Raw genomic sequence first — 57,671 nt, forward strand, 5'->3', positions numbered from 1 at the left:
CAGTGACCGCCACCCGCACCAGGAAGGACCAGGCATGAGTTCCATCACCCCGCACGACTACATCTCGGTGCACGGCCCGCGGGCCGGCGACCGGGTCCGGCTCGGCGACTCGGGGCTGATCGTCCGGGTCGAGTCGGACTCGCAGGCCCCGGGCGACGAGTTCCTCGCCGGGTTCGGCAAGACCGCCCGGGACGGGCTGCACCTGAAGCCGGCCGCGGTCCGCGACACCTGCGACGTGGTGATCTCCAACGTGCTGGTGATCGACGCGGTGCAGGGCATCCGGAAGACCTCGATCGGCATCCGGGCGGGCCGGATCACCGCGATCGGCCGGGCGGGCAACCCGGACACCCTGGACGGCGTCGAGGTGGTGGTCGGCACCGGCACCACGATCGTCTCCGGCGAGGGCCTGATCGCCACGGCCGGCGCCATCGACACCCACGTCCACCTGCTGTCGCCGCGCATCATGGAGGCCTCGCTGGCGTCCGGTGTGACGACGATCATCGGGCAGGAGTTCGGCCCGGTCTGGGGCGTCGGCGTCAACTCGCCGTGGGCGCTGCGGCACGCGTTCAACTCCTTCGACGCCTGGCCGGTCAACATCGGCTTCCTGGGCCGCGGTTCGTCCTCCGACCCGGCGCCGCTGATCGAGGCGCTGGCCGAGGGCGGCGCGTCCGGCTTCAAGGTGCACGAGGACATGGGCGCGCACACCCGGGCGCTGGACACCGCGCTGCGGGTCGCCGAGGAGTACGACGTCCAAGTGGCCCTGCACACCGACGGGTTGAACGAGTGCCTGTCGGTGGAGGACACCCTCGCGGTGCTGGAGGGCCGCACCATCCACGCCTTCCACATCGAGGGGTGCGGCGGCGGCCACGTGCCGAACGTGCTGAAGATGGCCGGCGTGCCGAACGTGATCGGCTCCTCCACCAACCCGACCCTGCCGTTCGGCCGGGACGCGCTGGGCGAGCACTACGACATGATCGTCTCCGCGCACGACCTCAAGCCGGACCTGCCGGGCGACGCGGCGATGGCCCGCGACCGGATCCGGGCCGGCACGATGGGCGCCGAGGACGTGCTGCACGACCTCGGGGTCATCGGCATCACCTCCTCCGACGCCCAGGGCATGGGCCGGGCCGGCGAGACCGTGCGCCGCACCTTCGCGATGGCCGGCAAGATGAAGGCCGAACTCGGCCCGCTGGACGGCACCGGCTCGTACGGCACCGCCGAGGGCGGCGACGACAACGAGCGGGTGCTCCGCTACATCGCCAAGCTGACCGTCAACCCGGCCATCGCGCACGGGCTTTCGCACGAGGTCGGCTCGATCGAGGTCGACAAGCTGGCCGACATCGTGCTCTGGCGGCCCGACCACTTCGGCGCCAAGCCGCAGCTGGTGCTGAAGGCCGGCTTCCCCGCGTACGGCGTGGTCGGCGACCCGAACGCCTCCACCGACCGGTGCGAACCCCTGGTGCTGGGGCCGCAGTTCGGCGCGCACGGTGCGACCGCCGCGGACATCTCGGTGGCGTTCGTCGCCCAAGCAGCCGCCGACGGCTCCTACTTGGACGTCGCGGGTGACCAACTGCCCACCCGCAGGCGGCGTGTGGGCGTGCGCGGAACCCGCGGCATCGGCCCGCGCTCGATGCTGCGCAACGGCCGGATCGGCCAGGTCGACGTCTCGGCGACCGGCCTGGTCTCGCTGGACGGCGAGCCGCTGCGCTCCGCGCCCGCCGACTCGGTCTCCCTCAGCCGCCTGTACTTCCTGTGAACTCCCCTCACTCGTTTAGGACTTGCACCCCATGACCTCCCCGACTCCCGCCTCGCTCGGCTTCCGGATGCCCGCCGAATGGCACCCGCACGAGCGCACCTGGATGGCGTTCCCGACCGCCAACCCGACCTTCGACGGCGCCGAGCAGCTGGACGCGGCCCGCCGCGCCTGGGCCGAGGTCGCCAACACGATCGTCCGCCACGAGCCGGTCACCCTGGTGGTCAACACCGGCGAGACCGACGCCGCCCGCCCCTACCTCTCCCCCGAGGTGGAGATCGTCGAGCGGCCGCTGGACGACGCCTGGATGCGCGACATCGGCCCGTCCTTCCTGATCGACGACAAGGGCGAACTGGCCGCCGCCGACTGGGTGTTCAACGGTTGGGGCGCCCAGTCCTGGGCCCGCTGGGACAACGACCGGCACATCGCCGAGCACGTCACCGAGCTGGCCGGCGTGCGGCGCTTCGCCTCCCGCCTGATCAACGAGGGCGGCGGCATCCACGTCGACGGCGAGGGCACCGTCCTGGTCACCGACACCGTGCAGCTCGGCGAGGGCCGCAACGCCGACTGGACCCGCGAGCAGGTCGAGGCCGAGCTGCACGCGCACCTCGGCACCACCAAGGCGATCTGGCTGCCGCGCGGACTGACCCGCGACTACGACGAGTTCGGCACCCGCGGGCACATCGACATCGTCGCCGCCTTCGTCCGCCCCGGCACCGTCGTCATCCACTCCCAGCCCGACCCGGCGCACCCCGACCACGCGGTCTGCCAGGAGCTCGCCGACATCCTCCGCGCCGCCACCGACGCCCGCGGCCGCACCCTGGAGGTCATCGAACTCCCGGCCCCCACCGTCCTGTTCGACGAAGACGGCGAGCCCGTCGACTACTCCTACATCAACCACTACGTCGCCAACGGCGCCGTCGTCCTGTGCGCCTTCGACGACCCGCGCGACCAGCAGGCCAAGGCCATCCTGGAGAAGGCCTACCCGGGCCGCACCGTCGAACTGGTCGACGCCCGCGAAATCTTCGCCAACGGCGGCGGCATCCACTGCATCACCCAGCAGCAGCCGAAGGCCTGACGTTCCACCAGGCTGTCTGCACTGACCTGCATGAATGACATTTCGGACATGACAGTTCCTGGCAGTTGCCGGCGGATCCCGGCGGCAACTCTCCGAGATCACCTCCCGGGCTCTCCCGCTTGATCAAGGAACTGTGTCAAGGCTGGGCCGTGGTGCAATTGGGCGCACCCGTTGCGGCCCGGCCTCGACAACCCAGGGCGGAGGGTCCTGCCTCCTCCCCCCTCTCCACCATGTCCCACACGTGCAGTCGGCGGCACCCTGGGCGGTGTCGCGGCCGGTGCCGCGGACGCAGCGGTGGTCCACGGCTGTCCTCTCTGGCGGAGGTGGGCGACGGCTATGGATCCAGCATCGTCAGAACCAGCCGTGATCAAAACGCATCGACTACCTGTGCCGGGTATACGGCACCAGACCCGACCGCCTTGGCTACGGCCACGACCACAGCGGAGTCTCCATGTCCCACCTCGAACAGGCCGGGCTGAGCGACATCTACCCGCGCACCGACGACGATTCGAAGGCTGATCTGATCGGCCGGATAAGGTCGGCCCGGGAGCGGATCGACATGTTCGGCCTCACCCGGAACTTCTACGGCAGCGACGAGATGCTGCCGCTGTTCGTCTCCGCAAGCCAGCGGGCGCCGGTGCGGATCTACATCATGGATCCGTACTGCGACAGCCGCCGCGACCGATACCGGCTGGAGCCTGCCGAGGCGGCGATGGAGGACCCGGGCCGGTACGAGCGCGAGGTGTTGCGGCCCCTGGCCGACGCCGTTGCCTCTGCTGGTACCGACCTGCGGATTTATCTGTACGACTTTCCGTGCAGCTTCGCGATGGAGCGGATCGACGACTCGGTTCGAGTGATGCTCTACGGTCACGGCAGGCGCGGCACGGACGGGCCCATCCTGACGTTCGATCGCGGCGCTGAAGGGCAGACCACTCCGTACTGGGACTACTTCGTTGGCCAGTTGGACTGGGTTCAGCGACTGGGCGATGCCGAGGCGACTCCGGAGCCGTGGCGGTCGAAGGGCGTCTCGGTCCGTCGTTACGGCTGACTCGGGCACGACGAACCGCCCCGCCCGACCTCCGGAGAGGTGAACGGGGCAGTGGTCAGTGCTGAGCGGCGTGGTCGGGTCTCTGCGGAGGGTCCGCCCCACGGTTGTCTGCGGCGGTCGGTCAGTGGCGGCGCCGGGTGACGACCTGGACGCCGCTGCCCGGGGACCAGCCGGTGGGCAGCGGGCCGTTCCAGGTCAGCCGCACCCCGTCCGGCCAGCGCCCGGTGGGCAGGCCGAGCACGTCGTTGGCCGGGTCTCCGGCGCCCTCCTCGAAGGCGATGCGGCGGTTGCCGGAGCCGTCGAACGGGGTGCCGGGGGTGAAGGTCAGCCAGGTCGGGTCGCCGTTCAGCCGGTACTGGAAGGTGAGTTGGATGCCGGGCGGGTTCCATGCGTCGAGCTGGACGGTCTGCGGGGTCTCCCCGTCGACCGTCAGCTGCGCCGTGTTGGACGCCGAAGTGCCGTCCGCCGTCGTCCAGTTGGGGAAGCGCCTGACGACGGTGACGGCGGCCGTGGTGCCCGGGCCGAGGTCGGGCAGCGTCGAGTTGGCCACGTCCACCGTGGTGGGGTCGGGCGACCAGCCGACGAACTCCAGCGACGGGGGCAGTAGGTCGGTGATCCTGCCGTTGACGCACTCCTGGACCGAGCAGGTGAACTGCAGGGTGAAGGTGACGTTCTCCCCCGGCGCCGCGGTGGGCTTGTCGACGGTCCTGGTGAACGAGATCGCGGCGTGCGCCGGTGGGGCGAGAGCGCCGCTGCCGAGCAACGAGCCGGCCAGCAGTGCCAAGTGCGAATCGAAATGACACTATTTCACCCGAACGGCGCAGCGAATCCGCCCGCTCGGCCGACACTCCGTCACCGACCGTTCGTCCGGTCGCCGGTGCACCCTCACGGACGATCTCCGATATTCGGCCTTCGGACGCCCGTCGGCGGTTAGCATGCCCGTGCGGCGTCAGGGGGACGCCCGCCCAGCATTGGGGGAACCACGCATGCGCATCCGCGCGAACGGACTCACCGCCCTGCTCCTCGGCTCGCTGCTCGCCGTCGGCGCCACCGCCGCACCGCAGGCCGTCGCCACCACCACGCCGACCACCGCCGAGAGCCGCGGCCTGGAGATCGGCATCCCGGCGTACGTCGCCCCGGACAACCAGATGATGCTCGACGTCCAGGCCGCGCAGCCCGCGGCGTCGATCGTCATCCTCAACCCGAACAGCGGCCTCGACCCGTTCGGCCCCGCCTGGCAGGCCCGCGCCGACGCGCTGCGCGCCCGCACCACCGCCACCGGCGAGCACACCAAGGTGATCGGCTACGTGCACACCGCGTGGGCCACCCGCGACAAGGCCGAGATCCTCAAGGACGTCCGCAACTACCTGGTCACCCCGGACGGCAAGCTGCACGTCGACGGCATCTTCTTCGACACCAGCAGCCGCAACTGCGGGGCCAACAACGTCGAGCGCGACTTCTACCTCGACCTGCGCCAGCAGGTCCAGGCGATCGTCCACTCCATCGACCCGGCCGCGCAGGAACTCGTGGTGAACAACCCCGGCACCGCCGTCCAGGACTGCTTCCTGGAGCCCGGCAAGCGCACCGCCGACACCTTCGTCACCTTCGAAGGCACCTACGACAACTACATCAACCACTATCTCGGCGGGAACGTCTTCAACCTGACCGTCGGCTACTACCCCGGCGCGGGCTTCGACCCCGACGGCACCTCCTACTGGCACCTGATCCACGCCACCCCCGACGCGGCCGCCATGAAGACCGCCCTCGGCAGCGCGTTCACCCGCGGCGCCGGCTACGCGTACGCCACCAACGACGTCGAGGACAACCCCTGGGACACCACTCCCGCCTGGGGCTTCAGCGCGCAGACCTCCTACGCCGCCACCCTCGGCTGACACCGGCCCTCCTGCGGGCCCGCCCCTGCGAAGGGGCGGGCCCCGCCGCGACGCGATGTCATGGAGCCATGACACCTCCGCCGGACCCGCCGAATCCGCCGTCCCCGCCGCCGCTCACGCTCGACCGGCTCACCGACGAACTGCTGCGCCTCGCCCCCGGCCTCGACCGCGAACAGGCCGCCGCCGTCCTCCGCAAGGCCTACCGGGCCGGCCTCGCCCACGGCCGCCGGGAACACGCCGAAGGACTCGAACACGGCGGCTGGTGACCCCGCCCGCACCCCCGCCCCGCCCCGTACGGGAAACTGGATGCCGGACAGCCAGCAACGAGGAGAGCGGATGGCCCCGCCACGCACCCGCCGCCCGGCCCGCCCGCGGGAGGAGGTGTACGCGGCCGCCCGCGCCGCCATCGCCGAACACGGCCTCGCCCGCCTCACCATGGCCGGCCTCGGCCAGCAGCTCGGAATGAGCGCCGGCCACCTGCTCTACTACTTCGGCAGCAAGGACCAGCTCCTGCTGGAGACCCTCCGCTGGAGCGAGGCCCAGCTCGGCGAGCGCCGCACCCGCGAACTCGCCCGCCACGACCTGCCGGTCCTCGAACGGCTCGCCCGCTACATCGACCTCTACCTCCCCGAGGGCCCCGGCGACCCCCGGTGGATCCTGTGGATCGAGGTCTGGAGCCGCTCCCCCGGCACCGCGGACCTCCGGCAGGGCCAGCTCGACATCGAGACCCCCTGGCAGAACGACCTCACCGCCCTCATCACCGAGGGCGTCACCACCGGCGTGCTCACCCCCACCGCGCCCGCCGCCACCCGCGCCGCCCAACTGCGCGCGCTCCTCGACGGCCTGGCGATCCCGCTCGCCATCGGACTCCCGGCCGCCACCCGGCCGGCCGCCACCGCCCAGGCCGCCTCCGCCGCCCACGCCCTGTTCGGCGTCCCGCCGGCGCCGTAGCCGCGGGCCGGCCGGCTACTCCGTCCAGACGGCCGCCGCGGTGCGGTCGTCGGCGTAGCCCTTGGCGCGGACCTGGATCTGGCGGAGGAAGTCGACGGTGCCCGGCGGGTGCGGGTGGGCCCAGTGGCTGGACAGGAAGTGCGCGACGGCCGGCTCCTCCGCGATCGGGGCGGCCAGGCCCGGGGTGCAGAGCAGCAGGATGTCGCCGGAGGTGGCCGGCACCAGGCGGAACCGGAACGGGCGCGGCGCCGGGAGGGCCGCCGGGGGCAACGGGGGCTGGCCGTCCGGATGGTGGAGCAGCCGGGCCGCGTACGCGTCGATCCAGTGGCCCGAGCGCAGCAGGTACAGGCCGCCCGGGCCGGTGCCGAACGCCGCCCGGTGGGTGGCCGCCGGGTCCGTGGACATCAGCAGGCAGTGCAGCGACCCGGCGTCCTCCGACGGCGGCGGCAGCTCCTCGTCCGCGCCCGCGGTCTCGCCGCGCAGCCGGGCCGCCGCCTGGACGGCGATCCGCTGCAGGCCGTACCGCAGCCGGTCGCGGGCCCCCGCCCGCAGGTCGGCGGCGAGTTCGGCGCGGCTGCGCCCGATCGCGGCGGCCAGCTGCCGGGCCGCGTCCGTCGCCGCCGCGGAACCCCACACGGCGTCGGCCTGGCGTGCCGGGCCCGCGAGCACCGTCAGCACCAGCCCGTCCTCGGCGTCCCCGAAGCGGACGGTGAGCAGCGCGTCGCGGCGCGGCTCGCCCCGGTAGCGGGCGGAGTCCCCGCGGATCGACACGGCCCGCAGCGTCGTCCCCGCGAACTGGGTGCCGTCGATCGCCGTGTCCGGCACCACGGCGGCCAGCCCGGCCGGGTCCGTGACCGGCAGCGCGGTCGGCTCGGCGGCGTACGTCGGCGGCCGCTCCCCGACATGCGGCACCGCCGGCACCTCGGGCTCCCGCCACGGCGCACCGCGCTGCGAGGGCGGCGCGGCCGCGACCCGGGGCTCGGCGACGGTGGCGGGCTCGGGCGCGACGGGCTCCGGCTCCCACGTCTCTGCCGCCGCCTCCGCGGCGGGCGCGGGAGCGGCGTCGGGCTGCTGTTCGGGCTCCTGCGCGGACTCGGGCCCGGGTTCGTACTCGGGCTCCGCCACCGGCGCTTCGGGCTTCTGCCACGAGACGCCCGGCTCTGCCTCAACTCGCGTCACCGCACCGCCCGTTGGCGCAGGGGAGGCCGTCGGCTGCGCGTCCTCCGCAGGCTGGAGCTTCGGCCACGCAGCCTCGGCCCAGCTGCGCTGTGGCGGCACGAACGCGGCCGTCCCGCTCTCGGTCGCCCCGCTCTCAGGCGAGTCGCTCTCCGCCGAGCGGCTCTCGGCCGGCGGCGGTGTGACCTCGGTCGCCCCGCTCTCGGACGGCGGCGGTGCGCTCTCGCCGAAGAGGCCGGCGGCGGCGGTGAACCAGTCGTCCACGGAGGTGGTGTCGGGGACGGCGTCGGGAGTGTCGGGGAGGGTTCCGGCGGGGCCCGCGTAGACGGTGTGCCACCAGGCGTCGTCGGGTCGGGTCTGCCTGGGTGCGCCCTGCTCGTTCAACTGACGGCTCCTGATTGCTCCGTGGAAATGCCGGTTGTCACGTCATTCTTCCGAAGGTCGACGACGCTGTCCGGGAATCGGAACATCGCACCGACGCCGGGGGGAGGTTCCGGCCACTGCCGGTCCGAATGAGCTGCGTCGGGCGCTCCGCGACGGAAATTCACAGTCCAAGGGGGGCATCGCTTCACCCGATCGGCTGATTAATATGTGCGCATGACCGCGCCAGGGCTTCGCACTCGACCCCGGGAAGGAACCGCCTACGCGGCGCTCCGCCCGGCGGCGGTGCTGTGGTCCGTGCTGCTGGCCGCTCTACTGGCGCTTCTGCCGTGCGCGGCGAACGCCCGCACCGCAGGCTCCGCGCCCGCCGGGGCCGCCACGTCCGCCGGGGCCGTCACGTCCGTGCAGGCGGTGTCGACCGTCGTTCCGGCGGCGGCCGCCGTCCTCGCGGACCGGGCCACGGCAGCAGCCGGTCATCAGCACTCCCTCGCGCCGGACGACTCCGGCGTGCGCATCCTGTGCACTGCGGACGGCCCGAACCGGGTTCCCGGCCACGGCTGTTCCAGTCACTCCTTCTGCGGCCCGGAGTCGCAGCTCCCGAACGCGCCCCCGCAGCCCGGCGCGGTCGTCCTGCCGCAGTTGGTGGCTCCTCCCGCATCGCCCGCCGCCCCGGCGGTCGATGTCCGACCGGCGCCGCACCACGCGCCCGACCTGCACGCACTCCAGGTTCACCGGTCCTGAGCGGAACCCACCGCCGACCCGTTCCCCGTTCCCGGGGCGGTCGGCGGCTCCGCCGCCCCCACCCCACCGCAGACCGCCGTGCGCCGCACGGCGGGGACAAGGACAACATCCATGGGTTCCGCCTCCAAGCAGTCCTCCCAGCCCACCGGCAAGCAGCCCAAGGCGGGCAGCAAGGCCGCCCAGCAGGCCGACCGCCGGGCCCGGATCGCCGAGCTGCGCGCCGTCGAGCAGCGCCGCGAGCGCCGCAACAAGATCCTCACCATCAGCGTCTCGGCCGTCCTGGTGCTCGCCATGGCCGGCGGCGGCACCTGGCTGGCGCTGGACGCCAAGCACAAGAAGGACGCCAAGGCCGCCGCGGACGCCGCGCCGATCGAGGGCGTCAAGACCTGGGACAAGCTGGGCCGCACCCACGTCCAGACCGAGGTCAAGTACGACCAGACCCCGCCGGTCGGCGGCGACCACAACCCGGTCTGGGCGACCTGCATGGGCAACGTCTACGACCAGCCGGTGAAGAACGAGAACGCGGTGCACTCGCTGGAGCACGGCGCGGTCTGGGTCACCTACAACGGCAAGGCCACCCCGGACGACATCAAGGCGCTGGGCGAGAAGGTCAAGACCACCCCGTACAGCCTGATGAGCCCGTACCCGGACGAGCAGGGCACGATCACGCTGACCGCCTGGGGCACCCAGCTGACCGTGGACAACGCGCAGGACCCGCGGATCGAGAAGTTCTTCACCAAGTACGTGCAGGGTCCGCAGACCCAGGAGCCGGGCGCGTCCTGCAGCTCGGGCACGATGTGACCGGCGGCCAGGAGCAGGCGGCCGAGCAGCCCGAGGGCCGGCGCCGCCGGGCACTGTGGTGGCCTGCCGCGCTGGCGGCGGTGGTCGCGCTCGGCCTCGGGGTGCCCGCGCTGGTCTCCAGCGGCACTCCGGCGGCCGGCAGTTCGTCGTCCGCGCCGAGCACGGACTCGGCCGAGGCCGGGTTCGCCCGCGACATGGCCGCCCACCACCAGCAGGCGATCGACATGTCGTTCATCGTCCGCGACCGCACCCAGGACCAGGCCGTCCGCACGCTGGCGTTCGACATCATCAACACGCAGGCGAACCAGCGCGGCATGCTGATGGGCTTCCTCGACCAGTGGGGCCTGACCCAGGCCAGCGCGGCCAAGCCGATGGCGTGGATGGGCCACACGTACGAGGCGCACGACGGTTCGCTGATGCCCGGCATGGCGACCAACACGGACCTGGAAAGGCTCCGCACGCTCAGCGGCCGGGACGCCGAGGTGTTCTACCTGCAGCTGATGCTCGCCCACCACAAGGGCGGCGTGGAGATGGCCCAGGCGTACGTCGACGCGGCGAAGAACGACATCGAGAAGCGACTCGCGCAGACCATGGTCAACGGGCAGAAGGCGGAGATCGACCTGATCACCGGCATGCTCACGGAGCGCGGCGCGCAGCCGACGTCCTGACCCTTCGTACCCGAGGAGCGCCGTCCGGAGACTCCGGGCGGCGCTCCCGTCGTACCGCAGCACCTGCCGGGCCGGGTGGCAGGATTTCGACGCAATCAGTCGTTCCTGTCTGCTTCGCCGGCCGGTCTCCCCGAGCAGGATGGAGGAAAGAGCCGGCCCTGCGGCCCCTGCGGCCCCTGCACGGAAAGATCCACCGGTGCGCTTCCTCGACCCCGCCTCCTTCACCGCCGAACGCCCGTGGGGCGCTCTCGACCTCGTCGCACTGGACAACGCGACCGTCCGACTGCACTGGACGGACCAGCCGTACCGGTGGCACGTCAACGACGGCCCGGAGGTGTTCGTCGTCCTCGACGGCGCCGTCGACATGCACTACCGCATCGACGGCGCAGAACGGGTCGAACACCTCACCCCGGGCCGCGTGTGCTGCGTCGAACCCGGAGACGAACACGTGGCCCACCCCGCCCCCGAGGCCCGCATCCTGGTCATCGAGAGGCGCGACAGCGAGTGACGACGCACACCCCCACAGCCGACCGACCACACCGGGGCCGGTACGGAGGGGAAGCGGTCGGCCGACAGACACCGGGGCACCACCGCACGCACTGAGGCAACACCAAGGGCGGGGTGGACTACGAGCACCGCCGCAGCCGATCGACCGCACGCACTGCGGCACCGCCGGGGCAGGTACGGCAGAGGACGCGGTCAGCCGGCAGACAGCCGGGCCGCCGGCAGGGCGACTGCGGCGAGCAGCAGCAGGACCACCCGGCCGCCGACCGCCGGGCCGGCGAGGTGGACTGCGAGCACCGGCAGGGCGGTGCCGAGCGCGGTGCCGAGGCTGCGCACCATGTTGACCAGGCCCCCGCCGACGGCCGAGCTCTGTGCCGGTATCGCCCGCATCACCAGCGCATTGTTGGCGGGCAGCAGCAGACCGAGGCCGTAGCCGGCCACCAGCAGGGGCACCACCGCGCCGGGGCCGGACCCGGGCAGCAGCGCGAGCGCCAGCAGCCCGGCGGCGGCCAGCAGCGCGCCGGCGCGGCAGCGGACCGCGTCGCCCCAGCCGCGCGGCAGCAGCGCGCCGCCGACGGTGGCGGCCAGCGCGAACGCTGCGGGCAGCGCGGTGATCACCAGTCCGGCGGTGGCGGCGGGCACGCCGCGTCCGGCCAGCATCACGGGTTCCAGCACCAGCGGACAGAACAGCAGCAGGTAACCGATCAGCGCCACGACCAGCCCGGCCCGGATGCCGGGGGTGTTCACCAGCCCGGGCGGAACGATCGGCCGGTCCGCACGCCGCTCCTGCCGGACCAGCCCGGCCGCCGCGACGACCGCCAGCAGCGCCAACGCAGCCACCGCCCAGCCGGGCAACGGCAGTCCGGAGGCGGCGGACAGCGCCAGCAGCAACGCGGTGGACGCCGTGCCGAGCAGCAGCAGCCCCGCCACATCGAAGCGCCCACCACCGCTCCGCCTGCCTGCCCGCCCGCTGTCAACCCGCCCGCCATCGACCCGCCCGGCACCGCTCCGCCCGCCGGCCAGGTCGACGCGTCCGCCGTTCCCCTCCGGGCGAGCCTCGCGGCGGCCGGCGGGGAAGGTGCGCGGGAGCAGGAACCAGCCGGCCAGGATGCCGAGCACGCCGATCGGGACGTTGACCCAGAACGCCCAGCGCCAGGAGGCGTGGGTGACCAGCAGGCCGCCGAGGGTCGGGCCGAGCGCGAGGCCGAGGGCCTGGGCGGCGGCCTGGATGCCGAGCGCGGTGCGCATCGCCCGTTCGGGTACGCCGCGGGCGACCAGCGCGACGCTGTTGGCCTGCATCATCGCGCCACCGACGGCCTGTACGGCACGGCAGGCGACCAGGACTGCGAGGCTGTCGGCCAGTCCGGCACCGAGCGAGGCGGCCGCGAACACCGCGAAACCGCCCAGGTACATGGTTTTGCGGCCGACCAGGTCGGACAGCCGCCCGACCGGGGCGAGCAGCGCGACCAGCACCAGCAGGTAGGACAGCGACACCCACTCGACGGCGGCGAAGCCCGCGTCGAACCGGTGTTCCAGCGCGGGGAAGACCAGCGAGGTGACGCTCGCGGTCAGCTGGCCGAGGAACGCGCCGACGCAGACCGTGCCGACGGCCAGCCAGTGCGCGTGCGGCCAGCGGGCGACGGCGCGCGGACGCGGGCGTTCGGCGCGCTGCAGGACGTCCTGAAGGGTGCCTGGCAGGGTGTCGAGCAGCCTCGGGGCTACGGCGGGTTCGGCCATGGTTCGAATATATCTGCTACCGACATAATCGCTCAAGGAGTGTTTCCGAACCCGAGGCATCCGGTTGCGCCCGGCAACGGTTTTCGCTGGTCAACGGACACACACCGGACAGCGCCGACGGCACCTGGCGCTACGCTGTCCGCCATGTCTTCGCAGCCCCAACCCGCGCCCGGCCCCCTAGCGCCGGACACCGACGCACTCGCCGGGGCCCAGCAGCTCACCGACGTGATCACCCGGCTGCGCCGCGCGCTGCGCAGCTCGATCCGGTCCGAGTTCCCGTGGGAGGCGCTGCCGATGGCCCAGGTCGAACTGCTCCAGACCCTCGCCGTCGCCCCCATGCGGGTCGGCGAACTCGCGGCCCGCCAGCGCCTCGCGCCCAACACCGTCAGCGGCCTGATCTCCAAGCTCCTCGACGCCGGACTCGTCGACCGCCAGCCCGACCCGGGCGACCGCCGCACCGCCCGGATCGCCCTCACCGAGGCCGGCCACCAGCAGCTCCGCGACTGGCAGAGCGCCCACGAACGCCGCCTCGCCGCCGCTCTCGCCGCCCTCACCCCCACCGACCGCGCCGCCGTCATGCACGCGCTCCCCGGCCTCGACCGCCTCGCCCACTCCCTCACGGGCACCGACCCGGCCCGCTGAAACCGCAGAAGCCGCTGAAACCGCCGCCACCGCCGAACCACCGGAACCGCACTCGCACGGCACTCCCACGGCACTCGCACGGCGATGTCCGATTCCCGCCAGTCGGGGCCCCGGTGATGGCGCAGACTGGATGGCGTGATCGACGACGAGACCAGATACCGAGCCGTGCACAGCCGGGACGCCCGCTTCGACGGGGTGTTCTTCACGGCCGTCCGCACCACCGGCATCTACTGCCGTCCGAGCTGCCCGGCCACCACCCCGAAGCGCACCAACTGCTCGTTCTACCCGACCGCGGCCGCCGCTCAGGGCGCCGGATACCGGGCCTGCCGACGCTGCCGGCCCGACTCGGTGCCGGGCTCGCCCGAGTGGAACCACCGTGCCGACCTGGTCGGCCGGGCCGTCCGGCTGATCGGGGACGGCGTGGTGGACCGCGAGGGTGTCGCGGGGCTCGCCGACCGGCTGGGCTACAGCGCCCGGCAGCTCCAGCGGCAGCTGACCGCCGAACTCGGCGCAGGCCCGCTCGCACTGGCCCGCGCGCAGCGCGCCCAGACCGCCCGGCTGCTCCTGCAGACCACCGAACTCCCGGTCACCGACGTGGCGTTCGCGGCCGGCTTCGCCTCGGTGCGGCAGTTCAACGACACCATCCGCGAGGTCTACGACCGCACCCCCAGCACGCTGCGCACCGAGCACGGCGGCCACCGCCGCCAGCCCGTCGCGGCCGGCCCGCTCGCGCTGCGGCTCGCCTACCGGGGTGCCCTCGACACCGAGCACCTGCTGGACTTCCTCGCACTGCGGGCCGTTCCGGGCGTCGAGGAGGTCGTCCCCGGGCCGCGCCCCGGCAGCCGCACCTACCGGCGCACCCTGGCCCTGCCGTACGGGCACGGCATCGCCGAGGTCGACGGCCTCGCGCCCGGCGACCCGTCGACCCGCGGCTGGCTGGACTGCCGGCTGACGCTGAGCGACCTGCGCGACCTCACCACGGCCGTGCACCGGCTGCGCGCCCTGTTCGACCTGGACGCCGACCCGGACGCGGTCGACGCCCGGCTCGCCACCGACCCGCTGCTCGCCCCGCTGGCCGCCGCCCGGCCCGGACTGCGCTCCCCCGGCCACGTCGACCCGCACGAACTCGCCGTCCGCGCCGTCCTCGGCCAGCAGATCAGCGTCGCCGCCGCCCGCACCCTGGCCGGCCGGCTCGCCGAGACGTACGGCGCCCCGCTGCCCGCCGCGGACGGCGGCCTGCGCCTGCTGTTCCCGACCGCCGCGGCCCTCGCGGCCGCCGACCCCGAGCACCTGGCGATGCCGCAGGCCCGCCGCCGCGCGCTGCTCGGCCTGTGCGCCGCACTCGCCGACGGCACCGTCCGGCTGGACCCGGGCGTGGACCGCGAACAGGCCGCCGCCGACCTGCTCGCCCTCCCCGGCATCGGCCCGTGGACGGTCGGCTACCTCCGGATGCGTGCCCTCGCCGACCCGGACGTCTTCCTCCCCACCGACATCGGCGTGCGCGACGGCCTGCGCGCCCTCGGCGAGAGCGGCGAGGCGCGCACCGCCGCCGAGCGCTCCGCCGCCTGGGCGCCCTGGCGCTCCTACGCCCTGCACCACCTGTGGTCGGCGGCCTCCGCCCACCACACCGCCCACCGCACCACCCATCACACCGCCCTCCGCACCCGCAAGGAACCGGCATGACCACCGTCTTCACCACCATGGACAGCCCGCTCGGCACCCTGCTGCTCAGCGGGACCCTCGACGAGGAGCGCGGCTTCGCCCTGACCGCCGTCACCGCCCCGGGCCAGAAGGGCGCGCTCGCCGAACCCGCCGCCGACTGGCAGCCCGACCCGGAGGCGCTCGCCCCCGCCGTCGAGCAGCTCACCGCGTACTTCGCCGGCGAACGCACCACCTTCGACCTGCCGCTCGCGCCCGTCGGCACCGAGTTCCGCCGCCGCATCTGGGACACCCTCGACGACATCCCCTACGGCACCACCGTCACCTACGGCCAACTCGCCGACGCCGCAGGCCAGTCCCCCCGCGCCGTCCGCGCCGTCGGCGGCGCCGTCGGAGCCAACCCCCTCCTGGTCGTCCGCCCCTGCCACCGCGTCATGGGCGCCAACGGCAGCCTCACCGGCTTCGCCGCCGGCATCGACGCCAAGCGCTGGCTCCTCGCCCACGAGAACGGCGAGGACGCGGGGCAGCTGTTCTGACGTCGAGTCAGTCGCGCCCGTCGAGATCGGCCATCCGGCGGGCCAGCCGGGCGGTGTCCGGTGCGGCGACGCTCAGATACAGCTCGTGCGCGACCGTGAACCGCTCCCGGGCGAGGTCCGACTCGCCCTGCGCCAGGGCGAGTTCGCCGAGCCACTCGGTGCTGCGGGCCCGCCAGTGCGTCGAGCCCGCCGTGTCGAACCCGGCCCGGGCGGTCTCCAATTCGGCCCCCGCCTGCTCGTACCGCCCGGCCAGGGTATGCGCCCGACCCCGGATCGCGCGCGCCCGGCACACCTCGTACGGATCATCGACCGACGTCAAGTCCGCTATGGCCGCGGATAGTTGGCGCACCGCCTCGGCCTCGTCGCCAACGTCCACCGCGACCTCGCCGAGCGCGATCCGAATCAGGCCGACACCCCGCCGGTAGCCGAGCGCCTCGCGCAGGACCAAGGCCTGCGCGAACCGGGCCCGCGCGGAGTCGAACTCGCCGAGAATGCGGTGCGCGTGGCCGAGCCCGGTCAGGGCCTGCGCCTCGGCCCGCCGGTCGCCGTTCCCCCGGGCCACCACGAGGGCCTGCGCGTACCACTGCGCGGACTCGCCGATCCGGCCGGCACTGCGCAGCCCCTGCCCGCCGGAGGTCAGGAGCCGCTGCTCGGCGATCCGGTCCCCGGCCTTCCGGGCCGCGTCCAACCCCAGGGCGTGGGACTCCACCTGCATCGCGTGCGGCTTGAGGCGGATGAACATCGGCTGCATCGCGTCGGCCAACTGCCACACCAGCGTGTACCGGCGGCTGCGGGCCGCGTCCCGAAGCACGGCGGAGAGCTGGTCGCGCTCCCGGTCGAACCAGCCGAGTGCCTCCCCCTCTTCTTCGAACTCGGCTGCGTGCAGCGGAGGTTGGTGGTAGTCCCGGGCGAGGCTGCGGTGGCTGGGCATGATCAGCGCCTCGGCGGCGGTCGCCGCCGCCAGGTAGTGCTCGCCGACCCGCCGCACTGCGGCCTCGCACTGCTCGGGGGTGTCCTCGGCTCGGCCGCGCTCGCCGGCATGGAGCCGGACCAGGTCGTGGAACCGGTAGCGGCCACCGGCGCGCTCCTCCAACAGGTGCGCCCCGGCGAGCGCGTCGAGCCCGCCGTCGGCCTCGTCCAGCGAGACTTCGACGGCAGCACCGGCCGTCTCCGGCGTGAAGTCCAGCACCGGAAGCTGTCCGAGCATGCGGTACAGCCTGGCCGTCGCCCGGTCCAGCAGCCCGTACGAGGCGTCCAGTGCGCCGCGCACCGCCATCTCGCCGTCCATCCGCAGGGCCGCCAGCCGATCGGCCTCACGGCGCAGCGCCTCGGCGGTCGCCGCGAGCGGCTGCCGGGGCCTGGACGCCATCCGCGCACCGGCCACGCATATGGCCAACGGCAGGCCCGCACAGCGGCTCACCACCTGCTCGGCGGCGATCGGCTCGGCGGCGATCCGATCCGCGCCGACCCGCTGGGCCAGCAGTTCGGTGGCCGCGACCGGGTCGATCAGGCCGACCGGGAAGAACCCCGCGCCGTCCATGAACAGCCCGCCCAGCCGGGTACGGCTGGTCACCACCGTGACGGAACGCTCGGCGCCGGGCAGCAGCGCGCGAACCTGAGCGGCGGTGGCGGCGCTGTCCAGCAGGACGCCGATCCGGCGGCTCGCCGTCGCGGACCGCCAGAGCGCGGCCGCCTCGTGCAGTTCACCGGGTACCCGGGCGAGGCCCAGCGCCCGCAGGAACGCGCCCAGCACCTCGACCGGATCGGTCGGACCACCGGGTGCATGACTGCGCAGGTCGGCATAGAACAGCCCGTCCGGGAACTCCTCCGCCCGACTGCGCAGCCAACTCCCCGCAAGCGCGCTCTTGCCCACGCCGGCCGGTCCGATCAGCACCAGGCAACGTCCGCCCTGCGGCAATGCGGACTCCAACTCCCGGTCGAGCATGGCCAGTTCTCTCTCGCGCCCGAGGAGGCGCGCAGGGGCGGGCGGAAGCTGTTGAGGTACTGGAAGCAGCGCCGGAGCGTGTGAATGGATGTGCACGCCCCCCCTGATGTCTCCCGCCTGGAGGGCCACGCCCTCGATCTTGGCCTGGCCCGTGACGGAATTGCGGTGGCCTTCCACGTGCTCATTCCTCCACTGGATCGATCGGTACGACCGGGTCGGACTGGTACGACAGCCCCCGGCATCCCCCACCGGGAGGTGGGACGATCTTCTGCCCGCCGAGGCGCGCCGACGCCGGGTACTGCTTCTCACGAACTGGCGAACTCCCTTGTGTCCCAGGCAGTTTCGGCCCAGGTGGCGGCTGCTGGGGCAGCCCGAACCGGTGGTCCGGCACCCGCTCCTCGGGCGGGCGGCGGCTTTTACCAGAAGAGTGCGACAACGGACGAAGCAATGCGAGAAAACTGGCGATGGGAAACTCCGAGGTGCTATAGCAGCATGCCCCCACCCGTGCCATGCTCACCTCCTGCGCGTCCGAAGAACCGGCGACAGGAGGCATCCGGGTGTATTTGCACTTGTTGGGAGCGGTGGAACTCTCGTCCTGCGGAAGGCCGTTGCCGATCGGTTCGCGGAAGGTCCGAATCCTGCTGGCCGCCCTGGCCGTCGACCTCGAACGGCCGGTGTCGCCCACCCTGCTCGCCGAACGCCTCTGGGACGGCGAACCCCCGCGCACTGCCGCCGGCACCTTGCAGTCCTACGTCTCCCGGCTGCGGGCGACTCTGCGCGACGCCGCCGAACTCGACACCGAACTCGGCGAGCCCCCTGTCGAGATCGTCTCCCGCCCCGGCACCTACGCCCTTCATGCCGAACCCGAGCAGATCGACTGGCACGCCTATCACCGACGGACCCGGCAGGCCCGCACCCTGGTCGAAGCGGGCGAGGACCGGCAGGCTCTCGATGTCCTCGACGACGCCGACGACATCTGGCAGGGCGAGCCACTGGCCGGGCTGCCGGGCGAGTGGGCCGAACAGACCCGCACGTTCATGGAGGGCCGCTGGCTCGCCACCCAACTGACACGCTCCGAAATAGAGTTACGTCTCGGCCGGTACGCCGACCCCGTCCCCACCCTGGCCGAACTCGCCGACAAGAACCCGTGGAACGAACGCGTCGCCGCCCACCTGATGACCGCCCTCTACGGCAGCGGTCGGATCGCCGAGGCCCTCGCCGTCTACCGCCACATCCGCCGCCGGCTCGACCACGACCTCGGCACCAGACCCGGCGAACGCCTCAACACCCTCAACCACCACATCATCAACGGCGTCGACGTCACCTCCCTCATTCCTCACCCGGCCGCCCCACCGACCGCTTCTGCCCGGACCTCGGCCCCGCACCCCGCCCGCCGCCCGGGCCCCACGAAGCGGCCTGCAGGCCTGCTGGACGTTCCCGAACTGGTCGGCAGGGAGGACGAACTGGCACTCCTCACCGCCGCCGCCAAGGGCGAGTGGCCCGGACGCGGGGGCAGGCGGAGCACCGGACCCGGTAGACCGGTGGTCGCCATCAGCGGACTGCCCGGCAGCGGAAAGACCGCCCTCGCCGCCGTCGCCGCCGATCGACTGCACGGCCACTTCCCGGACGGCGTCCACCTCCTGCGGCTCGGCACCTATTCGGGCGCGCAGCACGACCCGAGTCCCGAGGCGGCGGCCACCGCGCTGCTGCGGCAGTTCGGCGTTCCGGCCGATCGGATCCCCGTCGAGCGTGACGAACTCATCCGCCTGTGCCACGAGTTGCTCACCGATCGGCAGGCCATGGTGGTCCTCGACGATGCTGCGGGCCCCGACCAGATCGGGCCACTGCTGCCGTCCAGACCCGCCTCGTTCGTCCTGGTGACCAGCCGCCACCGAATGGCCTCCCTCCCCGCCGTCGCCAATGTCCCGCTCGACGCCCTCGCTCCGGCCGCGTCCGCCGAGATGTTCGTCCGCCTGGCCGGCCCCGATCGGACCGCGGACGTCGACCGGCTCGCCGAGATCACCCGCCTGTGCGCCCACCACCCACTGGCTCTCCGTCTCGCCGCCGGACGCTTCCGCTTCCGCTCCTCCTGGACTCTTGCCCATCTCGCGGACCGACTCGCCCGGAACGGACTGCTGGACGAACTCGGAGACGGCCCCGACAGCCTCTACGGCGCTCTCGCCATGTCGTATCACGACCTCTCGGCCGCGCATCAGATGGCTTTCCGTCGGCTGAGCCTGCACCCCGGCCCGGACTTCGGCCTGCGCACCGCCGCGGCCCTGATCGGCTGCCCGGCCGACCGCGCGGAGCGGCTGATCGAGGACCTGCTGTCCGCCAACCTGCTGTCCGAACACTCGGCCGAGCGATTCAGCTACCACTCGTTGGTACGCCAGTACGCGGCAGACCGGGTGCGGCAGGAGGAGTCCCCGCAGGACCGGCGCGCCTGTTTACGACGAACCGTCACTTACTTCTGCCGCACTGCTGATTGGGCCGACCGGGAGCTGAATCCCCGCCGCCATCGAATCGAACTGGCGACGTTCAGTGGTGAGTTCACCATGGGCGACCGGATTTTCGACGCCGATCCGGCGGGCGGGGTGGGGGCGGAGCACTGGGTGGCCACCGAACTCGCATCCTTGATCGACCTTCAAAAACACTTGCGCACGACGGGAGATCACGATTCGGCGGCCGTCCTCGCGCACACCCTCAAGGAGCATGTAGAGACCCGCCAGCTGTGGCGCGAGGCGATCGAAATTCACCGGTCAGCCGCCGAGCACTGGCGGGAAAGGGGTGCCGAAGCCCCCGAGCTGCATGCACAACTCGCGCTGGCCACAGCCGAGTTGCGGGTCGCCCGCTACACCTCGGCGGAGCGCGCCGGGGAGCGCGCCCTGACTCTCGCCCGAGCCTCCGGCGACCGCCGGGGCATCGCCGCCGCCCTGGGACGCTTGGGCGAGCTGCACTGGCACCAGGACGACCTGCACAGAGCCCAGCGACTGCTGAGCGAGGAGCTCGACATCCTGCGCGCGCTCGGCGACGCCGCGGCGGTGGCCCGCGCCGTCGGCAACCTCGGCATGGTGCAGAGCGAGCTGGGTGACACCCGGGGCGCGATCGACAGCCTCCACGAGGCGCTGTCCTTCTTCCGCAGCATCGACGAGCGGTCGACAGCCCTGAAGATCACCAACAATATCGGTGGACTCTATCTGGAGCTCGGCGACAAATCCGCCGCCCGGAAGGCCTTCGAGGAGGTTTTGAGCGAGGGAGACGGGCTGATCGGAGCCATGGATCTGGCGATGTCCCAATCGAATCTCGCCTGCCTCATGGAACTCCCCGAAGAATTCGACCGAGCAGTATCGCTGGCCGCTTCGGCAATCGAGATATTCCGCCGATCCGGAGCCCTTCGCCATCAGGCCGGAGCAATGAATACCATGGGGGAAATCCTGCTCGGTTCGGGAAGTCCGGAATCAGCCTTCGCCGCGTACTCGGAGGCCCACGAGATAGCCCGCTCCATCGGGGCCCCGCGCGAGACGGTGGACGCCCTCAATGGTCTAGACCAAGCCGAACCGCTGCTGCCGAGCCACCTCCGGCGGACCGGCACGGCCGGACACAGCCGCCCCGCCCCGACCGAAAGCGGCGAGCGGACGGGCACCGGAACAACCACCGAAGAGACGCTGGACCGTTATCGGGAACTACTCCGGACCGAAGCCCACGCGAAGCCCGGCGGATCGCAGTAATTCACGTTCGAATATCGTTCGAACATCGCCGATGCGGCCATGCCAAATTACTCGGCAGTCACATGCTGTCGACCCAACCTCCCGGACTTGATGGAGCCGGTTCGCGACATTGGCACCGCATTGGGTAGGGTCGGCCACCAAGGCTTTGACCGCCACCGAGAAAGAGCAGAACGTACGTGCAAAGAGCTTCCCTGCGTCACGGCTTCGGCGAGCACCATGCCACGCCTGCCTCGTTCGTGAACCACCGCACCGCCTCGGAGCCTCTGGACCTGATACCCGGGGCACCCGGCAACAGCGAGCCGGGCACCTGCTCCTGGCTCGGGATATGGCTCCTGTGCCCCATGCTGTAGCCGAGGCTCAGCCACGAGCCGTTGGTACCACTGCCCCGCACTCCGGGTTCGTCCGGGGCGCGGGGCAGTGGGCGGTCAGGGCCGGAAGGTGCTGCGGGTCGCCTTGGTGCGGGACTTGTGGTGGCGGGCGCGTTCGGCGCGGAGGCGGGCGTCGGTGCGGGAGGCGATCCAGGCGTTCTCGCGCTGGAGCTTGAGGTAGGACTCCCAGCGGCGCTCGGGGAGGGTGCCGTCGGCGAGGGCGGCGCGGACCGCGCAGGCGGGTTCGGTGCGGTGGGAGCAGTCGTCGTAGCGACACCCGGCGGAGATCTCGTCGATGTCGGCGAACGCGAGGTCGATGCCCTCGCCGCCGAACAGGCCGACGCCGCGCAGACCGGGGGTGTCGATGACGGCGCCGCCGCCGGGGAGCGGGACGAGTTCGCGGGTGGTGGTGGTGTGGCGGCCCTTCTCGTCCACGGTGCGGACCTGCTGGACCGTCATGGTGTCGGCGCCGGCCAGGGCGTTGGTGAGCGTGGACTTGCCCGCGCCGGACTGGCCGATCAGGGCGCAGGAGCCGGTGGCGAGGGCGCGCAGGGCGTCCATGCCGTCGCCGGTCTCGGCGCTGACCGTCAGCACGGTGACCCCGGGTGCGACCGCCTCCACGTCCGCCCGGACGAATTCGCCGTCGTGCACCAGGTCGGACTTGGTGAGGACGATCAGCGGTTCGGCCCCGGACTCCCAGGCCAGGGCGAGCAGGCGCTCGATCCGGCCCAGGTCGGGTTCCGCGGCGAGTGAGACGGCGATCAGGACGGTGTCGATGTTGGCGGCCAGCACCTGACCTTCGGAGCGCTTGTGGGCGCCCTTGCGGATGATCGCGGTGGTGCGGGACAGCACGGAGGTGAGGGCGGGCAGGGGTCGGGCGGCCGGGTCGACGGCCACCCAGTCGCCCGTGCACGGGTTGTGGACGGTGTCGGCGCCGGTGACCGGCCTGGTGTCGGCGCGCAGCGTGCTCGGCTCGCCGGTCTCGGGATCGACGAACAGCACATCGCAGCGGCCCCGGTCGATGCGGGTGATCCGCCCGGGGAGCAGGCCCGCCTCGGCGAGCGGATGGAAGGCGGCGGCCCGGTCCTCGTCCCAGCCGAGGCCGGAGAGCGGGTGGGCAGCAGTGGTCGCGGAAAGCACGGGGTGAACCCTTCGGGGAACGGGTGGCCCCCGGCCGACCTCGTGTCAGCGCATGGGCGACACCGGATCGAGGTCGGCCGCGGACCTGGAGGAAGTACAGGACTCGGTGGACTTCTGAACGCGGGAAACGACACCTGCAAGGACAGGCCTCACGGTCCTCACCTCCTCTTCTGCGACGCGCCTCGCGCACCCCGCACGGGGCGCCCTCGATCGGCACGGGCCACGCTAGTCCCCACCTGCCCCGGCCGCCACCGAATTTCCGCCACCTCTCCGCCACCTCTCCGCCGACCCGACGCCGACCCGACGCCGACCCGATGCCGACCCGCCGCCGATCGCCAACTCCGGCTTCCGGCAAGGAAGTTGATGCAAGGGTTCCGCAAGGACCCGCAAGGGTTCTCCAGCCACCCCGCCACCGCGCGCGGACATCTCTTCCTTGCGGCGGTGCACGGGGCACTGCCGTCCGGCGGAAGGCCGGGAGAACAAAGGGGGGATGCCTCGTGTCCTGGGCGACTCTGCCCGACCGCAAGCGGGTGCTTGCGGTGGTTCACACCGAGGTGTACGGCCAGCGGCTGCGCGAGCTCTGCGAGCTGCTGGGTTCGGACATGCGGGTGCAGGTGGTCTTCACCGTCGCGCCGCACGCGTTCAACGACGGGGTGGCTGCGTTCCTGATGCGGCTCGGTGGCACGGTGGTGCCGTGGCAGCAGGCCGTGCAGACCGAGTTCGACCTGATCCTGGCGGCCGGTTCGCGCGGGATCGAGCAGTTGCACGGCCCGCTGGTGCGGCTGCCGCACGGAACGGGCCACCTGAAGCTGGCCCGCCCGCAGCCGCCGGTCGGTTCGGTCACCGGCGTCCGCGAGCAGGCCGACGGCACCGGCACGCCGATGCGGCAGCACGAGCGGCAGGTGTCCGGCCTGGGCCGTGACTACCTGCTGTGGGAGGGCCGGCCGAACGCGGCGGCGTACGCGCTGGCGCACCGGGACGACCTGATCGAGTTGGAGCGGAACTGCCCGGAGGTGCTGCCGGTGGCGGAGGTGGTCGGCGACGGCGACCACGACCGGATCACGGCGGCGCTGCCCCGGCGGGCGGAGTACCGGGCGGCGCTCGGGCTGGCGGAGGGGGAACAGCTGGTGCTGCTCTGCTCGACCTGGGGTCCGAGCTCGGTGTTCGGCCGGCTGGACGCGCTACTGCCGCGGCTGGTGCGCGAGTTGCCCGCCGGGCGGTTCCGCACCGCACTGGTGGTGCACCCCAATGTGGCGGCCGGGCACGGCCGTTGGCAGGTGCGCCGGTGGGTCGACGGGATGTCCGGCGGATCGGTGGCGTTGGTGACGCAGGAAGTGGATTGGCGTCCGATGCTGGTGGCGGCGGACTACGTGATCGGCGACCACGGCTCGGTGACGTTGTACGCGACGCTCACCCGGGCCCGAATCCTGATCGCCCGGTTCCCGCACCGGGACGTCAATCCGCGCTCACCGGGTCTGCAGCTGGCGCTGACCGCCCCGGCGTTGGATCCGGCGCGTCCGCTGGCCGGCCAGCTCGCCTACGCGGACCGGATGTACCGGCCGGAGGCGTACGCGGAGATCGGCGCCCGGATCTCCTCGGAGCCGGGCGAGTTCCTGCCGAGGATCCGCCGTCTGCTCTACCGGGTGCTGAACCTGGGCGAGCCGGCCTGTCCGGCCACCGAGCCGCCGCTGCCGCTGCCCGCCCCGTTGACGGGGGGCACCCGGTGGCAGTGATGGTGACGGTCCGCTTCCCGGCCGCCGCGGGCTCTCCGCCCCGCTCCGACCGCCATCTGACGGCCCGCGTCGACGAACCGCCCCGGGTGCGGCACTTGGCGGACGTGCTGCACGGCACCGGCCCGGAACCGGCGGACGATCTGTGGCGGCGTCACCCGGGCTGCGCGGTGCTCGCGGTGCCCGGCCCGGACGGCACGGTGGTGGTCCGGGTCCGCGGCCGGGACGCCCCGCTGCTGTTCCGGGTGTCCGGTGGGCGGACGGACGCGGCGGCCCTGGTCGGTTCGCTGGTGCACGCCCTGCTCTCGCTCGGCCCGGCGATCCGTCGGTAGACACGAAAGCGGCCCCCGCCCTCGGCAGCAGTGCCGTCGGCGGGGGCCGTTGTCCGGGCTCAGTTCGGTGGTTTGCGGCGGGTGCCGCCGAGGCGGTGGCGGACGTCGTCGTGGGGGAGGAAGCCGGCCCAGCGTTCGGGGTATTCGCTGGGGGCGTCCAGGTCGTCGTCCTCGTCGAAGAGGTCTTCGTCGTGGCCTTCGGCGAGGCCGAACTGGCGCGTCCGATCTGCTCGTTCGGCGGCGCGGCGGGCGGCGGCCTCGCGGCCGCGCTGGACGGCGGCGTCCTCGGTGAGGCGTTCGACCTCGGCGCGGGCGTCGGCGGTCTCGACGGCGGGCCAGCGGCGGTCGATCGCGGCGTTCATGGCGGCGCCGATCAGTACGGCGAGCGCCACCACGAAGATCCACAGCAGCACGGCGACGGGCGCGGCGAGCGAGCCGTAGACGGAGGGGCCCTCGACGGAGCTGACCAGGTAGAGACGGAGGGCGACGCTGCACACCACCAGCACCAGCAGGGCGACCAGCGCGCCGGGGATGTCCTCGCGCCAGGGCGTGCTGACCGGAACGGCCACGTGGTAGAGGGTGGTGAGGAAGACGATCAGCAGCAGGATCGCGGCGGGCCAGTAGAGCGAGTTGATCACTCCGGCCCAGCTCTGGAAGGTGTTGATCAGCAGCCCGGGCCCGACCACCAGCAGCGGCAGCACCAGCGAGCCGATCACCAGCGCGCCGAGGTAGAGGCCGAGCGACATCAGCCGGGTCTTGACCAGTCCGCGTTTGCCGTCGAGGCCGTACATCACGGTGATGGTGTCGATGAAGATGTACAGCGCCCGGGAGCCGGACCAGAGCGAGAGCAGGAAGCCGATCGAGATCAGGTCGGGGCGGGCGTTGTCGAAGACGCCGTCGAGCAGCGGTTTGACGATCTGGTCGACGGAGCTCGGTGAGAGCACCGTCCCAGCTGCTGAGACGATGTCCGCCTTCAGTCTGACGATGGTTCCGGCGCCGATGATGTCGTCGAGGTAGCCGAGGGTGCCGGCCAGGCAGAGCAGCAGCGGCGGGATGGAGAGGAGGGTGAAGAACGCCGCCTCCGCCGCGAGTCCGGTGACCCGGTACTCGACGCAGGTGTTGGTGGTGTCCTTCACCAGCGCCCACAGGGTGCGGTACCAGGTGGTTCGCTTGACGGCGCGGCGTCGTCCGCCACGGCGGCGGGGGGGCCGGTCGCCGGTCGCTCCGGGCGCTCCGGGGGAATGCGGAGTACTGCCTGCTGCTTGCACGCCCCTACGGTATCGGCCCGTACTGGCGGACCGACGCGCCGCCGCCGGGAACCGGCGGGAGGCAGGGCGGGGGCGGGACGGGCACGGGCGCGGCAGGACGGCGCGGGGCGGTCGCGGGGCGGTCGCGGGGCGGTCGCGGGGCGGTCGCGGGGCGGTCGCGGGGCGGTCGCGGGGCGGGAGAAGAGGGGAAGGAGGGCCCCGAGCGGCCCGACTCGACCTTCCGTCCCGACATGCGAAACAACGAGGTCCAGGATTCGGACGTTAGTGGACCGCGAGTCGCCCGCCGTGCGAATCTCTTGCCATGTCTAGCGCCGGAACCACCCTAGTTGGCCGACTCCACGTCGACCTCCTTCGCGTGTCCAGCGCCATCTGTCCGGTGACCTGAGCCCCACTCGCACGCCGCCACCGCACCGGCGCCCTGCCCGCCCATCCCCGCCGTCGCGGATGCGCGCTCCACCTCCCCGGCCCAGCGTCACCCCTCCCGCCGCCTGCTGAAGTTCGCAGGTGGGAGCGGTCGCGCCCGGGGATCCGCAGCACCCCCGCACCTGCCAAGCCGCTCAAAGGACTGACATCATGGCCCGCACTCCCGAGCCGGACGAGCCTCAGGCCGGCGCCGCCGTCGCGCCTCGCCCCGCCGTCCGGAAGGCGACCCGCCACCGCGGCGAGGGCCAGTGGGCGATGGGGCACTACACCCCGCTGAACGCCAACGAGCAGTTCAAGAAGGACGACGACGGTCTCAATGTGCGGACACGCATTGAGACGATCTACTCCAAGTCGGGCTTCCACTCGATCGACCCGGCGGACCTGCGCGGCCGGATGCGCTGGTGGGGTCTGTACACCCAGCGCCGCCAGGGCATCGACGGCGGCCGCACCGCGATCCTCGAGCCGCACGAGCTGGAGGACGAGTACTTCATGCTCCGGGTGCGCATCGACGGCGGTCAGCTGACCGTCGCTCAACTGCGCGCCATCGGCGAGGCGTCGGAGCAGTACGCGCGCGGCACCGCCGATGTGACGGACCGTCAGAACGTGCAGTTCCACTGGGTGCGGATCGAGGACGTCCCGGCGATCTGGGAGAAGCTCGAAGCGGTCGGCCTGTCCACCACCGAGGCGTGCGGCGACTGCCCGCGCGTGGTGATCGGCTCGCCGGTGGCGGGCATCGCCGCCGACGAGATCATCGACGGCAGCTGGGCGATCGACGAGATCAACCGCAAGTACATCGGCAACCCCGAGTACTCGAACCTGCCGCGCAAGTTCAAGACCGCGATCTCCGGTTCGCCGCTGCTGGACGTGGTCCACGAGATCAACGACATCGCGTTCGTCGGCGTGGTCCACCCCGAGCACGGCCCGGGCTTCGACCTGTGGGTCGGCGGCGGCCTCTCCACCAACCCGAAGCTGGGCGTCCGCCTGGGCGCCTGGGTGCCGCTGCAGGACGTCCCGGACGTGTGGGCCGGCGTGATCGGCATCTTCCGCGACTACGGCTACCGCCGCCTGCGCAACCGGGCCCGGTTGAAGTTCCTGGTCGCCGACTGGGGTCCGGCCAAGTTCCGGCAGATCCTCCAGGACGAGTACCTGAAGCGGGAGTTGACGGACGGTCCGGGCCCGGACCAGCCGTCCGGCCGCTGGCGCGACCACGTGGGCGTGCACCCGCAGAACGACGGCCGGTTCTACGTCGGCTTCGCGCCGAAGGTCGGCCGGCTGAACGGCAAGCTGATCCAGCAGATCGCCGACCTGGCCGCCGAACACGGCTCGGGCCGGTTGGCCACCACCGTCGAGCAGAAGCTGATCGTGCTGGACGTCGAGCAGGACCGGATCGACTCGCTGGTCGTCGGCCTGGAGGCGCTCGACCTGCGGGTCACCCCGTCCACGTTCCGGCGCGGCACGCTGGCCTGCACCGGCATCGAGTACTGCAAGCTCGCGATCGTCGACACCAAGGACCGCGGCCGCACCCTGATCGAGGAACTGGAGCGCCGCCTGCCGGAGTTCGACGAGCCGCTGAGCATCAACATCAACGGCTGCCCGAACGCCTGCGCGCGCATCCAGACCGCCGACATCGGCCTCAAGGGCCAGCTGGTCACCGACGGGGACGGGCAGCAGGTCGAGGGTTTCCAGGTCCACCTGGGCGGCTCGCTCGGTCTCGAGAACGCCGCGTTCGGCCGCAAGATCCGTGGTCTGAAGGTCACCAGCGCCGAACTCCCCGACTACGTCGAGCGCCTGCTGACCCGCTACCAGGCGGACCGTCAGGACGGCGAGCGCTTCGCGCAGTGGGCGGTGCGGGCGAACGAGGAGCAACTGTCGTGAGCGAGCGTGCGGCGCCGTTCTACTGCCCGTACTGCGGGGACGAGGACCTGCGTCCGTCCGAGAGCGGCCACGGCGCCTGGGAGTGCCGGGCCTGCCGCCGGGGCTTCCAGCTGAAGTTCCTCGGCCTGTTGCCGACGTCCGACGGGGGGACCGGGAATGACGACCGCGACTGACTACGAGGCCGCCGCGCTGAAGGCGGGCCGGGAGCTGGAGGAGGCGTCCGCGCAGGAGATCCTGCGGTGGGCGGCCGACACCTTCGGCAAGCGGTTCTGCGTCACCTCCTCGATGGAGGACGCGGTGGTCGCGCACCTGGCGTCGACCGTGCTGCCGGGCGTGGACGTGGTGTTCCTGGACACCGGCTACCACTTCCCGGAGACCATCGGCACCCGGGACGCGGTCGCCGCGACCATGCCGGTCAACGTGATCACGCTGAAGCCGAAGCTCACCGTGGCCGAGCAGGACGCCGCGTACGGGCCGCAGTTGCACGACCGCGACCCGGACCTGTGCTGCTCGCTGCGCAAGGTCGAGCCGCTGAACCGCGGCCTGGGCGGGTACGACGCCTGGGCGACGGGCCTGCGCCGCGACGAGTCGCCGTCCCGGGCGAACACCCCGGTGGTGGCCTGGGACGCCAAGCGCCGCAAGGTGAAGCTCGCCCCGATCGCCCGCTGGACGCAGGCCGACGTGGACGCGTACGTGCAGGCCAACGGGGTACTGCTGAACCCGTTGCTGTGGGAGGGCTACACCTCGGTCGGCTGCTCGCCGCTGTCCTGCACCGCCAAGCCCGGCGAGGGCGAGGCGGGCCGGGCCGGCCGCTGGGCGGGCTCCGGCAAGACCGAGTGCGGCATCCACCTCTGATCCACCTGTTCCACCGTCACCGACCGTCAGGAGTAACCACCGTGACCACCGCCGACACCCCGGCAGCGGGCCGTGAGCGCGGCGCCACCGTGTGGCTGACCGGCCTGCCCAGCGCCGGCAAGACCACGCTGGCCTTCGCGTTGGCCGAGCGGCTGCGCGCCGAGGGCCACCGGGTCGAGGTGCTGGACGGTGACGAGATCCGCGAGTTCCTCTCCAAGGGCCTCGGGTTCTCCCGCGAGGACCGGCACACCAACGTCACCCGGATCGGCTTCGTCGCCGAGAAGCTCGCCGCCAACGGCGTCAAAGTGCTCGCCCCGGTGATCGCCCCGTTCGCGGACTCCCGCGCCGCGGTGCGCGAGCGGCACGCCGCGAACGGCACCGAGTTCCTGGAGATCCACGTCGCGACCCCGGTCGAGCTCTGCTCGGAGCGGGACGTCAAGGGCCTGTACGCCAAGCAGGCGGCCGGCGAGATCTCCGGCCTCACCGGCGTCGACGACCCGTACGAGGCGCCCGAGAAGCCGGAGCTGCGTCTCCAGACGCAGGGCCGGACGGTGGCCGATTCCGCCGGTGAACTGCACGCCTTCCTGACCGAGAGGGGCTTGGCATGACCGTCATCACCCAGCGCCCGGTCCAGGCCGCGGACAGCCCGTACGCGCTGTCGCACCTGGACGCCCTGGAGGCCGAGTCGGTGCACATCTTCCGCGAGGTCGCGGGCGAATTCGAGCGGCCGGTGATCCTGTTCTCCGGCGGCAAGGACTCGATCGTCATGCTGCACCTGGCGCTGAAGGCGTTCGCGCCCGCGCCGGTGCCGTTCGCGCTGCTGCACGTCGACACCGGGCACAACTTCCCCGAGGTCATCGAGTACCGCGACCGCACGGCGGCGCAGCACAACCTGCGCCTGCACGTCGCCTCCGTCCAGGACTTCATCGACCGCGGCGTGCTGCGCGAGCGCCCCGACGGCACCCGCAACCCGCTGCAGACCGTGCCGCTGCTGGACGCCATCGAGAGCAACAAGTTCGACGCGGTGTTCGGCGGCGGCCGCCGCGACGAGGAGAAGGCCCGCGCCAAGGAGCGGGTGTTCTCGCTGCGCGACGAGTTCGGCGCCTGGGACCCGCGCCGTCAGCGCCCCGAACTGTGGTCGCTGTACAACGGCCGGCACGCGGTCGGCGAGCACGTCCGGGTCTTCCCGCTGTCCAACTGGACCGAGCTGGACGTGTGGCAGTACATCGAGCGGGAGGACATCGCCCTCCCGGAGATCTACTACGCGCACCGCCGCGACGTGTTCAAGCGCGACGGCATGTGGCTGACCGCCGGCGAGTGGGGCGGCCCGAAGGACAGCGAGACGGTCGAGAACCGGCTGGTGCGCTACCGCACCGTCGGCGACATGTCCTGCACCGGCGCGGTCGACTCCGACGCCGACACCATCGAGGCCGTGATCGCCGAGATCGCCGCCAGCCGCCTCACCGAGCGCGGCGCGACGCGGGCGGACGACAAGCTGTCCGAGGCCGCCATGGAAGACCGCAAGCGCGAAGGGTACTTCTAAGCATGACCACAGAAACCGCCACTTCGCTGCTGCGCTTCGCCACCGCCGGCAGTGTCGACGACGGCAAGTCCACCCTGGTGGGCCGGCTGCTGCACGACTCCAAGTCGGTGCTGGCCGACCAGCTGGAGGCCGTCGAGCACGCCTCCCGCCGCCGCGGCCAGGACACGCCCGACCTGGCGCTGCTCACCGACGGCCTGCGCGCCGAACGCGAGCAGGGCATCACGATCGACGTCGCGTACCGCTACTTCGCCACCGCCCGGCGCCGGTTCATCCTCGCCGACACCCCCGGCCACGTGCAGTACACCCGCAACATGGTGACCGGCGCGTCCACCGCCGAGCTCGCCGTGGTGCTGGTCGACGCCCGCAACGGCGTGGTCGAGCAGACCCGCCGGCACGCCGCCGTCGCCGCGCTGCTGCGCGTCCCGCACGTCGTGCTGGCCGTCAACAAGATGGACCTGGTCGACTACGCGGAGCCGGTCTTCGCGGCCATCGCCGAGGAGTTCACCGCGTACGCCGCCTCGCTGGGCGTCAAGGACGTGGTGGCGGTGCCGATCTCGGCGCTGGCCGGCGACAACGTGGTCGAGCCGTCCGGGCACATGGACTGGTACGGCGGCCCGACGCTGCTGGAGCACCTGGAGACCGTCCCGGTCGGCTCCGACCCGAGCGTCGAGCCGGCCCGGTTCCCGGTGCAGTACGTGATCCGGCCGCAGTCCGAGGAGCACCACGACTACCGGGGCTACGCCGGGCAGTTGGCCTCCGGCGTGCTGCGGGTCGGCGACCCGGTGACGGTGCTGCCCTCCGGCCACACCAGCACCGTCGCGGCGATCGACGCGCTCGGCGTCGAGACCGACATCGCCTGGGCGCCGCAGTCGGTGACGGTCCGCCTCGCCGACGACATCGACATCTCCCGCGGCGACCTGATCGCGTCCGGCTCGACCGCCGTGGCCAGCAAGGACATCGAGGCGACGGTCTGCCACCTGAACGAGCGTCCGCTGCACGTCGGCGCGAAGGTGCTGCTCAAGCACACCACCCGCACGGTGCGCGCGCTCGTCAAGGAGATCTCCTACCGGATCGACATCGACACCCTCGAACAACGGCCCGCCCCCGAGGGATTGAACGTCAACGACATCGGTCACCTGGTGCTGCGCACCGCCGAGCCGCTGGCCCTCGACCCGTACCGCGACAACCGCCGCACCGGCTCGTTCATCCTGATCGACCCGGCCGACGGCACCACGCTCACCGCCGGCATGGCGGGCGAAGCGTTCGACACCACCGTCAGCACCATCGACGCTTCCACAGAGGAGGACTGGGTCTGATGCCCAGCGAGGCGTTCTCGGGCATGGACAAGGAAGGCGGCCGCATCGGCAGCGGCGTCCTCGGCAGCGGCCAGGGCGGCCTGACGCGATGTGGGGGCGGACAGGGGCACTGAGCCCCTGTCACCGGGCCCGACCCGCCGAACCTGTCCACAGCAGGCACGGCCGGGCGGCCCGGCCCCGTCAGGCACCGTCACCTTCCTTCTTCCTTCACCACGAACGGGACACCTCGTCATGGCACCCAGCACCCTGCCCACCCATACCCACGCCCGCCCCGCCGCCGGCCGGATCAGACGGACCGCCGTCGCCGCCGTCGCCGTCCTGACCGCGGCCGGCCTGCTCTCCGCCTGCTCGTACGGCTCCAAGAGCGAGGACAAGACCTCCTCGCCCGCCCCCGCCGCGTCCGGCGCGAAGCTCTCCGCCGACACCGTGAAGATCGGCTACTTCGCCAACCTCACCCACGGCACCGCGCTGGTCGGCCTCAAGCAGGGCATCCTCCAGCAGGAGCTCGGCGGCACCAAGATCAAGACCCAGGTCTTCAACGCCGGCCCCGCCGAGATCGAGGCGCTGAACGCCGGCTCCATCGACATCGGCTGGGTCGGCCCCTCCCCCGCGATCAACGGCTACACCCAGTCCGGCGGCAAGTCCCTGAAGATCGTGGGCGGTTCGGCCTCCGGCGGCGTCAAGCTGGTGGTCAACCCCGCGAAGATCAACTCGCTGGACGACCTCAAGGGCAAGCGGCTCGCCACCCCGCAGATCGGCAACACCCAGGACGTCGCGCTGCTCAACTACCTCGCGGAAAAGGGCCTGAAGGTCGACGCGAACAGCGGCGACGGCGACGTCAAGGTGATCCGCAGCGACAACAAGGTCACCCCCGACGCCTACAAGTCCGGCTCCATCGACGGCGCGTGGGTGCCCGAGCCGACCGCCTCCAAGCTGGTCACCCTCGGCGCGAAGGTCCTGCTCAACGAGAAGGATGTCTGGCCGGACAAGAAGTTCGTCATCACCAACATCATCGTGTCGCAGAAGTTCCTCACCGAACACCCCGACGTGGTCGAGGCCGTCCTGCGCGGCTCGGTGAAGACCAACGCCTGGATCAAGGCCAACCCCGACCAGGCCAAGGGCGTCGCCAACGAGCAGATCAAGGCCGACGCCGGCAACGCGCTCGACGCCGCGATCCTCGACCCGGCCTGGCAGGACATCGACTTCATCGACGACCCGCTGGCGAACACCCTGCAGGCCGAGGCCGACCACGCCGTCACCGCCGGGCTGCTCAAGAAGCCCAACCTGGCCGGGATCTACGACCTGACGCTGCTCAACAAGGTGCTCGCCGCAGCCGGAAAGCCCGCCGTCTCCGACGCCGGTCTCGGCACCAAGTAGGCCCTCCCGCAAGCCTTCTGGCTGCCTCCAGGCCCCGGGTTCCGCCCCGCGCCCGCCCATTCGATGCCCACACCGCGGGCGGGCGCGGGGCGGACCCCGGACACTGCGCCCACTCCCTGCCCTGCCCGGACCACACCCGCAGGAGGTGCCCGTGACCACGGCACTGACCACCTCGCCCGACGCCCCCGGCGCGGGCCACCCGGACGGCGACTTCGCCGTCCGGCTCTCGCACGTGCACAAGACCTTCGGCCGTCCCGGAACCGCAGCCCCGGTCCTGGACGACATCAACCTGACCGTCGCCCCCGGCGAGTTCGTCACCCTGCTCGGCGCCTCCGGCTGCGGAAAGTCCACCCTGCTCAACCTGGTCGCCGGCCTCGACCGGCCGACCTCCGGCACCATCGACGTCCCCGGCGGCCGCCCCGCCCTGATGTTCCAGGACCACGCGCTCTTCCCCTGGCTCACCGCCGGCAAGAACATCGAACTCGCCCTGCGCCTCGCGGGCGTGGCGAAGGCCGACCGGCAGACCGAGGCCGAGCGCCTGCTCGACCTGGTCCGCCTCGGCGGCTCCTACAAGAAGCGGGTCCACGAACTCTCCGGCGGCATGCGCCAGCGCGTCGCCCTCGCCCGCTCCCTCGCCCAGGGCTCCCAAGTCCTGCTGATGGACGAGCCGTTCGCCGCCCTCGACGCCATCACCCGGGACGTCCTGCACAACGAGATCACCCGCATCTGGGCCGAGAAGCAGCTCGCCGTCCTGTTCGTCACCCACAACGTCCGGGAAGCCGTCCGCCTCGCCCAGCGCGTCGTCCTGCTCTCCTCCCGCCCCGGCCGGATCGCCCGCGAGTGGCGCATCGACCTGCCGCAGCCGCGCCGCATCGAATCCGCCGGCGTCGCGGATCTGTCCATCGAGATCACCGAAGAACTGCGTGGGGAGATCCGCCGCCATGTCCAGCACTGACACCCTCCCCGCCTCCTCCTCGGACGACTCCGCAGGCCGCTCCACGGACGACTCCGCGGGCGTCGGGGCCGGCCTGGACGCGCTCGAAACCGTCGACGCGCAGCGCCCGCCGCTCACCACCGTCCTGCGCCGCTCGGTCCTCCCGCCGCTCCTCGGCGTCGCCCTGGTCCTGGTCGTCTGGCAGCTCGCCTACACCTTCCGCCTCACCACCCCCGACAAGCTCCCCAGCCCCGCCGACGTCTGGCACTCCCTCACCGAACTCTGGTACGCCGGAACGCTGTTCTCCATCATCTGGACCAGCGTCTGGCGCGGCCTGTCCGGCTTCCTGCTCTCCGTCCTGATCGGCACCCCCATCGGCCTCCTGGTCGCCCAGGTCAAGCCGGTCCGCGCCGCGCTCGGACCCGTCCTCTCCGGCCTCCAGTCGCTGCCCTCGGTCGCCTGGGTCCCCGCCGCCGTCATCTGGCTCGGCATCAACAACTCCGCGATGTACGCCGTCATCCTCCTCGGCGCCGTCCCCTCCATCGCCAACGGCCTCATCTCCGGCGTCGACCAGGTCCCCCCGCTCTTCCTCCGCGCCGGCCAGACCCTCGGCGCCACCGGCCTCCGCGGCGCCCGCCACATCCTGCTCCCCGCCGCACTCCCCGGCTACCTGTCCGGCCTCAAGCAGGGCTGGGCCTTCTCCTGGCGCTCCCTGATGGCCGCCGAACTCATCGCCTCCTCCCCCGACCTGGGCCTCGGCCTCGGCCGCTACCTGGAGAACCAGCGCGAGTTCACCAACATGTCCGGTGTCCTCCTCGGCATCCTCCTCATCCTCACCGTCGGCGTCGCCATCGACCTCCTCTTCTTCTCCCCCCTCGAACGCCGCGTCCTCCGCAGCCGCGGTCTCCTCGTCACCACCCGCTGACACCGATGCCTCCCCGCCCCCCCCCCCCCCAGCCCCCCACCCCGGCGGCTGCGCCCCGCCACGAGCAGAGCGACCGGGAGCAGGGCGGCAGCCTCGCGCCCCGCCAGGAGCGCAGCGACCTGACGCCCCCCAACCCCGCGCCCCGTCAGGGGCGCGGGGAACTGCGCGCGACGGAAGGCAACGAGCCGCAGCCGGACACCGCGCTCACCCTCACCCACCGCCCGCTCCGGGCAGGTGAGCAACCACCGCGCCAATCGACCCACCCCGCCTCGGCCCGCCGGCGAGGCAAGGTCGCACGTACATCGGAAGGCAACGAGCCGCGCCCGGCGCGCACCGAACCCCTGCGCCCCCTCCTCCTCCTGGCCCACGGCTCCCGCGACCCCCGCCACGCCGCCACCGTCGAGGCCCTCGCCGACGCGATCCGCGAGCTCCGCCCCGAACTCCCCGTCACCACCGCGTACCTGGACCACTGCGCCCCCCGCATCGCCCAGGTCGCCCCTCGCCTCACCGACGCAATCGCGGTTCCCCTCCTCCTCAACCGCGCCTTCCACGCCAAGCACGACATCCCGGCCGCCCTCCGCGCCGCCGGCTCCACCATCCCCGTCGCCGACGTCCTGGGCCCGTCCCCTCTCCTCCTCGACGCCCTCGACCGCCGCCTCGCCGAGACCGGACTCGACGTCACCGACCCGGCCGTCCGCGCCCGCACCGGCATCGTCCTGGCCGCCGCCGGCTCCTCCGACCCGGCCGCCAACGCCACCACCCGCGCCATGGCCGCCACTTGGCAACGCACCCGCGGCTGGGCCGCCGTCACCACCGCCTACGCCTCGGCCACCACCCCCACCGTCACGGACGCCCTCACCACCCTCCGCCACGCCCCCACCGTCCACACCACCGCCGTCGCCCCGTACCTCCTCGCCCCGGGCCTCCTCCCGGACCGCATCGCCACCGCCGCAGCCACCGCCGACCATCTCGCCCCCACCCTCGGCGCCGCCCCCGAACTCGCCCGCCTGGTCCTCACCCGCCACACCGAGGCCGCGTCCGCCACCGCCCCGAACGCCCGCACCGCCTGACCACACCATCGCCGCAGTACCCCAAACACTTGGGCCTCCGCCCCTCCCTATTCCGGGGAGCGGCAGAGGCCCAAGTATCGTTCGGCCCGCAGTCTCAGGCGGGCAGGATCGGCAGGTACTCCAGCCCCACGAGGACTGCGACCAAGCCGACCATTGCGAACGCGGCCCGTCCCCCACGGCGCCGGGCCTCGGGGCTCCGGTCGCGCGGCGCAGGCGCCGGGCGACCGGACCGCTCGACCTCCGCGATGTCGTGCCGAAGCATCCAGAACAGCAGCGGGAAGGCCAGCAGACCGTCCGCCGCCAGCAGCAGCGAGGTCGGGATTCCCGTGCTCCGGATGCCACCGAACGGCACGGCCAGCAGCGGCATCACCGCAAGCCCGATCAGCGCCGTTCTCCGGTTCTTCCGCAGCCCGTAGACGTGGAACACAACGGCGACATTCAGCAGGTATCCGACCGCGAGAAGGAACAGCACGAGCGGTATCGGGGGCGAATCAATCAGTGTCATGGTCACCTGAAGATGGAGTACGGGCCCTGGTCTTCCTCCGGGTGGAAGTTCCAGCCAAGGGCGTTGGCGGTAAGCGGTCCCAGGCCCGCCCAAGAGCTCACGACGTTATTGTCCAAACGCGGATTATAGCCGGGCGAGAGTCGCGCGGCCTCGGCCCCGCTTCTGACTATCTCGCCTTCCAGGCCGCGGGCCAGGAAACCGACGCCGAGTTTTGCGGCGCCGCGTTCGGCCCACCCACCGAGACCGCCGCTCAGCACCGACATACCGACCACCGCGCCGTTCACCAAGGCACCCTTCTGATCGCCCCCGATGAGGTCGAGTCCGGCGGCCAAAGCGGCTGTCGCGGTGGAGGCACCGGCAAGGAACGGCGCGGCCACATCCACGACGGGAATGAACGCGACCACCACCGCCGCCATCCCAAGGACGGTACTGATATTGCCGAGGTAGTTGGCGGCAATCCGGGAATGGCACTTCCAGTCACAGTACGGGGTCACCGTCATGTGCCGTTCCGGGTGCAGCCACAGGTCGGAGAAGGCTGCGGTGATCGGGTCGGAGGCCGCAGTCAGGCAGTTCTTGTCACACTTGACCAGGTACTGCTCGCGGTGGGTTCGGCGGAGTTCCTCCTCGTCCCGGCTCGCCTTGACCAGCAGCGCTCCGGCCAGCTCCCGGGTGGCGTGCTTGACTCCTCGCCATTCGGGGCCTGACGTCGCGGCCATCGCCGTCGTGGTGCCGGGGTGGCAGAGCGACCCGCAGCCCATCGACTCCTTCCGGACGCCTCCGCCGGCCTCGGGCCCGTGGGCCTCGGGCGCGGGCGTGCTGTCGTACTCGATCGGGGCCCGGACCATTCCGCTCGGGTCGCTGCGGCCCACCGGGTCGTTATTGCTGTACGCGTACCCGTTCCACTGCTGCGGATCGGTGGTGAGGAGTACCGGGTCGGGGCTGAGGAATCGTCCCTGCACCGGGTCGTACTCGCGGGCGCCGAGGTGAGTCAGGCCGGTGGGGTCGCTGGTGCCGCCGAGGAAGCCGCGGGTGCCGGCCCAGGTGGTGGGGGCGGTGCCGCGGGTGGCCCCGAAGGGGAGGGAGTGGCGTTGGGTCATCGCGCCGCTGGCGGCGTCGATGTTGACTTCGGCGGTGCCGTGGTGGTCGCTGGTCTGGAAGGTGACCTTGTTGTCGTCGGTGCGTATCGCGGTGGCGGAGCCGAGCGGGTAGTAGCGGGTGGCAGCGGCCTTGGCAGCGCCCTTGACCAACTTGAGTTCGGTGTTGCCGAGGTAGAGGGTCCAGCTCTCGGCCGCCGCGTCGGCAGTGTCGAGGGTGTGGCCTATCAGGCGGTTGCCACCTGCGTCGTAGAGGTAGTCGGTGGTCTTGCTGGTGGTCGTGGTGGTGGTGCCGGCCGTGGTCTTCACCGTGTCGACGAGCCGGGAGAGCCTGCTCTCGGTGTCCCAGGTCAGTACTTGGTCGCTGGTCTGGTCCGCGGTCGGCTTGAGGTGCCGTCCGACGGTGTTGCCCACATTGTCGTAGTCGTAGCTCTGCACGACGGGGGTGCCGGCTGCACCGGTGACAGTGCTGGTCGAGGTGAGGCTGTGCGGGCGGGCCGCGGTCGCGGCCGGGTAGGTGTAGGCGGTGGTGGAGTCCTGTCCGGTGTTGCCGCTCGTGTTGTGCCGGGTCTCGGTGGCCCGGGTGCCGTTGGTGTTGTAGGTCCAGCTGGTCCAGTACGGAGCCGGGCCGCCGAGCTTGGTTCCGTCAGGGACAGCGCAGGAGCCGGTGTTGGGGGTGTACCCCTCGGTCAGACGCCGGAGGTAGTCGTACTGGAAGCACTGCCGGTCGGTCCCGTCGCGGGAGGCGTCGGTCACCGAGGTGACGTTGCCGGCCTGGTCGTAGGTGTACGCGGCTGCCCGCGCCGGAGTGCTGATGCCGTACTGGTCGGTGCGGCTGGAGGCCAGGCGCTGGGTTCCCCACTCATAGGAGTTGGTGACCACGATCTCCTTGCCTGCGGTGCCGTTGAGCTTGGCCTGCATCGGCTTGCCGGTGAGGCTGTAGCTCTGGCCGGTCTGGTAGGCGTAACCACCGTCCCTGTCGACCCCGGTGAGCCGGTGCAGAGCGTCGTACGTGAACGACAGCGATTCGCCGGGAAGGTTGCCGGCCGCCGGATAACTGGCGCTCCTGGCCTGGCCGTCGAGGCGGTAGATGGTGCCGCTGATGTAGGTGCCGGCGAGGGCTTCCTGCCCGGGGACGGACGGGATCGTCACTGTCGTACGGGTCGGGCGGGCGAGCGCGTCGAACAGCGAGTAGGCGGTCGTGTATTGGTAGGTGGTTCCGCCGACGGTGCTGTAGCGGGTGCTGGAGGCCAGCAAGCCCTTGTTGTTCACCGGGTCCCAGGCCTGGGAGGTCAGCAGGGGCCCGGTGGCCGATCCACTGCGGGTCTCGGTCAGGCGGCCGAGGTTGTCGCGGACGCTGGCGATGGTGTTCCCGCGTCCGTCGGTAGTGCTGGTGACTTCACCCCGGTCGTTGTAGGTCTTGACGGTCGTTCCGCTGTCGGGGTCGACGGCCTTCGTCTGCTGGCCGAGCTGGTTGTACAGCCAGGTCCACGTGGTTCCGGCCGAGTCGGTCTGCTTGGTGAGGTTGCCGGCCTTGTCGTAGCCGTAGGTGGTGGCGTCGTAGGCGCCGGTCGGTGTCGCGGCCTTGTACTGTCGCAGTTCGGTGGTACGCCCCTCCACGTCGGTGATGGTGGTGGTGGGGGTGCCGCCGGTGGGCGGGGTGACGGTGACGCGGTCGCCGTTGTACTCGGTGAGCGTGGAGTGCAGCGGGGTGCCGACGCCGTTGCCCGCCGAGACCGTGGATTTGACGGTGCGTCCGAGACCGTCGTAGGTGACCGCGGTCTGCGTCTCCAAGCCGTCGATCAGTTTGGGGTTCGTACCGACAGTCTGCAGTTGACTTGAGGGCAAACCCTCAACGTAGTAAGGGGCGTAGGAAAGTGAGGCCAGGCCGCGGTCGTTGTAGAAGGTGTCGCTGAGGATCCGGCCGCCGTTATCTCCGGGCGACTGGATCTGGCGCACGCGGGCGAAGCCGTCGTAGACGGTGTAGGTGGCCTGCTGCGAGCCGTCTTCATTGAGCGTCTTGGTGGCGACGGCAGCGGCCGTGTTCTCGCCGACGGTGTAGACGTACTCCTGGTTCGGGTTGCCCTGGCCGATCCGGTCGTGCAGCCACACCCGGAGCGTGCGGCCGAGCGCGTCGTACTGGATCTCCGTACGACGGTTGTTGGTGTCGATGCTGTCCTTCGCCTGGCCGCGCATCAGCTCGAAGTCGACCGTGGTGATCTGTGCGGTGGCGCTGTTTCCGACCGTGGCCGGTGGAGAAGTCACCACTGTCTTGGTGGGCCGGCCGGTGGCAGGGGTGAAGGCGGTGGTGGTGGTCCGGGCATTCGGCGAGGCGGTGGTGACCGGGCTGGTCGCGCCGGTGGTGTCGTAGACGGTGCTGGATGCCAGCTCGGTGTCGCTCAGGGCCCGGCCGTAACCGTCGTAGGTCGCGGTGTTGTCCAGGTAGGTGGCACTGTTGCCGGTCCGCGTCTTGAGGGTCTCCGTCAGTGTGATGTCGCCCTTGGTCGGGGCAGTGCCGTAGCCCTGGCCGTCGAACCGGTAGCGCACGTCCGACAGCACTGCCGACGTGCCGTCGGCCTTGGTGTCGCGGTCGACGGTCGCCGCACAGGCCGCTGCGACGGTCTCGACCCGGGAGACGGAGCCGAGAATCCACGCCGAGGTGTTGTTCAGGTAAGTGGAGCGGGTGCACTTCTCGTCGCCGGTGACCGAGAGATCGCCGAGGCTCTCCACCGTGGTGGGCCGACCGTAGTCGTCGTAGCTGGTGTTGATACGGGTCTCGCGCCAGTTGCTGCCCGCGCCCTTGTCGAGTGACGTGAAGCTGCGGGTGCTGCCGGTGGCGGTCAGGTTCGCGGTGGTGGTGCCCCAGTCACGGACCCGCTTGGCGGTCTCCTTCTTCCACGGGGTACTGACGGTCTTTCCGAGGATCACGCCGCCGGGCTTGTCGTACTGCTCGGTCCGGTACTCGAAGCCGGCCCACGCGTTGTCGTCGGTGAGGGTGGTGCCCTGACCGTCGTCTATGGTGACGGAGCGCTTGCTGTTCTTGTCGGACGGGTTGTCGCGGTCGCCGTCCATGCCGCGCAGGTACCAGTGGTCGGCCTGGGTGGACATGGCGGCGTTGCCGCCGGTCTCGACGCGGACGTGGGCGTAGCCGCGCCATTGGGACCAGGTTTTGAGCTTCTCCTTGGTCAGGCCGTCCTCGTCGTCGAAGTGCCAGGCGGCGTCGCCGAGGTAGGTGTAGTGGGTGACCATGTCGGGTGCGCCGCCGGTGCGGTCGGTGGCGATGACCGCGTCGACGACGTACTTGTTGAACCACTCCGTGGTGACCGGGCCGTCCGGGGTCTCCCGATACATCTGCGGGAAGCAGCGGGTGGTGTTGGTCTGCGGGGTGGGCAGGTTGGCCCAGGTGCAGGCCTCGCCGGAGTAGTTGACGTCGATCTGGCCGCCGATCTCGTCGGTGATCGTACCCAGGCGCTGCTTGACGAACGGCATCCGGCCGTCACCGGTCTTGTCGAGCCGGTTGACCATCTGCTTGTAGGCGAGGGTGGTCTTCGGCAGCGCGACGGCGGGGGTGGCGGAGTTGCCGGTGTGCTTGATCGTGTCCAGCAGGAGCTGGTAGTCGTAGTCGGCGGTGCCCCACTTGTGCGTCAGGTCCCAGGTGTCGACGGCGGCGTAGCTGCCGTTGGCCTGGAGGGTCTTGGCGACGACCTGGGTCAGGCGGGTGCGGGTGAAGAACGTCGGCGAGTACGTGGTGGTGCAGTCGGTGCCGTCCTTGCAGTTCTGGTCCCACGGGGTGTCGTACCAGTACTGCCGGTTGGCGTCGATCGAACCCGCGTCGCAGCGGCCCGCGGTGGTCTCCAGGCAGCGTTCGGCGGTGCCGAAATCCACCCGCGCCATCGGCTTGACCGTCGCCGAGTAGATGTCGGCCTTCTGCTGGCCGTACTCGATGTGGTCGAGGCGTCCGCCGCGCACGTAGGGGGTGCGGTCGGTGGCCTTGAGGTTGCGGCCGTAGTTGTTGGTCTCCGGCGTGTACCAGTAAGTGATGTCGTTGCCGTGCGCGTCGACCACCAGGTCGAGGTTCCACCGCCAGCCCTGCTGGCACCACGAAGCGGCGAACGTCGAGGCGTTGCACGGCTCGCCGGCGTCGTTGCCGAACACCGGCACCGTGTACACCGACTTCGTCTCCGGCTGGCCGGCCGTCCAGTTCGGAAGCCGGTTGTAGCCGAAGTAGTAGCTGGTGCCGTCGGTCGTGGTGGCGCGGAAGTACTCTCCGTCCTTGGCGCCGTTGCCACGGGCGGTGTCGCGAACCCGGACGATCTTGGTGTTGTCGTCCCCCTTGATCCGCCACTCGTCCGCGGAGACGGGAATCAGCTCGCCGGCGTGGCCCGCGAAGCTGATGGTGGCGTTGTCGGTGCCCCAACACAGGTCGCCCGGGCTGACGGTCCCGGTCTTCGGCGCGCCGTCGTCCGCGCACGGCTTGTAGGAGCGTTCGACGAAGCCCGGGGCCATCTCGAAGCCGTCACCGGCCCACGACGCCTGGTTGTTGCTGTTGGAGGTCCGGCCGTCGATGACACCGGAGTTGTAGGACAGGCCGAGCTTCGGCGTGAGATCGCCGGGCATCGCCGTGAGCGGCATGTCGTACGACCAGTTGAACGATCCGCTGTTCAGCGAGGTCGACCAGGCCGAGGCCGAGGAGAGCGGGGTGGCCTTGTAGTCGCCGCCCGGTCCGGCCGAGCCGACGGTGGCGGCGAGGACGACCGGGCCGCCGAACGCCTGGATGCGGGTCGAGCCGTCCGGGGCTGCGGTCAGTGCGTTCGCCTTGACCGTCTGCGCTTCGAGGTCGTTCCCACCCGGAAGCGGGCTCTGCACGCGGCATTCGGCCAGCTGAGGAGTGGTCAACGCACAGTCGGGCAGGCGCACCAGCTTCAGCCGGGAGCCGTACCCGGAGCCTGCGGCCAGAGCGAAGGACGAGTAGTCCACGGCCACGCCCGCGCGCTCGTCCGCGCCGACGACGGTGAACAGCAGGCCGGTGATCCCGGCCTTGGCGGCGGCGTCCTGGCCGAGCACCTCGACCTGGGCCTTCGCGGCGGTGCCCGACGAGGTGATCGAGACCGGCAGCTTGCCGGCCTTGGCCGCCTTCCCCTTCTCACCCGGGACGTCGGCGGTGGCCTTGCCCTTGCCGGGCAGGGCGCCACGTTTGCCGTCGGGCTTGCTGACGGTGGTGTCGGCCTTGCGGTCCTTGGTCTTGGCGTTGGACGTCTTGACCGGCTTCTCGGGCGAGACCGCCGACGGTGGCGTGTAGGGCTCGGCGGCCGCCGCGGCGGCCAGTGACAACGTCGGCAGCAGTGACCCGACCAGGGTGGCCGCGACGGTCGCGGCCACCCTGGTCCGAGTCCGCCGCACGACGGACCGTTCCGTTCTCATTCGGTGCAACTTTCTTCAGGGATGGGCCCGTTCGGGCCGTGATGGGAAAGCGGGCCGGGCAGCTGGGTGCTGCCCGGCCCGCTCGAAAGAGATGGCTCAGACGCCGGTGCCGGCACTCAGGTCGGCGTTGTAGTCGGAGAGCCTGGTGATCTGGGCGGGGCTCAGCACGCCCTGGTACAGCCAGACGTCCTCGAGCTCGCCCGAGAAGTACTCGCCCCAGGCGTTGCCCGACCGGTTCCGGCCGAACTGCAGCCCGCCCGATGTCTCGTAGGGCTGCGGGGCGCCGGCGGTGGAGACGCGCGGTGTGCAGTCGGTGGCATCAGGTGCACAGGTCTGGTTCTCGACCCGGCCGTTGACGTACAGCGCGAGTCGCTGGGAGAAGGCGTCGTAGCTGACCGCCAGGTGGGTCCAGTTCTCCCACACCGAGCTCTCGGCGGATCGGGTGACCACGGTCCGGGTGACACCGGTGGCGTCGTCGGAGTCGCGGAGTTCGGCCTGCCACTCACCGCTCGGCTGCCCGTTGGCGTTCAGACCCAGGTAGTGCCAACGCACTGTCACCGCGCTGTTGTTGGCGCCCGCGAAGGAGAGCGCCGTCATGTCGCGGGTCGGGGTGCCTGCGGTGTTGGCCCAGCCTGCGAGGGTGAAGCTCTGGCTGGTGTGCACCGGGTTGACCGTGGTCGCGGCGTAGCCGGTGGTGCCGTTCAGTGCGAGCGCGCCCGGGTTGATCAGGATGCCGCTGCCGGGGTTGATCGTGGCGTTCCCGCCGAGGGTGGCACCGTTGTGGCCGGGGGCCTCGTCGGGAGCGACGGCGGGGGTTCCGGTGGCGGAGCTGAGGCGCCAGCGGCCGGCCAGCACCGGGTGCTGCTGGACCATCGCGGTGGCCTCGGGCCCGGTGACGATCCGGTCGTAGACGCGCACGTCGTCGACGTCGCCGCCGAAGAACCCGCCGTTCGCACCGTTCTCGTTGAAGGCGCCGATCTGCAGCGGGCCGGGGTTGGCCCACGGCGAGTTCTGGGTGTAGTCCGACTCGGCGACCAGGTAGCCGTTGATGTAGAAGCGCAGCTTCTTGGCCGTGGTGTCGTTGACGCCCAGCAGGTGCGTCCATTCTCCGGTGGTGCCGGTGAAGCAGGGCACGCCGTTGGTCACGGTGCCGGCGGTGCAGTCGGGCTGCATGGTGCGCACCAGGGTGTCGACGGAGGTGTCCTCCTTGTACCGGCCGAAGACCCACTTGCCCAGGGTGCCGGAGTAGTAGAGCGCGAACTCGACGTTGTGCTCGCCGATCTGGGCGATCGCCGCCCTGGCCTTGGTATCGCCTGCGGTGGGCTTGGGCATCTTCACCCACGCCGCGACCGAGAAGTCCCGGGTGCCGTCGACCTGCGGACGCGGGGTGCGCAGGTAGCCGGTGGCGCCGTCGAGGTGGATGGCCTTCCCGTCGATGCCGGCCTGGCCGACCTGGACGCCCTTGTAGGCGGTCAGGGCGTCGGTCTCAGCGACACCGGTCCTCGGGTTGGCAGCGTCGAAGTTCCAGACCGCCTTGGCCCCGAGGCCGGTGGTGACCGGCTGGTCGGCCGCCACCTTGGCCGCCTCGGCGGCGCTCAGCGGACGGTCCCAGAGCTTGACGTCGTCGACCGAGCCCTTCCACGGGCCGGTCATGTTGCCGCGGTACTTGAAGCGGCCGATCTCCAGCGGACCGCTGGACTGCCACGCGGCGCCGGCGGCGGCGACCGGCGTGCCGGCGACACCGTTGACGTACAGGGTGCACGTCTTGGCGACCGGGTCGTAGACGCCGGTCAGATGGGTCCACTGCCCGTACACCACGGGCGCTGTGGAGGTCGCGACCTGGAGGGCGTAGCCGTCGACGTCCTTGTCCGTCGTCCACATCTGCCACGCGTTGTTCATCATGCCCAACGCGAAGCGGCTCATGAAGGTGCCGTTCTGGCTGACTGCCACCCGGTTGCGCCCACCCTCGGTGACGTTGACCCACGCGGAGACGGTGAATCCATTGGTGGTGTCGAGCACCGTGCCCTGCGTGCTGGCGTAGGCGTTGAGGCTGCCGTCCAGGGCGAGTGCCTCGCCCCGGTGTCCCGCCGCGCCGGAGGTCGCACCGGAGCCGAGCGTGGCCTCGAAAGTGCCACCGGTGCCCGCCAGGACGGTGCCGGAGGTCTCGTCCATGGTCCAACCGGTCCGCTGTCCCTGTCCCGCCAGGACGTTGAAGTAGTACGTCTCGGGCTGCGACACGGTACCGACCCCGTTGACGGCCTGTGCCGTCAGAAAGTGCAGGCCGGGGGTCCGCGGGAGCACCTTGACCGTCTGTGCCGCACCGCTGGTGGTGGTGACATCGCTGTACGCCGAACCGTCCAGCGACCACTGGTACTTGGTGATGTTGGTGGACGCCGCCTTCAGCGTGAAGGAGCCGTAACGGCCGACACCGTCCGTCCACGGCAGCTCCGCGGTGGCGTCCTTGGAGCCCGGGTAGGAGACGGAGCTGATGTCCGGGCCTGCGGGGACGGTGGTGTCGATCTTGAAGAAGCAGGAGGTCGGGTCGCCGTCCGAGGACCACGGCCCCCAGGACGCACCGTCCCAGGCCCGCGCCTCCCAGCTCAGGCTGACATTCTGCGGGAGCGTGTCGGGCAGCTGGTACGAGAAGATCGACCCGGAACCCTTGAAGTCCGCCGAGCTGGGCGGGGTGTCCGCCGCGCCGGTGGACCACCAGCGCTTGCGCCAGCCGTCGCCGGTGTTCCAGTTGACGGCGAACTGCACGCCGATCGCTTCACCGTCCGGGTCGGTGGCCCTGGTCGTGACCCGCGGCACCTGGTTGATGCCGATCGGACTCAGCTGGCACACCGAGCCGGGCGACATCGTCATGTCGCTCATCGGCATCTGGTTCGGCCGCAGGTTGTAGTAGACCCGCAGGTAGGCGTCGTCGGTGAAGCGCTTCCAGGCGTTGATGTCGCCCTCGTTCTGCGCCTTCAGGCCGAACGTGATGGTCGGCCAGCCCCAGTTCGCGGCGTCCTGCACCAGGTCCTTGACCGGACCCGAGGTGCCGCCGAACTCCAGCCATCCGCCCGGGCAGCTGCCGCTCCAGCCCTTGGCCGTGTTGATGGTCTGCAGGTTGCGGCCCCAGAACCCGGCCGCGTTCTGCGCGTTCCAGTTCAGACCCTTCGAGATGTAGCCGGTGTTCCACAGCTCCACCGGAGCCGCGGTGCACGAGTACGAGTGGCTCTCGTACGTGCCGAACTCGGCCTTCAGGATCTGCTTGCCGACGAACGAGCCGTTCGGGATCTGGAAGAATGCGCGCTTCACGTCCTGCGGCGCGCAGCGCGAGTCGCCGGCGCAGTAGCCGACGCCCCAGTCGTGCACGTCGGTGGATGTGTAGGTGAAGTGCCAATAGGTCTGGTTCGGGAAGGTGCGCGAGACACCGGCCCAGTCCGCGGCCTTCGGGGTGTTCCACGCCGGGTCGATCATCACCGGGTAGACAGTGGACGGGTCGTCCAGCATCGCCTGGTCCGGCGTCAGGACCATGGTGTCCTTGGGCAGATCGACCTTCAGCCGGGTCATCTTCGCGCCCTCGGCCGGAGTGCTCGGGTCAGCGGCGGCCGAGGGTGCCGCCGCTCCTGCTGCGGGGGCCGACTTCATCGACTTGGCGCCCGCGACAGGAGCGGGAGTGACGGCAGCCGTGGCGGAGTCCCACATCACCGGCGTCGGGGCCTCGAACACGGTGCCGCCGCCGGACGGGTCCACCGCCTTCAGCGAACCGTCCGCCTCCTGCCGGACCGTCAGACCGTCGGTCTTCAGCCCCAGCCGCAGCGCGTCGAGTTCGGGGTTCTTCGCGGCCTCGGCGGTGTGCACCACGAAGACCTGCGTGAAGCCGGTCGTGGTGGCGGTCAGTCGCAGGTCCACATCGGGGAGGATGGAGCGGTACTCGGCGACCGCCCCGTCGACCACCGGCTTCGGCAGCGTCTTCGGCCAGGAGACCTTCAGCTCCTTGCCGGCCGTCGACATCCGCACCAGCGGCTGGTCACCGCCGCCCGAGAACTCCAGGTCCGCGGTCGAGCCCTTGGGCGCGAAGGCGCCGCTCTTCAGTGCCTGGAGCGCCGGGTCCAGGTCCACCCAGCGGCCCGCCTTGCGGGTCCGCTTCGGCTGCACGTACGTCGTCGACAACAGCCGGCCGTCGGGCTGCGCCACGACGTCGGCGCTCTCGCCCCGCAGCGCCTCGACCTCCACCGGCTTCCCGGTCCGCTTCGCCTCGGCGACCGCCAGCGTCTCCGCCGTATCGGCGGGCTCGGCCGGCGTCGCAGGGCTCTGCGTCGGTGCGTTCTCGGCCGCCGCCGCGAGGGGCGCGTCCGGTATCCCGAACGCCCCCACCGTGATGCCCAGGGCGAGGGCAGCTGCGGTCAACCCGCGCGCCCTCCGTCTCCCCACTGATCTTTCCAGCACGTCACATCCCACGATTCAAAATGATCATCACATGTGAGCCATGATCATCAAGGTGGGCTCACACAGCTGTCAATACCCGTTCCAAGCAATGAAAATGACAGGTAAAGACATAAATGATCATCACGCTCTTGCGTGGATGAACCACCACAAACAGGTTGATCAGGGAAGGAGCCGGGCCACCCAAAGACACTGATCTGACGCATCGTCAATTTTGCAGGGAAAGCCGGGCCTGATATCGCCATCTCGGCCGATTCCAAGCACTGTTGATGTGCGAAGGAATATCAGAAGTCCGCTGGCCGCATGCGAACATCTCAATGTTCAAGTCGGCGTGACGATCCATCAGTTTCAAGCATCCCGAGGCCCAGAAACGGCCCCGTCGCGGACCTCGCCGGCGCGCACCTGCTACCCACACAGCAGGGACGCGCCGGGGTCCGCGACGGTTGCGATCAGGCCGTGAACGCGGCCGCGAGCTCGTCCGCCGCCGACGGCAGCGGTGTCGTGACGCCCGCCCAGGAGCCGTCGCGGAAGTGGAGGTCGACGCGGCCGCGCTGGGTGACGCCCTTGGCGTTGCGGTGGGCGGCGGCGATCTCGTGGCGCGGGAGTTCGAACTGCAGGGCGTGCTGTTCGGTGAGCTGCCAGAGCTTGGCGCGGTCGGCGAGCAGGAACAGGCGGCGGTCGGTGAGGGCGAGCAGGCCGCTGCCGTTCGCGCCGTCCTCGTGGAGGCGGACGACGAGGCGGCCGGCGGTGGAGTGCCAGTCGCCGCCCATGCCCCGGCCGTGCCAGGCGGAGTCCGGCACGGCGTCCATCATCCGGTTCTCGACGGCGCCGACCGCCGCCGACACCGGGTTGACCACCGCGTACGCGCGCCGCAGCAGGCTGAACGGCTTGGCCAGCTTCTGTTCGAGCTCGCCCGGTTGACGCGGAGTCAGCAGCTCCTCCGGCGGGCGCGGGATGCCGGGCGCCAGCGAGACGGGTGCGGCGGCCAGCAGCTGTTCGCCGGCGGCCAGGAACGGTGCGGCGAACTGGCGGTCCCGGTCGAGCACAGTGCTCCTCCTCCTCGATTCAGTGGAACGGGTAGCGGCGCCGGGCTCACCCGAAGGCGTCCTCGAAGCGGCGGCGCCGCTCCTCGGGGCTCATCTCGGGCTCCTTCGCGGGCTGGGCAATGCCGGTCTTCTGCCGCAGACCGGTGCTGGGGCCGGTGTTGCCGCTGATCCGATCGTCGGCCTCGTCGGCGAGGATGCCGGCGCCGCTCTGGGTGATCTGCTGGAGCGCCTCGCCGGCCGGGTTGCCGGTCAGGCCGATGCCGTGCAGCCCGGCCTTGCCGATCGTCTTGGTCGCCGTCTTGGCCAGGTATGCCTCGACGTCGAGCGGCTTGTTCCAGGTCCAGGGCTTCTTCGGGTTGAGGTGCGGCCGCTTGGAGACGGCCTTGAGCGCCTTCATCGCGTCGGCGATCTTCTTCAGCGCACTGGCCAACTTCCGTACCAGGTTGGCTATTCGGACGCTGGCGATGGTGCCTTCGGCGGCGGCCGCGGCGGCTTCGGCGGCCAGCGAGATGCCGGCGGTGATGACGCTGAAGGCGATGGACGCGGCGAGCGTGATGATCGCCCATTCGATCAGCTCGCGGATGATCGTCTCGACCAGGTCCTGCGCCATCCGGGCCTCGGCGGCGGCCTCGTCGAGGAGTTCGGCGGTGCCCGCCATGTCCTCCGCCTCGGCCTCCAACGCCTGCTCGTACTCGGCGAGTTCGCGTTGGAACGCCTCGGACGCCTCGCCCTGCCACTCACCGGCCAGCGAGGCCCGGTCGCGACGCTGGTCGGCGATCACCTCGCGCAGCTGCTCGGCCTGCCTGCGCCACAGCTCGGCGGCGGCCTCCAGGCCCTCCGGGTCGCCGGTGACGAACTCCAGCGGCTCGGCGAGCGGTTCCACGATGGGACGCATGATCTCGTCGATCACGTTGCCCAGCGGGGACATCCAGTCGTTGATCTTCGTGTAGGCGTCGACTGCGCCGGCGATCGGCCCGCTCATCCGACGATCGCCTGCATCCCGCGCTCGATGCTCTCGTCGACCCGCTCGTACGCGCCGGCCATGCCGTCCGCGTACTCGCCGATCCGGTCCATGGTGTCGGCGGCGGCCCCGGCGTTCTCGATCGCCGCCTCGGAACGCTCCACGTAGTCGCGGCCGGTCTCGTCGGACTCCGGGAGCTTCCCGAAGGCGGACGGCGACAGCTGGTGCCCGCCGAGTTCGGCGCGGATCGCCCGCAGCCGCTCGGCCCGTTCGATGCTGGTGCGGGCGAACCGGCGCAGCGCGTCCGGATCGACCGTGAACTCCCCCGCCATGTCGGCGTACCTCTTCCCCGTTGCCAGGCCCACCGCTTCGGCGACGGCATAGACGACGCCATGCGCAGACCATGAATTGGCAAAGAAGCTAACACGGCCTCGCCCGCAAGAGGTACCCCGGGCCCGCCAATTGACGCTCAGTCGGCCAGCCGCACGCGCACCCACGGGTCGGTGCAGCGCTCGGCCGCCTCCCGACGCGCCGTCAGGAACCGTTCCGCGAGCGGCCCGTCCACGGCCTCCGCCCACCGCCACGCACCCACCGCGCACACCTGCCGCAACGGGTCGCCGTCCGCCACGGCCGCCGCCAACTCCTCCTGCAACCGCCGCCGGCCGCCCACCGACACCAGCACCTGCGCCAGCCAGCGCGGCGAGGACGCGTCGTCGTCGGCCAGCAGCGCGTCCAGCACCAGCGGGTACAGCCGGTGCGCCGCCTCCCGGTCCGCCGCCAGCCGCCGGTACGCGGCCTGCCGTTTGTGGCCGATCCGGTGGTACTGCGCGAAACCCGACGCCCGCGCCTCCAACCGGGCCACCCGCTCGTCCCCCGGCACCTCGACCGTCACGTCGAGCACTGCCAGCAGGGCGTCCAGCGCGGCTTCCTGCGCGTCCAGGCGCACGTGCTGCTCCATCGACCGCCTCCTCACTCCGCATGTAGATACTTGCAGGCGCGGGAATTTGCAGATTTCGACTAGGCTTGTACGGAGTGAACGATCCCATCCCGAAGGGAGCACGGCCCATGACCCGCCCGGACCCCGGCCTGGCGCACGGCTGGTGCGCCCTGACCTCGCTGCACGGCCGCCTCGAAGCCCACATCGAACGCGCCCTGCAGGCCGAACACGAGCTCAGCGTCCGCGAGTTCTCCGTCCTGAACGTCCTGAGCGAGCAGCACGAGGGCGACGGCGGTCACTTCCGGATGAACCGGCTCGCCGACTCGGTGGTCCTCAGCCAGAGCGCCACCACACGCCTGGTCACCCGCCTGGAGGACCGCGGCCTGCTCGCCCGCTACCTCTGCCCCACCGACCGGCGCGGCATCTACACCAACGTCACCCCCGCCGGCCTCGCCCTCCTCGACCGGGCCCGCCCCACCCACGACGCCGCCCTCGCCGAAGCCCTCACCGCCGCCGAGACCCGCCCCGAACTGGCCCCCCTGGTCGCCGCCGTCCGGAACATGGGCACCTGAAAAACGGGAGCACGCACAACCAGGGGATGCACCACCGGGGGCGCGGGGAACTGCGCGAAGGGGAACGCGCCACGTCCGCAAGATCGCGACGCAGGACAGTGACCTGCACCTGATCGCGACCTTGCGGACGGGCTCGCGCAGCCCTAGTCGGACTTGCGCCGCTGCCGCCCCGTCCCGTAGTTCGAGCCGCTCTTCGCCCCGGACCCCGGCTTCGCCCGCCCCGACGACTTCCCGATGAACCCGGCCGCCATCTGCGAACTCCCGCCGCCCGGACGCTGCTTGGGCCGGGGGCGTCGCGGGTTGCCGCTCATGTCGACGTCCTTCGGCAGCCCGCCGGTCCGCTTCGCCGGACGCCGACGCGCCTCGCCGTCCACCGGCGCACCGCCCCGCCCACGCCCGCGCCCCTCCGCGGCGGGCTCGGCGACCGCGGCGGCGGCAGCAGCGACAGATGCCGGGACCGGCAGCATGACGGCCACGCCGGACGGCATCCGCGCGCCGGTGATGCGCTTCAGCTCGCCGTCCTCGGGCCGGACCTTGGTGATGGTGGGCCGGATGCCGGCGACGCTCAGCAGCCGGTTGACCTCGCGGCGCTGCTCGGGCAGCACCAGGGTGACCACGGTGCCGGACTCGCCGGCCCGCGCGGTGCGCCCGCCGCGGTGCAGGTAGTCCTTGTGGTCGATCGGCGGGTCGACGTTGACGACCAGGTCGAGGCCGTCGATGTGGATGCCGCGGGCGGCAACGTTGGTGGCGATCAGCGCGGTGACCTGGCCGTCGCGGAACTGGTCGAGGACCCGGTTGCGCTGCGGCTGCGACTTGCCGCCGTGCAGCGCGGCGGCGACCACGCCGTGCGCGCGCAGCTGCTTGGCGAGGCGGTCCGCACCGTGCTTGGTGTGCACGAACATGATCACGCGGCCCTCGCGGGCGGCGATCCGGGCGGTGGTCTCGGCCTTGTCGGCGGGGTCGAGCTGGAGCAGGTGGTGGTCCATGGTGGTGACGGCACCGGCCGACGGGTCCACCGAATGGGTGACGGGGTCGCTGAGGAAACGGTTGACCAGCCGGTCCACGTTGCGGTCCAGGGTGGCGGAGAACAGCATCCGCTGCCCGCCCTCGGCGACCTGCTCCAGGAGCTTGACGACCTGCGGCAGGAAGCCCATGTCGGCCATCTGGTCGGCCTCGTCGAGGACGGTGATGGCGACGTCGTCCAGGCGGACGTCGCCGCGCTGGATCAGGTCGTCCAGGCGGCCGGGGGTGGCGACCAGGACCTCGGTGCCGCGGCGGACCTGGTTGGACTGGCGGGTGATCGACATGCCGCCGACCACGGTGGTGATCCGCAGGCCGAGCACCCCGGCGTAGGGGGCGAGCGCCTCGGTGACCTGTTGGGCGAGCTCACGGGTGGGCACCAGCACCAGGGCCAGCGGGTGGCGGGCGGTGGCGCGCTTGCCGGCGGTGCGCACCAGCAGCGGCAGGCCGAACGCCAGGGTCTTGCCGGAGCCGGTACGGCCGCGGCCGAGGACGTCGCGTCCGGCCAGCGCGTCCGGCAGGGTGGCGGCCTGGATCGGGAACGGCTCGGTCACGCCCTGCGCACCGAGTTCCTTCATCATCCCGGACGGGAGGTTCAGCTCGGCGAAGCTCGCCGCCGGCGGGCGGGACGGGGTGCCCTGCACGGGCGTGAAGTCCTCGGCGGGCGCGGCCGTCGTCACGGCGCCACGACGCGGCCGACGCGGACGCTCGGCACGGGCCTGCTCGCCGTCGCGGGACGAACCACCGCGGGACGAACCACCGCGGGCCTCGGAACCACTGCGCGGCGCACCGCCACGGGACGCGCCGGTGCGCGGCTTCCGCGCACCGGGCTGGTCACCGCGCGACTCGCCGCGCGAAGCGGACTGTGCGGACCGTGCGGACTTCGGACGGGACTGCTCTGACATGCGTGTTTCCTCTACCTGGAAGGCCGTCGGCCGACGCGCGATCACGCGTCGGCAGGATGTCGGCCGTCCGGGAGGAAGGGCCGCCCCGGCCGTCGGGCGGCATGGACGAGGGCCCGTACCTGTGGAGGTACGGGCCCTCGCCCACAACATCTAAGAGTCGGCGTGAGCCGGCACTCAGATGGGGCGGATGTTCTCCGCCTGCGGGCCCTTCTGGCCCTGGGTCACGTCGAACTCGACCTTCTGGCCCTCGACGAGCTCACGGAAGCCCTGGGACTGGATGTTCGAGTAGTGAGCGAAGACGTCAGCGCCGCCGCCGTCCTGCTCGATGAAGCCGTAGCCCTTTTCGCTGTTGAACCACTTCACGGTGCCGGTAGCCATAACCGTCTCCACTTTCACTGGGGCGTTGGGGCACACACCTCGTGCACCCCACGTAGCCGCGATCCCCATCCGGAGACTAAACACCGGACAAAACAAATGCGCCTGTGGTTGGAACCAGCAGGCGCACACACACGTTCATGGGAACCAATACTGCAACTGCTTCGACAATAGCACGGTCCCCTTCGTCGACGGCGGCAAAAGTTCCGCTGGTCACACCGTGTTTCGACGGGACGGCGAAGGGGCATGCGGTCCGGTTGGACCGCATGCCCCTTCACTCAGGACTGCCCGGAGCTACCCGTGCGTGGCCGTTCAGGCCTGGCCGGCGGGCTGTGGCGCGCGGGCGGCGACGGCCTCGGGGCCGTGGTCGGGCATCGCGCCGTGACCGGGCCACCAGGCCTTCTTGCCGAGCAGCGCGGTGATCGCCGGGGTGAAGAACATCGCCATCACGAAGGCCGCCAGCACGATGCCGATGGCCAGGGCGAAGCCGAGCTCGGCGAAGAGCACGTTGCCTGCCAGCATGAAGGTCGCGAAGGACGCGGCCAGGATGAAGCCGGCCGCGGCGACGGTCGGTCCGGCGTGCCGGACCGCCTCGCTGGCCGCCTCGCGCGGGTTGCGGCCCTCACGGGCCTCCTCGCGGAGTCGGGCGATGATCAGGATGTTGTAGTCGGTGCCGATCGCCACCACGAACAGGTAGATGAAGATCGGCAGCATGAACATCAGACCGGGCTCGGAGCCGATCTTGAGGAAGGCCAGCGTGGTGGCGCCCAGGGTCGCGGCGAAGCCGAGGCCGACCGAGGCCATCAGGTACCAGGGCGCGACCACGCTGCGCAGCTGGAGGCCCAGGATCAGCAGGATCAGCAGACCTGCCACCGGGAAGACCAGCTTGTAGTCGTGGGTCATCGCCAGGTTGATGTCCTTGTACACCGACGAGGTGCCGCCGATCAGCGCCTCGGTGCCGGCGGGCGCGTCCGCGTGGGCGGCGGTGCGCAGCTCGGTGACGGTGTCGATCGCCGCGTTGCTGGCCGCGGAGTCCTTGAGCATCACGACGAAGTCGGCGGTGGTGCCGTCCTCGCTGAGCTTGTGCTCGGCCTGGACGGTGGCGACGCCGGGGACCTGCCCGAGCTTGGCGCCGAAGCCGTCCAGCTGGGCGGCGTCGAGCTTGGCGCCGTCCTTGCCGGTGACGAAGACGTGCGTGGGGTCGGCGGCGCCGGCCGAGAAGCCCTTGGTCAGGGCCTCCATGACGACCATGGACTCCTTGTCCTTCGGCATCATGCTCTTGGCCATGTCGAAGGTGCCGCTGTAGCCGAGGCCGGCCAGCGAGAGGACCACCAGCAGACCGCCGGAGACCAGCGCGATGATGCCGGGGCGCCGGCCGACGACCTTGCCGAGCTTGTGGAAGCGGGCGCCCGTGGGCTCCTGCATCCACTTGCGGCCGGGCCAGAAGGTGGCCTTCGCCGGGATGACGGAGAGCAGCGCCGGGGTCAGGGTGAGCGAGGCCAGCGCGGTGACGATGACCGAGATGGCCAGCGCCGGGCCGAGCGAGGTGAACATGCCGAGCTCGGAGAGCAGCAGCACCGCGAAGGCGACGGTGACCGCGCCCGCCGCCGAGGCGATCGCCTCGCCGACCCGGGCGACGCCGTTGGCCACGGCGGCCTTGCGGTCGTCGCCGGCCCGCAGGCGCTCGCGGTAGCGGAACATCAGGAACAGGAAGTAGTCGGTGCCGACGCCGAGGATCACCACGATGTCGATCGCCGAGGCGATCGGCGAGGACTTCAGGTCGAAGATGTCGGTGACGAAGGCGATCAGGCCGCTGGCCGCGATCATCGGGAACAGCGACAGCAGCACCGGCAGCCAGCCGACCAGGATGCCGCGGAAGATCACGCCGACGATGACCACGATCAGCACGACGGTGGCGAGCATGGTGATCGCGTCGGTGGCGCTGGACGACTCCTTCTGGTCCTGCGCCATCGCGGCCTGGCCGCCGACCTGGAACTTCAGCGCGGTGCCCTTGGCGAGCTCCTTGCCCTCGTCACGCAGGTCCTTGGCGGCCAACGGGTACTCGTCGGTCTGCATCTTGGTCTTGTCGATGGAGACCATGCCCATCGCGTAGTGACCGTCCTGCGAGATGGTCTTCCCCTCCATCGGGGGGATGACCTGCTCGACCAGGGGTATGTGCTTGTCGGTCAGACCCTGGGTGATCTTGGCGATGTCGGCCTTGTCGGCGTCGGTCAGCGCGGCGCCGTCCGTGCGCTCGAACATCAGGATCGCGCTGGGGGTGAACTCGGCCGGGAACTTGTCCTGTTGGACCACCGCGGCCCGGATGGACTCGTAGTGCTTCGGCAGGAACTCTGACTCGTCGGTCGAGGCGCTCAGCTTCGGGGCGCCCGCGACCAGCGCGATGGAGCCGATCACCCAGGCGATGATCACCCACCACGCCCGCTTGACGACGAAGTGTCCAAGTCGGTGGAACATGCTCGAAATGCCTCCTGGGCATGGTTCACCGCAGCCGGGGGACGGGGACCGGGCAACGGCTGGACCGGCACGCGAAACCCTCGGCAGGGCCTAGCCGGTCGGCAGGTAAGTGTTAGCGGGCATCCTACGGGACCTGACTTGCCGCCCGGCAAGTGGGTTTCGTGTGCGCCCCCTAGGGGCGGCCACGGAGCCGGCCCCGATCCATCGTCGCCCGTCGACACCCCTTCCCACCTCGTGCTCGGGGTGGAGATCGCTCCCCCTCAGGGTGGACGCCCGGCTGCCCTCAAGGAGGAGAACCCTCCCCCGAGGGTGGGGATAACCCCCTACTCCCCCCTGGGGGCAGGGCCAGGGGAAAGTCGGTGACTAGCCGGATGGTTCGTCAGATCCCCAGCTCATAGCGTCTGTTCTGCCGCCGGAAGCAGCCCGGGGGCCCACTGACCGGGGCGGTCCGCACCCGCCCGAAACCCCTGGGGGACACCTACCGTGAATCATGGAATCGCCGCCACGATGGGCGCCTGGAGCGCCCGCCACAGAAAGACCGCGGTCTTCGGCTGGCTGCTCTTCGTCGTCCTCGCCGCCTACCTCGGCGGCGTGCACGGCTCCACCAAGGTCACCGAGTCCGAGTCGATGCCGGGTCAGGTCGCGCAGGCCGCCCGAATCCTGGACGACGCGGGCATCAAGTCCCCGGCCGGCGAGACCGTCCTGGTGCAGAGCCGCACGGTGACGGCCGACGACGCCTCGTTCAAGGCCGCCGTCGACCAGGTCGCCGCGGCCGTCAAGGCCACCGGCAAGGTCGGCGACATGCACAGCCCGTACGAGACGGGCGCGGTCTCGGCGGACAAGCACTCGGCGCTGCTCCAGTTCACGGTCGTCGGGGAGGACCGCGACACGGCCGTCGCCAACGTGCCCGCGGTGATGGACGCGGTGACGGGCGTGCAGAAGCAGCACCCCGAGTTCGTGGTCGAGGAGTACGGCGAGGCCAGCGCCGGCAAGTGGTTCAACGACCAGTTCACCAATGACTTCGCCCGCGCCGAGTGGACGGCGGTGCCGCTCGCCCTCGGCATCCTGCTGATCGCCTTCGGCGCGCTGGTGGCCGCGGTCCTCCCGGTGGTGCTGGCGATCACCGCCTTCGTCGCCGCCTCCGGCCTGGTCGCGCTCTCCTCCGGCCTGCTGCACACCAGCAACGACGCCGCCTCGGTGATGCTGCTGGTCGGCCTCGCCGTCGGCGTCGACTACTGCCTGTTCTACCTGCGCCGGGAGCGTGAGGAGCGCGCCGCCGGGCACGACGCCGAGACGGCGCTGCGGATCGCCGCCGCCACCAGCGGCCGCGCCGTGCTGGTCTCCGGCATCACCGTGGTGGTCGCCATGGCCGGCATGTTCCTCACTGGCATAGCCGACTTCAAGGCGATGTCCTTCGCCACCATCCTGGTCGTGGTCACCGCCGTGCTCGGCTCGCTGACGGTGCTGCCCGCCCTGCTGTCGCTGCTCGGAGACCGGGTGGAGAAGGGCAAGGTCCCGTTCCTGCACCGG

At 71.4% G+C, this 57,671-nt stretch carries 46 protein-coding genes (2 of these 46 cut by a window edge); 30 read left to right on the plus strand and 16 right to left on the minus strand.

Annotated features, from left to right (window positions below):
• The 4 genes from AMK19_RS19740 to AMK19_RS19755 all read left to right on the plus strand — a co-directional run.
• Nucleotides 1-6, plus strand: the 3' end of a protein-coding gene (locus tag AMK19_RS19740) for an urease subunit gamma (protein WP_073813479.1). The gene continues 705 nt to the left of window position 1, outside the view; only the last 6 of its 711 coding nucleotides appear in the window; its start codon lies beyond the left edge, outside the window; its stop codon occupies nt 4-6.
• Nucleotides 7-34: 28 nt separating this feature from the next.
• Nucleotides 35-1,756 (plus strand): urease subunit alpha, encoded by a 1,722-nt coding sequence (locus AMK19_RS19745; protein WP_073813481.1) that lies wholly within the window; start codon nt 35-37, stop codon nt 1,754-1,756.
• A 31-nt stretch (nt 1,757-1,787) separates the two neighbouring features.
• Nucleotides 1,788-2,831, plus strand: coding sequence for an agmatine deiminase family protein (locus AMK19_RS19750; RefSeq protein ID WP_073813483.1), 1,044 nt, complete (start codon nt 1,788-1,790; stop codon nt 2,829-2,831).
• Between the two features lie 451 nt (nt 2,832-3,282).
• On the plus strand, nt 3,283-3,879 hold the full coding sequence (locus tag AMK19_RS19755) for a hypothetical protein (protein ID WP_073813485.1): 597 nt from the start codon (nt 3,283-3,285) through the stop codon (nt 3,877-3,879).
• A gap of 121 nt (nt 3,880-4,000) precedes the next feature.
• Here AMK19_RS19755 and AMK19_RS19760 read toward each other — a convergent pair whose 3' ends face one another.
• Nucleotides 4,001-4,663: a DUF11 domain-containing protein gene (locus tag AMK19_RS19760; RefSeq protein ID WP_073813487.1), complete on the minus strand. Its 663-nt coding sequence runs from the start codon at nt 4,661-4,663 to the stop codon at nt 4,001-4,003.
• A gap of 202 nt (nt 4,664-4,865) precedes the next feature.
• On the opposite strand from AMK19_RS19760, the gene AMK19_RS19765 reads away from it, so the two are divergent.
• The 3 genes from AMK19_RS19765 to AMK19_RS19775 all read left to right on the plus strand — a co-directional run bounded on the left by AMK19_RS19765 (nt 4,866) and on the right by AMK19_RS19775 (nt 6,722).
• Nucleotides 4,866-5,771: a spherulation-specific family 4 protein gene (locus AMK19_RS19765; RefSeq protein ID WP_073813489.1), complete on the plus strand. Its 906-nt coding sequence runs from the start codon at nt 4,866-4,868 to the stop codon at nt 5,769-5,771.
• 68 nt (nt 5,772-5,839) lie between these two features.
• Complete coding sequence (locus tag AMK19_RS19770; protein WP_073813491.1) at nt 5,840-6,037, plus strand: hypothetical protein; 198 nt, start codon at nt 5,840-5,842, stop codon at nt 6,035-6,037.
• Nucleotides 6,038-6,107: 70 nt separating this feature from the next.
• The gene (locus AMK19_RS19775) at nt 6,108-6,722 is read left to right on the plus strand and encodes a TetR/AcrR family transcriptional regulator (RefSeq protein WP_073813493.1); all 615 of its coding nucleotides are present in this window, start codon (nt 6,108-6,110) and stop codon (nt 6,720-6,722) included.
• Between the two features lie 15 nt (nt 6,723-6,737).
• Here the strand turns inward: AMK19_RS19775 and AMK19_RS19780 are convergent, their stop codons facing one another.
• Nucleotides 6,738-8,282, minus strand: a complete 1,545-nt coding sequence (locus AMK19_RS19780) for a protein phosphatase 2C domain-containing protein (RefSeq protein WP_073813495.1) — start codon at nt 8,280-8,282, stop codon at nt 6,738-6,740.
• A gap of 213 nt (nt 8,283-8,495) precedes the next feature.
• On the opposite strand from AMK19_RS19780, the gene AMK19_RS35330 reads away from it, so the two are divergent.
• The 4 genes from AMK19_RS35330 to AMK19_RS19800 all read left to right on the plus strand — a co-directional run bounded on the left by AMK19_RS35330 (nt 8,496) and on the right by AMK19_RS19800 (nt 10,997).
• A complete protein-coding gene (locus AMK19_RS35330) occupies nt 8,496-9,020 on the plus strand; it encodes a hypothetical protein (protein ID WP_143200298.1) in 525 nt (174 codons plus the stop codon).
• Between the two features lie 111 nt (nt 9,021-9,131).
• Nucleotides 9,132-9,821: a DUF3105 domain-containing protein gene (locus tag AMK19_RS19790; protein ID WP_073813499.1), complete on the plus strand. Its 690-nt coding sequence runs from the start codon at nt 9,132-9,134 to the stop codon at nt 9,819-9,821.
• The gene (locus tag AMK19_RS19795) at nt 9,818-10,489 is read left to right on the plus strand and encodes a DUF305 domain-containing protein (protein ID WP_241844489.1); all 672 of its coding nucleotides are present in this window, start codon (nt 9,818-9,820) and stop codon (nt 10,487-10,489) included. Before AMK19_RS19790 ends, AMK19_RS19795 begins: the two co-directional genes overlap by 4 nt.
• A 196-nt stretch (nt 10,490-10,685) precedes the next feature.
• Nucleotides 10,686-10,997 carry a cupin gene (locus tag AMK19_RS19800; protein ID WP_073813501.1) on the plus strand — a complete coding sequence of 104 codons (312 nt, stop codon included), beginning with the start codon at nt 10,686-10,688 and terminating at the stop codon, nt 10,995-10,997.
• A gap of 191 nt (nt 10,998-11,188) precedes the next feature.
• On the opposite strand, the gene AMK19_RS19805 is transcribed toward AMK19_RS19800, so the two are convergent.
• Nucleotides 11,189-12,730: an MFS transporter gene (locus tag AMK19_RS19805; RefSeq protein ID WP_073813503.1), complete on the minus strand. Its 1,542-nt coding sequence runs from the start codon at nt 12,728-12,730 to the stop codon at nt 11,189-11,191.
• 144 nt (nt 12,731-12,874) lie between these two features.
• Here AMK19_RS19805 and AMK19_RS19810 point away from each other — a divergent pair, with 144 nt between their 5' ends.
• From AMK19_RS19810 to AMK19_RS19820, 3 genes are all read left to right on the plus strand, one after another.
• Nucleotides 12,875-13,372, plus strand: coding sequence for a MarR family winged helix-turn-helix transcriptional regulator (locus AMK19_RS19810; RefSeq protein ID WP_073813505.1), 498 nt, complete (start codon nt 12,875-12,877; stop codon nt 13,370-13,372).
• Nucleotides 13,373-13,507: 135 nt separating this feature from the next.
• A complete protein-coding gene (locus AMK19_RS19815; protein ID WP_073813507.1) occupies nt 13,508-15,055 on the plus strand; it encodes a DNA-3-methyladenine glycosylase 2 family protein in 1,548 nt (515 codons plus the stop codon).
• The gene (locus tag AMK19_RS19820) at nt 15,052-15,567 is read left to right on the plus strand and encodes a methylated-DNA--[protein]-cysteine S-methyltransferase (RefSeq protein WP_073813509.1); all 516 of its coding nucleotides are present in this window, start codon (nt 15,052-15,054) and stop codon (nt 15,565-15,567) included. Before AMK19_RS19815 ends, AMK19_RS19820 begins: the two co-directional genes overlap by 4 nt.
• Nucleotides 15,568-15,574: 7 nt before the next feature.
• Here AMK19_RS19820 and AMK19_RS19825 read toward each other — a convergent pair whose 3' ends face one another.
• Complete coding sequence (locus tag AMK19_RS19825) at nt 15,575-17,821, minus strand: ATP-binding protein (protein WP_338015805.1); 2,247 nt, start codon at nt 17,819-17,821, stop codon at nt 15,575-15,577.
• A 299-nt stretch (nt 17,822-18,120) separates the two neighbouring features.
• Here AMK19_RS19825 and AMK19_RS19830 point away from each other — a divergent pair, with 299 nt between their 5' ends.
• A complete protein-coding gene (locus tag AMK19_RS19830) occupies nt 18,121-21,240 on the plus strand; it encodes an AfsR/SARP family transcriptional regulator (protein ID WP_073813511.1) in 3,120 nt (1,039 codons plus the stop codon).
• 425 nt (nt 21,241-21,665) lie between these two features.
• On the opposite strand, the gene rsgA is transcribed toward AMK19_RS19830, so the two are convergent.
• Nucleotides 21,666-22,748: a ribosome small subunit-dependent GTPase A gene (rsgA, locus tag AMK19_RS19835; protein WP_073813513.1), complete on the minus strand. Its 1,083-nt coding sequence runs from the start codon at nt 22,746-22,748 to the stop codon at nt 21,666-21,668.
• 497 nt (nt 22,749-23,245) lie between these two features.
• Between rsgA and AMK19_RS19840 the strand changes: the two genes are divergently transcribed.
• Together AMK19_RS19840 and AMK19_RS19845 are read left to right on the plus strand one after the other, a co-directional pair.
• On the plus strand, nt 23,246-24,481 hold the full coding sequence (locus AMK19_RS19840; RefSeq protein ID WP_073813515.1) for a hypothetical protein: 1,236 nt from the start codon (nt 23,246-23,248) through the stop codon (nt 24,479-24,481).
• Nucleotides 24,472-24,810: a hypothetical protein gene (locus AMK19_RS19845; protein ID WP_143200299.1), complete on the plus strand. Its 339-nt coding sequence runs from the start codon at nt 24,472-24,474 to the stop codon at nt 24,808-24,810. The genes AMK19_RS19840 and AMK19_RS19845 overlap by 10 nt, the downstream gene beginning before the upstream one ends.
• A 59-nt stretch (nt 24,811-24,869) precedes the next feature.
• On the opposite strand, the gene AMK19_RS19850 is transcribed toward AMK19_RS19845, so the two are convergent.
• Nucleotides 24,870-25,946, minus strand: a complete 1,077-nt coding sequence (locus AMK19_RS19850) for a YihY/virulence factor BrkB family protein (protein ID WP_241844490.1) — start codon at nt 25,944-25,946, stop codon at nt 24,870-24,872.
• A 433-nt stretch (nt 25,947-26,379) separates the two neighbouring features.
• On the opposite strand from AMK19_RS19850, the gene AMK19_RS38460 reads away from it, so the two are divergent.
• The 11 genes from AMK19_RS38460 to AMK19_RS19895 all read left to right on the plus strand — a co-directional run bounded on the left by AMK19_RS38460 (nt 26,380) and on the right by AMK19_RS19895 (nt 36,396).
• Nucleotides 26,380-26,463: a putative leader peptide gene (locus AMK19_RS38460; protein ID WP_318264789.1), complete on the plus strand. Its 84-nt coding sequence runs from the start codon at nt 26,380-26,382 to the stop codon at nt 26,461-26,463.
• 188 nt (nt 26,464-26,651) lie between these two features.
• A complete protein-coding gene (locus AMK19_RS19855; RefSeq protein ID WP_073813521.1) occupies nt 26,652-28,376 on the plus strand; it encodes a nitrite/sulfite reductase in 1,725 nt (574 codons plus the stop codon).
• Nucleotides 28,373-28,549: a hypothetical protein gene (locus AMK19_RS35335; protein ID WP_143200300.1), complete on the plus strand. Its 177-nt coding sequence runs from the start codon at nt 28,373-28,375 to the stop codon at nt 28,547-28,549. The genes AMK19_RS19855 and AMK19_RS35335 overlap by 4 nt, the downstream gene beginning before the upstream one ends.
• Nucleotides 28,533-29,231 carry a phosphoadenylyl-sulfate reductase gene (locus AMK19_RS19860; RefSeq protein WP_073813523.1) on the plus strand — a complete coding sequence of 233 codons (699 nt, stop codon included), beginning with the start codon at nt 28,533-28,535 and terminating at the stop codon, nt 29,229-29,231. Before AMK19_RS35335 ends, AMK19_RS19860 begins: the two co-directional genes overlap by 17 nt.
• Before the next feature lie 41 nt (nt 29,232-29,272).
• Nucleotides 29,273-29,839 (plus strand): adenylyl-sulfate kinase, encoded by a 567-nt coding sequence (gene cysC, locus AMK19_RS19865; protein ID WP_073813525.1) that lies wholly within the window; start codon nt 29,273-29,275, stop codon nt 29,837-29,839.
• Entirely contained in the window at nt 29,836-30,774 is a 939-nt protein-coding gene (cysD, locus tag AMK19_RS19870) for a sulfate adenylyltransferase subunit CysD (RefSeq protein ID WP_073813527.1), read from the plus strand. Before cysC ends, cysD begins: the two co-directional genes overlap by 4 nt.
• A gap of 2 nt (nt 30,775-30,776) precedes the next feature.
• Nucleotides 30,777-32,090: a sulfate adenylyltransferase subunit 1 gene (locus tag AMK19_RS19875; RefSeq protein WP_073813529.1), complete on the plus strand. Its 1,314-nt coding sequence runs from the start codon at nt 30,777-30,779 to the stop codon at nt 32,088-32,090.
• Nucleotides 32,091-32,321: 231 nt separating this feature from the next.
• Nucleotides 32,322-33,467: an aliphatic sulfonate ABC transporter substrate-binding protein gene (locus AMK19_RS19880; protein WP_073813531.1), complete on the plus strand. Its 1,146-nt coding sequence runs from the start codon at nt 32,322-32,324 to the stop codon at nt 33,465-33,467.
• Nucleotides 33,468-33,618: 151 nt separating this feature from the next.
• Nucleotides 33,619-34,422: an ABC transporter ATP-binding protein gene (locus tag AMK19_RS19885; protein WP_143200301.1), complete on the plus strand. Its 804-nt coding sequence runs from the start codon at nt 33,619-33,621 to the stop codon at nt 34,420-34,422.
• Nucleotides 34,409-35,326, plus strand: a complete 918-nt coding sequence (locus AMK19_RS19890) for an ABC transporter permease (RefSeq protein ID WP_073813533.1) — start codon at nt 34,409-34,411, stop codon at nt 35,324-35,326. Before AMK19_RS19885 ends, AMK19_RS19890 begins: the two co-directional genes overlap by 14 nt.
• Nucleotides 35,327-35,667: 341 nt before the next feature.
• Nucleotides 35,668-36,396 carry a sirohydrochlorin chelatase gene (locus tag AMK19_RS19895; RefSeq protein WP_073813836.1) on the plus strand — a complete coding sequence of 243 codons (729 nt, stop codon included), beginning with the start codon at nt 35,668-35,670 and terminating at the stop codon, nt 36,394-36,396.
• 94 nt (nt 36,397-36,490) lie between these two features.
• Here AMK19_RS19895 and AMK19_RS19900 read toward each other — a convergent pair whose 3' ends face one another.
• The 7 genes from AMK19_RS19900 to AMK19_RS19930 all read right to left on the minus strand — a co-directional run bounded on the left by AMK19_RS19900 (nt 36,491) and on the right by AMK19_RS19930 (nt 50,815).
• On the minus strand, nt 36,491-36,907 hold the full coding sequence (locus tag AMK19_RS19900; RefSeq protein ID WP_143200302.1) for a hypothetical protein: 417 nt from the start codon (nt 36,905-36,907) through the stop codon (nt 36,491-36,493).
• Nucleotides 36,904-43,374 (minus strand): RHS repeat domain-containing protein, encoded by a 6,471-nt coding sequence (locus tag AMK19_RS19905; RefSeq protein ID WP_073813537.1) that lies wholly within the window; start codon nt 43,372-43,374, stop codon nt 36,904-36,906. Before AMK19_RS19905 ends, AMK19_RS19900 begins: the two co-directional genes overlap by 4 nt.
• Before the next feature lie 138 nt (nt 43,375-43,512).
• Complete coding sequence (locus AMK19_RS19910) at nt 43,513-47,814, minus strand: LamG domain-containing protein (RefSeq protein ID WP_083647094.1); 4,302 nt, start codon at nt 47,812-47,814, stop codon at nt 43,513-43,515.
• A gap of 485 nt (nt 47,815-48,299) precedes the next feature.
• The gene (locus AMK19_RS19915) at nt 48,300-48,896 is read right to left on the minus strand and encodes a hypothetical protein (protein WP_073813539.1); all 597 of its coding nucleotides are present in this window, start codon (nt 48,894-48,896) and stop codon (nt 48,300-48,302) included.
• Nucleotides 48,897-48,942: 46 nt separating this feature from the next.
• Nucleotides 48,943-49,878 carry a WXG100 family type VII secretion target gene (locus AMK19_RS19920; protein ID WP_073813541.1) on the minus strand — a complete coding sequence of 312 codons (936 nt, stop codon included), beginning with the start codon at nt 49,876-49,878 and terminating at the stop codon, nt 48,943-48,945.
• On the minus strand, nt 49,875-50,189 hold the full coding sequence (locus AMK19_RS36055; protein ID WP_073813543.1) for a hypothetical protein: 315 nt from the start codon (nt 50,187-50,189) through the stop codon (nt 49,875-49,877). The genes AMK19_RS19920 and AMK19_RS36055 overlap by 4 nt, the downstream gene beginning before the upstream one ends.
• Nucleotides 50,190-50,326: 137 nt before the next feature.
• Nucleotides 50,327-50,815, minus strand: coding sequence for a hypothetical protein (locus AMK19_RS19930; protein WP_073813545.1), 489 nt, complete (start codon nt 50,813-50,815; stop codon nt 50,327-50,329).
• Between the two features lie 107 nt (nt 50,816-50,922).
• Between AMK19_RS19930 and AMK19_RS19935 the strand changes: the two genes are divergently transcribed.
• The gene (locus AMK19_RS19935; RefSeq protein ID WP_073813547.1) at nt 50,923-51,366 is read left to right on the plus strand and encodes a MarR family winged helix-turn-helix transcriptional regulator; all 444 of its coding nucleotides are present in this window, start codon (nt 50,923-50,925) and stop codon (nt 51,364-51,366) included.
• A gap of 143 nt (nt 51,367-51,509) precedes the next feature.
• Here the strand turns inward: AMK19_RS19935 and AMK19_RS19940 are convergent, their stop codons facing one another.
• The 3 genes from AMK19_RS19940 to AMK19_RS19950 form a co-directional block, all read right to left on the minus strand.
• Complete coding sequence (locus AMK19_RS19940) at nt 51,510-53,291, minus strand: DEAD/DEAH box helicase (RefSeq protein WP_073813549.1); 1,782 nt, start codon at nt 53,289-53,291, stop codon at nt 51,510-51,512.
• Nucleotides 53,292-53,465: 174 nt separating this feature from the next.
• On the minus strand, nt 53,466-53,669 hold the full coding sequence (locus AMK19_RS19945; RefSeq protein WP_073813551.1) for a cold-shock protein: 204 nt from the start codon (nt 53,667-53,669) through the stop codon (nt 53,466-53,468).
• Between the two features lie 309 nt (nt 53,670-53,978).
• A complete protein-coding gene (locus AMK19_RS19950; protein ID WP_073813553.1) occupies nt 53,979-56,141 on the minus strand; it encodes an MMPL family transporter in 2,163 nt (720 codons plus the stop codon).
• A gap of 507 nt (nt 56,142-56,648) precedes the next feature.
• On the opposite strand from AMK19_RS19950, the gene AMK19_RS19955 reads away from it, so the two are divergent.
• Nucleotides 56,649-57,671, plus strand: the 5' portion of a protein-coding gene (locus AMK19_RS19955; protein ID WP_073813555.1) for an MMPL family transporter. It continues 1,185 nt past the right edge of the window; 1,023 of the gene's 2,208 nt are visible here — the first part of the coding sequence; it begins with the start codon at nt 56,649-56,651; the stop codon falls past the right edge of the window.

Origin of the sequence: Kitasatospora sp. CB01950 (genome assembly GCF_001905465.1) — a bacterium.
Taxonomy (GTDB): Bacteria; Actinomycetota; Actinomycetes; order Streptomycetales; family Streptomycetaceae; genus Kitasatospora.

Excerpts from the sequence above, each read along its gene's own strand:
- AMK19_RS19940 (WP_073813549.1), bottom strand. The coding sequence starts at position 53,291 with ATGTCAGAGCAGTCCCGTCCGAAGTCCGCACGGTCCGCACAGTCCGCT.
- cysD (WP_073813527.1), top strand. The coding sequence starts at position 29,836 with ATGACCGTCATCACCCAGCGCCCGGTCCAGGCCGCGGACAGCCCGTAC.
- AMK19_RS19810 (WP_073813505.1), top strand. The coding sequence starts at position 12,875 with ATGTCTTCGCAGCCCCAACCCGCGCCCGGCCCCCTAGCGCCGGACACC.
- AMK19_RS19930 (WP_073813545.1), bottom strand. The coding sequence starts at position 50,815 with ATGGAGCAGCACGTGCGCCTGGACGCGCAGGAAGCCGCGCTGGACGCC.
- AMK19_RS19860 (WP_073813523.1), top strand. The coding sequence starts at position 28,533 with ATGACGACCGCGACTGACTACGAGGCCGCCGCGCTGAAGGCGGGCCGG.
- AMK19_RS19890 (WP_073813533.1), top strand. The coding sequence starts at position 34,409 with ATGTCCAGCACTGACACCCTCCCCGCCTCCTCCTCGGACGACTCCGCA.
- AMK19_RS19820 (WP_073813509.1), top strand. The coding sequence starts at position 15,052 with ATGACCACCGTCTTCACCACCATGGACAGCCCGCTCGGCACCCTGCTG.
- AMK19_RS19790 (WP_073813499.1), top strand. The coding sequence starts at position 9,132 with ATGGGTTCCGCCTCCAAGCAGTCCTCCCAGCCCACCGGCAAGCAGCCC.
- AMK19_RS19755 (WP_073813485.1), top strand. The coding sequence starts at position 3,283 with ATGTCCCACCTCGAACAGGCCGGGCTGAGCGACATCTACCCGCGCACC.
- AMK19_RS19775 (WP_073813493.1), top strand. The coding sequence starts at position 6,108 with ATGGCCCCGCCACGCACCCGCCGCCCGGCCCGCCCGCGGGAGGAGGTG.
- AMK19_RS19855 (WP_073813521.1), top strand. The coding sequence starts at position 26,652 with ATGGCCCGCACTCCCGAGCCGGACGAGCCTCAGGCCGGCGCCGCCGTC.
- AMK19_RS19750 (WP_073813483.1), top strand. The coding sequence starts at position 1,788 with ATGACCTCCCCGACTCCCGCCTCGCTCGGCTTCCGGATGCCCGCCGAA.
- AMK19_RS19745 (WP_073813481.1), top strand. The coding sequence starts at position 35 with ATGAGTTCCATCACCCCGCACGACTACATCTCGGTGCACGGCCCGCGG.
- AMK19_RS19770 (WP_073813491.1), top strand. The coding sequence starts at position 5,840 with ATGACACCTCCGCCGGACCCGCCGAATCCGCCGTCCCCGCCGCCGCTC.
- AMK19_RS19765 (WP_073813489.1), top strand. The coding sequence starts at position 4,866 with ATGCGCATCCGCGCGAACGGACTCACCGCCCTGCTCCTCGGCTCGCTG.
- AMK19_RS19805 (WP_073813503.1), bottom strand. The coding sequence starts at position 12,730 with ATGGCCGAACCCGCCGTAGCCCCGAGGCTGCTCGACACCCTGCCAGGC.
- AMK19_RS36055 (WP_073813543.1), bottom strand. The coding sequence starts at position 50,189 with ATGGCGGGGGAGTTCACGGTCGATCCGGACGCGCTGCGCCGGTTCGCC.
- AMK19_RS19945 (WP_073813551.1), bottom strand. The coding sequence starts at position 53,669 with ATGGCTACCGGCACCGTGAAGTGGTTCAACAGCGAAAAGGGCTACGGC.
- AMK19_RS19935 (WP_073813547.1), top strand. The coding sequence starts at position 50,923 with ATGACCCGCCCGGACCCCGGCCTGGCGCACGGCTGGTGCGCCCTGACC.
- AMK19_RS19920 (WP_073813541.1), bottom strand. The coding sequence starts at position 49,878 with ATGAGCGGGCCGATCGCCGGCGCAGTCGACGCCTACACGAAGATCAAC.
- AMK19_RS38460 (WP_318264789.1), top strand. The coding sequence starts at position 26,380 with ATGTCTAGCGCCGGAACCACCCTAGTTGGCCGACTCCACGTCGACCTC.
- AMK19_RS19875 (WP_073813529.1), top strand. The coding sequence starts at position 30,777 with ATGACCACAGAAACCGCCACTTCGCTGCTGCGCTTCGCCACCGCCGGC.
- AMK19_RS19880 (WP_073813531.1), top strand. The coding sequence starts at position 32,322 with ATGGCACCCAGCACCCTGCCCACCCATACCCACGCCCGCCCCGCCGCC.
- AMK19_RS19950 (WP_073813553.1), bottom strand. The coding sequence starts at position 56,141 with ATGTTCCACCGACTTGGACACTTCGTCGTCAAGCGGGCGTGGTGGGTG.
- AMK19_RS35330 (WP_143200298.1), top strand. The coding sequence starts at position 8,496 with ATGACCGCGCCAGGGCTTCGCACTCGACCCCGGGAAGGAACCGCCTAC.